Source organism: Methylosinus sp. Sm6 (assembly GCF_019802345.1).
Classification (GTDB): Bacteria; Pseudomonadota; Alphaproteobacteria; order Rhizobiales; family Beijerinckiaceae; genus Methylosinus.
The window spans coordinates 56,047-111,958 of the sequence record NZ_JAINDZ010000010.1; the positions used below are offsets into that span (position 1 = coordinate 56,047).

At 67.3% G+C, this 55,912-nt stretch carries 50 protein-coding genes (2 of these 50 running past the window's edge); 19 read left to right on the plus strand and 31 right to left on the minus strand.

Translation table 11 applies throughout. The annotated features are described in order from the left end of the window. Positions 1-1,970 carry the 3' portion of an acyltransferase family protein gene (locus tag K3F48_RS08895; protein WP_222575073.1) on the plus strand. The gene continues 37 nt to the left of window position 1, outside the view, so the window shows 1,970 of its 2,007 coding nt (coding positions 38-2,007); its start codon lies beyond the left edge, outside the window; its stop codon occupies positions 1,968-1,970. Between the two features lie 477 nt (positions 1,971-2,447). Beyond that, positions 2,448-4,631 carry a sodium-translocating pyrophosphatase gene (locus K3F48_RS08900; RefSeq protein WP_222575074.1) on the plus strand — a complete coding sequence of 728 codons (2,184 nt, stop codon included), beginning with the start codon at positions 2,448-2,450 and terminating at the stop codon, positions 4,629-4,631. 339 nt (positions 4,632-4,970) lie between these two features. Here K3F48_RS08900 and K3F48_RS08905 read toward each other — a convergent pair whose 3' ends face one another. Next, the gene (locus K3F48_RS08905) at positions 4,971-5,387 is read right to left on the minus strand and encodes a hypothetical protein (RefSeq protein ID WP_222575075.1); all 417 of its coding nucleotides are present in this window, start codon (positions 5,385-5,387) and stop codon (positions 4,971-4,973) included. Positions 5,388-5,736: 349 nt separating this feature from the next. Here K3F48_RS08905 and K3F48_RS08910 point away from each other — a divergent pair, with 349 nt between their 5' ends. The 3 genes from K3F48_RS08910 (at position 5,737) to K3F48_RS08920 (ending at position 6,992) form a co-directional block, all read left to right on the plus strand. Further along, the gene (locus K3F48_RS08910) at positions 5,737-5,973 is read left to right on the plus strand and encodes an antitoxin (RefSeq protein WP_222575076.1); all 237 of its coding nucleotides are present in this window, start codon (positions 5,737-5,739) and stop codon (positions 5,971-5,973) included. A gap of 14 nt (positions 5,974-5,987) precedes the next feature. After that, positions 5,988-6,377 (plus strand): type II toxin-antitoxin system VapC family toxin, encoded by a 390-nt coding sequence (locus K3F48_RS08915; protein WP_222575145.1) that lies wholly within the window; start codon positions 5,988-5,990, stop codon positions 6,375-6,377. A 219-nt stretch (positions 6,378-6,596) separates the two neighbouring features. Next, complete coding sequence (locus tag K3F48_RS08920; RefSeq protein ID WP_222575077.1) at positions 6,597-6,992, plus strand: hypothetical protein; 396 nt, start codon at positions 6,597-6,599, stop codon at positions 6,990-6,992. Between the two features lie 43 nt (positions 6,993-7,035). Here the strand turns inward: K3F48_RS08920 and K3F48_RS08925 are convergent, their stop codons facing one another. The 6 genes from K3F48_RS08925 to K3F48_RS08950 form a co-directional block, all read right to left on the minus strand. Next, positions 7,036-7,647 (minus strand): glutathione S-transferase family protein, encoded by a 612-nt coding sequence (locus K3F48_RS08925; RefSeq protein ID WP_222575078.1) that lies wholly within the window; start codon positions 7,645-7,647, stop codon positions 7,036-7,038. A 147-nt stretch (positions 7,648-7,794) separates the two neighbouring features. Beyond that, positions 7,795-9,192, minus strand: coding sequence for a ribosome biogenesis GTPase Der (gene der / locus K3F48_RS08930; protein WP_222575079.1), 1,398 nt, complete (start codon positions 9,190-9,192; stop codon positions 7,795-7,797). Positions 9,193-9,224: 32 nt separating this feature from the next. After that, positions 9,225-9,950: a tetratricopeptide repeat protein gene (locus K3F48_RS08935; protein ID WP_222575080.1), complete on the minus strand. Its 726-nt coding sequence runs from the start codon at positions 9,948-9,950 to the stop codon at positions 9,225-9,227. A 139-nt stretch (positions 9,951-10,089) separates the two neighbouring features. Further along, positions 10,090-11,241 carry a glutathionylspermidine synthase family protein gene (locus K3F48_RS08940; RefSeq protein ID WP_222575081.1) on the minus strand — a complete coding sequence of 384 codons (1,152 nt, stop codon included), beginning with the start codon at positions 11,239-11,241 and terminating at the stop codon, positions 10,090-10,092. Continuing rightward, positions 11,238-11,633, minus strand: a complete 396-nt coding sequence (locus K3F48_RS08945; RefSeq protein WP_222575082.1) for a hypothetical protein — start codon at positions 11,631-11,633, stop codon at positions 11,238-11,240. The genes K3F48_RS08940 and K3F48_RS08945 overlap by 4 nt, the downstream gene beginning before the upstream one ends. Beyond that, complete coding sequence (locus K3F48_RS08950; RefSeq protein WP_222575083.1) at positions 11,634-12,041, minus strand: DUF350 domain-containing protein; 408 nt, start codon at positions 12,039-12,041, stop codon at positions 11,634-11,636. It abuts the gene before it with no gap. A 213-nt stretch (positions 12,042-12,254) separates the two neighbouring features. On the opposite strand from K3F48_RS08950, the gene K3F48_RS08955 reads away from it, so the two are divergent. Together K3F48_RS08955 and K3F48_RS08960 are read left to right on the plus strand one after the other, a co-directional pair. After that, complete coding sequence (locus K3F48_RS08955; RefSeq protein ID WP_222575084.1) at positions 12,255-12,878, plus strand: Uma2 family endonuclease; 624 nt, start codon at positions 12,255-12,257, stop codon at positions 12,876-12,878. Continuing rightward, the gene (locus K3F48_RS08960) at positions 12,875-13,234 is read left to right on the plus strand and encodes a DUF983 domain-containing protein (RefSeq protein WP_222575085.1); all 360 of its coding nucleotides are present in this window, start codon (positions 12,875-12,877) and stop codon (positions 13,232-13,234) included. Before K3F48_RS08955 ends, K3F48_RS08960 begins: the two co-directional genes overlap by 4 nt. Before the next feature lie 4 nt (positions 13,235-13,238). Here K3F48_RS08960 and K3F48_RS08965 read toward each other — a convergent pair whose 3' ends face one another. Together K3F48_RS08965 and K3F48_RS08970 are read right to left on the minus strand one after the other, a co-directional pair. Beyond that, on the minus strand, positions 13,239-13,868 hold the full coding sequence (locus K3F48_RS08965; RefSeq protein WP_222575086.1) for a GNAT family N-acetyltransferase: 630 nt from the start codon (positions 13,866-13,868) through the stop codon (positions 13,239-13,241). A 171-nt stretch (positions 13,869-14,039) separates the two neighbouring features. Then, positions 14,040-15,182 carry a type III PLP-dependent enzyme gene (locus tag K3F48_RS08970; RefSeq protein ID WP_222575087.1) on the minus strand — a complete coding sequence of 381 codons (1,143 nt, stop codon included), beginning with the start codon at positions 15,180-15,182 and terminating at the stop codon, positions 14,040-14,042. A gap of 762 nt (positions 15,183-15,944) precedes the next feature. Between K3F48_RS08970 and K3F48_RS08975 the strand changes: the two genes are divergently transcribed. Continuing rightward, positions 15,945-17,543 carry a glucan biosynthesis protein gene (locus K3F48_RS08975; RefSeq protein WP_222575088.1) on the plus strand — a complete coding sequence of 533 codons (1,599 nt, stop codon included), beginning with the start codon at positions 15,945-15,947 and terminating at the stop codon, positions 17,541-17,543. A 9-nt stretch (positions 17,544-17,552) separates the two neighbouring features. Here the strand turns inward: K3F48_RS08975 and dinB are convergent, their stop codons facing one another. Together dinB and K3F48_RS08985 are read right to left on the minus strand one after the other, a co-directional pair. Further along, positions 17,553-18,623, minus strand: coding sequence for a DNA polymerase IV (gene dinB, locus K3F48_RS08980; protein WP_222575089.1), 1,071 nt, complete (start codon positions 18,621-18,623; stop codon positions 17,553-17,555). Between the two features lie 102 nt (positions 18,624-18,725). Next, the gene (locus K3F48_RS08985; RefSeq protein WP_222575090.1) at positions 18,726-19,850 is read right to left on the minus strand and encodes a Glu/Leu/Phe/Val dehydrogenase; all 1,125 of its coding nucleotides are present in this window, start codon (positions 19,848-19,850) and stop codon (positions 18,726-18,728) included. Between the two features lie 258 nt (positions 19,851-20,108). Here K3F48_RS08985 and K3F48_RS08990 point away from each other — a divergent pair, with 258 nt between their 5' ends. From K3F48_RS08990 to K3F48_RS09010, 5 genes are all read left to right on the plus strand, one after another. Then, complete coding sequence (locus tag K3F48_RS08990; RefSeq protein ID WP_222575091.1) at positions 20,109-21,380, plus strand: radical SAM protein; 1,272 nt, start codon at positions 20,109-20,111, stop codon at positions 21,378-21,380. Between the two features lie 85 nt (positions 21,381-21,465). After that, complete coding sequence (gene pdhA / locus K3F48_RS08995; RefSeq protein ID WP_222575092.1) at positions 21,466-22,551, plus strand: pyruvate dehydrogenase (acetyl-transferring) E1 component subunit alpha; 1,086 nt, start codon at positions 21,466-21,468, stop codon at positions 22,549-22,551. A gap of 156 nt (positions 22,552-22,707) precedes the next feature. Beyond that, a complete protein-coding gene (locus tag K3F48_RS09000) occupies positions 22,708-23,691 on the plus strand; it encodes an alpha-ketoacid dehydrogenase subunit beta (protein ID WP_222575093.1) in 984 nt (327 codons plus the stop codon). Next, complete coding sequence (locus K3F48_RS09005; protein ID WP_222575094.1) at positions 23,688-24,797, plus strand: dihydrolipoamide acetyltransferase family protein; 1,110 nt, start codon at positions 23,688-23,690, stop codon at positions 24,795-24,797. Before K3F48_RS09000 ends, K3F48_RS09005 begins: the two co-directional genes overlap by 4 nt. A gap of 304 nt (positions 24,798-25,101) precedes the next feature. Then, positions 25,102-25,347 carry a DUF378 domain-containing protein gene (locus K3F48_RS09010; protein ID WP_222575095.1) on the plus strand — a complete coding sequence of 82 codons (246 nt, stop codon included), beginning with the start codon at positions 25,102-25,104 and terminating at the stop codon, positions 25,345-25,347. A gap of 98 nt (positions 25,348-25,445) precedes the next feature. Here the strand turns inward: K3F48_RS09010 and K3F48_RS09015 are convergent, their stop codons facing one another. Beyond that, positions 25,446-25,922 (minus strand): META domain-containing protein, encoded by a 477-nt coding sequence (locus K3F48_RS09015; RefSeq protein WP_222575096.1) that lies wholly within the window; start codon positions 25,920-25,922, stop codon positions 25,446-25,448. Positions 25,923-26,017: 95 nt separating this feature from the next. After that, positions 26,018-27,013, minus strand: a complete 996-nt coding sequence (locus K3F48_RS09020; protein WP_222575097.1) for a D-glycerate dehydrogenase — start codon at positions 27,011-27,013, stop codon at positions 26,018-26,020. A 233-nt stretch (positions 27,014-27,246) separates the two neighbouring features. Between K3F48_RS09020 and K3F48_RS09025 the strand changes: the two genes are divergently transcribed. Then, positions 27,247-27,810 carry an SH3 domain-containing protein gene (locus tag K3F48_RS09025; protein ID WP_222575098.1) on the plus strand — a complete coding sequence of 188 codons (564 nt, stop codon included), beginning with the start codon at positions 27,247-27,249 and terminating at the stop codon, positions 27,808-27,810. Positions 27,811-27,942: 132 nt separating this feature from the next. Here the strand turns inward: K3F48_RS09025 and K3F48_RS09030 are convergent, their stop codons facing one another. Then, positions 27,943-28,314, minus strand: coding sequence for a glyoxalase superfamily protein (locus tag K3F48_RS09030; RefSeq protein ID WP_222575099.1), 372 nt, complete (start codon positions 28,312-28,314; stop codon positions 27,943-27,945). A gap of 22 nt (positions 28,315-28,336) precedes the next feature. After that, on the minus strand, positions 28,337-28,789 hold the full coding sequence (irrA, locus tag K3F48_RS09035; protein WP_222575100.1) for an iron response transcriptional regulator IrrA: 453 nt from the start codon (positions 28,787-28,789) through the stop codon (positions 28,337-28,339). Between the two features lie 224 nt (positions 28,790-29,013). Between irrA and pstS the strand changes: the two genes are divergently transcribed. After that, the gene (gene pstS / locus K3F48_RS09040; RefSeq protein ID WP_222575101.1) at positions 29,014-30,060 is read left to right on the plus strand and encodes a phosphate ABC transporter substrate-binding protein PstS; all 1,047 of its coding nucleotides are present in this window, start codon (positions 29,014-29,016) and stop codon (positions 30,058-30,060) included. 59 nt (positions 30,061-30,119) lie between these two features. On the opposite strand, the gene K3F48_RS09045 is transcribed toward pstS, so the two are convergent. The 10 genes from K3F48_RS09045 to K3F48_RS09090 form a co-directional block, all read right to left on the minus strand. Further along, on the minus strand, positions 30,120-31,424 hold the full coding sequence (locus tag K3F48_RS09045) for an HlyC/CorC family transporter (protein ID WP_222575102.1): 1,305 nt from the start codon (positions 31,422-31,424) through the stop codon (positions 30,120-30,122). Positions 31,425-31,428: 4 nt separating this feature from the next. Further along, on the minus strand, positions 31,429-33,225 hold the full coding sequence (aroB, locus tag K3F48_RS09050) for a 3-dehydroquinate synthase (RefSeq protein WP_255608761.1): 1,797 nt from the start codon (positions 33,223-33,225) through the stop codon (positions 31,429-31,431). Positions 33,226-33,285: 60 nt separating this feature from the next. Then, positions 33,286-34,023 (minus strand): NUDIX hydrolase, encoded by a 738-nt coding sequence (locus K3F48_RS09055; RefSeq protein WP_370631386.1) that lies wholly within the window; start codon positions 34,021-34,023, stop codon positions 33,286-33,288. Then, positions 34,020-34,925 (minus strand): PhzF family phenazine biosynthesis protein, encoded by a 906-nt coding sequence (locus K3F48_RS09060; RefSeq protein ID WP_222575103.1) that lies wholly within the window; start codon positions 34,923-34,925, stop codon positions 34,020-34,022. The genes K3F48_RS09055 and K3F48_RS09060 overlap by 4 nt, the downstream gene beginning before the upstream one ends. A 279-nt stretch (positions 34,926-35,204) precedes the next feature. After that, positions 35,205-35,669 (minus strand): nuclear transport factor 2 family protein, encoded by a 465-nt coding sequence (locus K3F48_RS09065; protein WP_222575104.1) that lies wholly within the window; start codon positions 35,667-35,669, stop codon positions 35,205-35,207. A gap of 285 nt (positions 35,670-35,954) precedes the next feature. Next, complete coding sequence (locus K3F48_RS09070) at positions 35,955-36,416, minus strand: nuclear transport factor 2 family protein (RefSeq protein ID WP_222575105.1); 462 nt, start codon at positions 36,414-36,416, stop codon at positions 35,955-35,957. Between the two features lie 90 nt (positions 36,417-36,506). Next, on the minus strand, positions 36,507-37,526 hold the full coding sequence (gene ilvC / locus K3F48_RS09075; protein ID WP_222575106.1) for a ketol-acid reductoisomerase: 1,020 nt from the start codon (positions 37,524-37,526) through the stop codon (positions 36,507-36,509). A gap of 143 nt (positions 37,527-37,669) precedes the next feature. Beyond that, positions 37,670-38,554 carry an alpha/beta hydrolase fold domain-containing protein gene (locus K3F48_RS09080; RefSeq protein ID WP_222575107.1) on the minus strand — a complete coding sequence of 295 codons (885 nt, stop codon included), beginning with the start codon at positions 38,552-38,554 and terminating at the stop codon, positions 37,670-37,672. Between the two features lie 10 nt (positions 38,555-38,564). Further along, complete coding sequence (locus K3F48_RS09085; RefSeq protein ID WP_222575108.1) at positions 38,565-39,428, minus strand: tetratricopeptide repeat protein; 864 nt, start codon at positions 39,426-39,428, stop codon at positions 38,565-38,567. Then, positions 39,425-40,018 (minus strand): thiamine phosphate synthase, encoded by a 594-nt coding sequence (locus tag K3F48_RS09090; RefSeq protein WP_222575109.1) that lies wholly within the window; start codon positions 40,016-40,018, stop codon positions 39,425-39,427. The genes K3F48_RS09085 and K3F48_RS09090 overlap by 4 nt, the downstream gene beginning before the upstream one ends. Positions 40,019-40,210: 192 nt before the next feature. Between K3F48_RS09090 and K3F48_RS09095 the strand changes: the two genes are divergently transcribed. Further along, positions 40,211-41,458, plus strand: coding sequence for a glycosyltransferase family 4 protein (locus K3F48_RS09095; RefSeq protein WP_222575110.1), 1,248 nt, complete (start codon positions 40,211-40,213; stop codon positions 41,456-41,458). Positions 41,459-42,005: 547 nt separating this feature from the next. Then, the gene (locus tag K3F48_RS09100; protein ID WP_222575111.1) at positions 42,006-44,414 is read left to right on the plus strand and encodes a TonB-dependent siderophore receptor; all 2,409 of its coding nucleotides are present in this window, start codon (positions 42,006-42,008) and stop codon (positions 44,412-44,414) included. 27 nt (positions 44,415-44,441) lie between these two features. Here K3F48_RS09100 and mdoH read toward each other — a convergent pair whose 3' ends face one another. Both mdoH and K3F48_RS09110 read right to left on the minus strand, forming a co-directional pair. Beyond that, complete coding sequence (gene mdoH, locus K3F48_RS09105; RefSeq protein WP_222575112.1) at positions 44,442-46,679, minus strand: glucans biosynthesis glucosyltransferase MdoH; 2,238 nt, start codon at positions 46,677-46,679, stop codon at positions 44,442-44,444. Further along, positions 46,667-48,205, minus strand: a complete 1,539-nt coding sequence (locus tag K3F48_RS09110; protein ID WP_222575113.1) for a glucan biosynthesis protein — start codon at positions 48,203-48,205, stop codon at positions 46,667-46,669. Before K3F48_RS09110 ends, mdoH begins: the two co-directional genes overlap by 13 nt. Before the next feature lie 353 nt (positions 48,206-48,558). On the opposite strand from K3F48_RS09110, the gene glmU reads away from it, so the two are divergent. After that, positions 48,559-49,929: a bifunctional UDP-N-acetylglucosamine diphosphorylase/glucosamine-1-phosphate N-acetyltransferase GlmU gene (gene glmU / locus K3F48_RS09115; protein ID WP_222575114.1), complete on the plus strand. Its 1,371-nt coding sequence runs from the start codon at positions 48,559-48,561 to the stop codon at positions 49,927-49,929. Positions 49,930-49,982: 53 nt separating this feature from the next. Here glmU and K3F48_RS09120 read toward each other — a convergent pair whose 3' ends face one another. Beyond that, positions 49,983-51,119: a ceramide glucosyltransferase gene (locus K3F48_RS09120; protein WP_222575148.1), complete on the minus strand. Its 1,137-nt coding sequence runs from the start codon at positions 51,117-51,119 to the stop codon at positions 49,983-49,985. Positions 51,120-51,325: 206 nt separating this feature from the next. Between K3F48_RS09120 and gltX the strand changes: the two genes are divergently transcribed. Continuing rightward, complete coding sequence (gltX, locus tag K3F48_RS09125; protein ID WP_222575115.1) at positions 51,326-52,672, plus strand: glutamate--tRNA ligase; 1,347 nt, start codon at positions 51,326-51,328, stop codon at positions 52,670-52,672. A 20-nt stretch (positions 52,673-52,692) separates the two neighbouring features. Here gltX and K3F48_RS09130 read toward each other — a convergent pair whose 3' ends face one another. From K3F48_RS09130 to K3F48_RS09140, 3 genes are all read right to left on the minus strand, one after another. Next, complete coding sequence (locus tag K3F48_RS09130; RefSeq protein ID WP_222575149.1) at positions 52,693-53,874, minus strand: PA0069 family radical SAM protein; 1,182 nt, start codon at positions 53,872-53,874, stop codon at positions 52,693-52,695. A gap of 568 nt (positions 53,875-54,442) precedes the next feature. Next, positions 54,443-55,180 carry a trans-aconitate 2-methyltransferase gene (locus K3F48_RS09135; protein WP_255608767.1) on the minus strand — a complete coding sequence of 246 codons (738 nt, stop codon included), beginning with the start codon at positions 55,178-55,180 and terminating at the stop codon, positions 54,443-54,445. A gap of 8 nt (positions 55,181-55,188) precedes the next feature. Continuing rightward, positions 55,189-55,912 carry the 3' portion of a cytochrome c biogenesis CcdA family protein gene (locus tag K3F48_RS09140; protein WP_222575116.1) on the minus strand. The gene runs 8 nt beyond the window's last position, so the window shows 724 of its 732 coding nt (coding positions 9-732); its start codon lies off the right edge, out of view; it ends in the stop codon at positions 55,189-55,191.

The window sequence follows — 55,912 nt, forward strand, 5'->3', positions numbered from 1 at the left end:
TTGCAGTCGCTTCGGTCATCTTATACCATGCGGGATTCGAGAATTTCAAAGGAGGGTTTGTCGGCGTAGATGTGTTTTTCGTCATAAGCGGTTATCTAATAACAAAAATAGTTTCAGATGGATTGAATGAAAAATCATTTTCGATATGCGCCTTTTTCGAGAGGCGGATGCGTCGGATATTGCCGGCATTATACATAGTAATGCTATTCAGCATTTTGCTGGCCTGGCGCTATATGTTGGCTCCGGAGATGGTCGGCTTTGGAAGGAGCGTGATGGCGGTCGTCTTTTTCGTTTCAAATATATTCTTCTCCAGGAATATCGACTATTTCGCGTCCGACGTCGAAACAGCGCCGCTCATCCATGCATGGTCGCTTTCCGTCGAAGAGCAATTCTATCTGGTTTTCCCGATCATCGCCGCGATCTGGGTCGCGCGGGGCTGGTCATTGATCTACATGGTCGCGAGCCTGACCGTCATCAGCTTTGCTCTCGCCGAATGGGCCTCCAAGACGCATCCCGCCTTCGATTTCTACTATCTGCCGACGCGCGCCTGGGAGCTCGGCGTCGGGGCGATGGTCGCGCTCGCGCCGTGGCACCGGCTCCGGCTCGGGCAAGGCGTCCATGAAGCGGCCTCGATCGCCGGTCTGTCGGCGATCGTGCTGTCGGTCGCATTTCTCGACCGCAATATCCCATTTCCCGGCGTTTTCGCATTGGCGCCGGTCATTGGCGCGGCCCTCGTCATCGGATTCGCGCATCCGGACACATTCTGCGGCCGTCTCCTCGGCGTCGACCCGCTGGTGCGGGTGGGCCTGCTGAGCTACAGCGCCTACCTATGGCACCAGCCGCTGTTCGCCTTCGCCCGGCTCGGCCTCCTCTCCACGCCGAGCAAGTGGCTCCTGCTGCTCATCGGCGGCGTCGCGCTCTGTCTCGCCTATGTGTCCTGGCGCTATGTCGAGTCGCCTTGCCGGGACAAGCGGCTCACGCCGACGCGGCCGCTCGCCTTCGGCGCCGTCGCCGCAGGGCTCGCGCTATGCCTGTTCGGCATAGCGATGCACCATTACGCCGGCGTTCCGGGCCGATATTCCCCCGGCATATCCGCGATCGCGGCCGGTCTCGACTACAGGATTCCGCGTTTCGCCGAATGTCTGGGCGACTTCGACCATGTTGTCGCGCCCGACGAAGCTTGCGAATATCATCCCCAGCTCCCGTCTCACATCGCGATCTGGGGCGACAGCCACAGCGCCTCGATAGCCGGGGCGCTCGCCGCGGGCCTGGCGGAGCAAGGGGCCTCGTTGAAACAGTTCAACCTCGCCGCATGTCCGCCTATACGAGGAGTTCATATTTTTCTATCGGAACGGCCGAATACGTGTAACGTTTATAATGACAAGGTCTTTTCCTACATCAGCGATCATGCGGAACTCAAAACGATCATTCTCTACGCGCGATGGCCGACCTATATGGACGGCAACGGCTATGATAATGGCGAGGGCGGAAGATCAGGCCGCAGCGGACATCGGGCCGCCTTGCCCGCAACCGAGGGAGCGGAATTCGTCGACGACCCCCGCAGGGTCGAGGCGGTCGGCGCGCTCTTGAGAGCGAATGTCGAAAAACTGCTGAGCATCGGCCGCAACGTGGTGGTGGTTTATCCGACCCCGGAGATCGGCTGTCTGGTCCCGCGCTGCATGGCGCAGAGACGGCTGACCGGCCGAGACGGGCCGGTGTCGGTGAGCTACGCGTTTTTCCAGGACCGGACTTTCACGTTTCGCGATCAGATCGATAGATTTCCCGACCGGCCAAATCTGCTGCGCGTGAAGCCGGAGGCGGTTTTTTGCAATCGTCCCCTCGCCGGGCGCTGCATCGCGGAAAGCGACGAGGCGCCGCTCTATTACGATGACAATCATTTGAATGATGCCGGCGCCTCGCTGCTGACGCGCCTCATCGTCGCAGAGTTGAGGCGGAAGGGCTGGCTGTAGGAGCTGACGTCGACGAATTGAGGCCGATCGAGAGGCTTCGCATTCGTCGACGCAAGCCGCTGGAGCTTTTTGTTTTGGCGTTTCCGACGCCGAACCAGTCCGCCCGAGCCGGGCAATCGGGTGAAGGACTACAGCCCCATCACCCTCGTCCCGAGCCCGCGCAGCGGGCGTCTCGAAGGACGGCAACGGGGAGACACCTTTGATTGCGCCCCGCGGCCGTCCTTCGAGACGCCGCCTACGGCGGCTCAGGACGAGGGTTGGGGATTTTATCCTTCACCCGATCGCCTTGGACGCCCGAGGCCCCGCCATTGCCGAACCCCGGCGTTTCTGGCATGAAAAGCGCCGATTTCCCGGGCGCCGGGGGCGAACGATTCGCCCGCGGCGGAAGCGCTACGCGCCGGGATGGATGCGCCGCAAGCGCCAGACGATCAGAAAAATCAGCGCGCGCGGCCGAGGAACGGAGAGGGCGCAATCGTCATGGTATTGTTTCTCAGCATCGTCTTCGGACTATTGTCCGTCGCCTACGGCGTCAAGACCTCGCAAGAGCTTCTGAAGGCCGACGCCGGCACCGCCCGCATGCAGGAGATTTCCGGCGCCGTCGCCGAAGGCGCGCAGGCCTATCTCAAGCGCCAATATACGACGATCGCCTATGTCGGCGGCGTCATCTTCGTTCTCCTCGTCATTCTGCTCGGCTGGGCGGTCGCCTTCGGCTTCCTCATCGGCGCGCTGCTCTCGGGCGCCGCCGGCTTCATCGGCATGAATGTCTCGGTGCGCGCCAATGTCCGCACCGCCCAGGCGGCGACGGTCTCGCTCGCCGGCGGCCTCGACATCGCCTTCAAGGCCGGCGCGATCACCGGCCTGCTGGTCGCCGGCCTCGCCCTGCTCGGCGTCGCGGTCTATTACTTCGTCCTCACCGTCTTCGTCGGCTATGCGCCCTCCGACCGCACTGTGGTCGACGCGCTGGTGGCGCTCGGCTTCGGCGGCTCGCTGATCTCGATCTTCGCGCGTCTCGGCGGCGGCATCTTCACCAAGGGCGCCGATGTCGGCGCGGACCTCGTCGGCAAGGTCGAGGTCGGCATTCCGGAGGATGATCCGCGCAATCCGGCCACGATCGCGGATAACGTCGGCGACAATGTCGGCGATTGCGCCGGCATGGCGGCCGATCTCTTCGAGACCTATGTCGTCACCATCGTCGCCACCATGGTGCTCGCCTCGATCTTCTTCGCCGGCCAGGCTGGCCTCTATTCGGCGATGATCTATCCGCTGGCGATCGGCGGCCTTTCCATCGTCACCTCCATCGCCGGCACTTACTTTGTGAAGCTCGGCGACGACGACAGCGACCTCGGCAAGCAGGCCAAGCCCATCTTCGACAAGATCGGCGTGCCGGACACGATCATGGGCGCGCTCTACAAGGGCCTCATCGCGACAGGCGTCCTGTCGGTCGCCGGCCTCTTCCTCGCCACCACCTTCACGGTCGGCTGGGGCGAGATCGGCAAGGCCAATGGCGAGGCGATCCACGGCTATGGCCTGTTCTTCGCGGGCCTCATCGGCCTTCTGGTCACGGGCCTCATCGTCTATATCACCGAATATTACACCGGCACGGGCAAGCGCCCGGTGGTGTCGATCGCCCAGGCCTCGGTGACCGGCCATGGCACCAATGTGATCCAGGGCCTCGCCGTCTCGCTCGAGGCGACCGCGGCGCCGGCGGTGGTGATCGCGCTCGGCATCATCTTCGCCTATCAGGCCGGCGGGCTCTATGGCATCGCCATTGCGGTGACCACCATGCTCGGCCTCGCCGGCATGATCGTCGCGCTCGACGCCTTCGGCCCGGTCACGGATAACGCCGGCGGCATCGCCGAGATGGCGGGCCTGCCGAAAGAAGTGCGCCAGTCGACCGACGCGCTCGACGCCGTCGGCAACACCACCAAGGCGGTGACCAAGGGCTACGCCATCGGCTCCGCCGGCCTCGGCGCCCTGGTGCTGTTCGCGGCCTATTCCAATGACCTGAAGCACTTCATCGACAGCGGCGTGCCTTACTTCAAGGGCATGGACAAGGTCGACTTCGATCTCTCCAATCCTTATGTCGTCGCCGGCCTCATCCTCGGCGGCCTCATTCCCTATCTGTTCGGCGGCATCGCCATGACGGCGGTCGGCCGCGCGGCGGGCTCCGTGGTGGAAGAGGTGCGCCGTCAGTTCAAGGAGAAGCCCGGCATCATGGACGGCACGGAGCGCCCGGACTACGGCCGCGCCGTGGACCTGCTGACCCAGGCGGCGATCAAGGAGATGATCATCCCCTCGCTGCTGCCGGTGCTGGCGCCGATCGTCGTCTATTTCGGCGTCGCGCTGATCTCGGGCTCCAAGGCCAATGGCTTCGCGGCGCTCGGCGCCACTCTGCTCGGCGTGATCGTCAACGGCCTGTTCGTCGCGGTCTCGATGACCTCGGGCGGCGGCGCCTGGGACAACGCCAAGAAGAGCTTTGAAGACGGCTTCACCGACAAGGACGGCGTGACCCATTACAAGGGCGGCGACGCGCACAAGGCCTCGGTGACCGGCGACACGGTCGGCGACCCCTATAAGGACACCGCCGGCCCGGCCGTGAACCCGGCGATCAAGATCACCAATATCGTGGCGCTGCTGCTGCTGGCGATTTTGGCGCGGTGAGGCGGGCCGCGAGGTAGCGAATAGCGAATAGAGGCGGGGGCAACCCCGCCTTTTTCATAAGGCTCGGCATGACTGCATGAAAATACAATAGTCTTGCGTATGAAATCGCCTTTCTGCCGGCGCAACTTAGTGCTTGTGTAGAGAGCCTAGTGTTGGCGATCATCGATGCGGCTGTAATACCTTACCTCGACTCCTCTTGACTTCAGCAAGAGAAGCTTCTCGCGGCAGCTGGGCCGCCGCGTGATGGCGTCGCCAACTTTACGCAGTAGGGCGAAAGCGAGTTCGGCAACCGGCCGAAACCAGCCCGATATGTCGAAAGGCATGAGGGCTTCACCTTCTCTAGATGAGGCAAAAAAAAACCCGCCGTAAGGCGGGTTTCGGTCGGCGAGGCACGATACTCGCCGAGGCTATCGAAAATCTACTCGATTTCGGCCCAAAATGGGCAATCAAAATATGAACAAATTTTGTGCAATATAATTTAGATTGTAATATCAAAATAATAGTGATTTTCTGCCTGTATTTTCTACAGGCCAATCGCGGCATACCGCGCAGCTCTTCCACCGGAACGCCCTTCGATGGATCGGCGAGATATTCGTGATATCCGGCGACGACCTCCTCGCGAAGCCATTTTTCGAGCGCATCGTCGCGGTCGAGCAGCGCCTGCACGCCGTCGCAGGCTCCGGACTTGATCTTCGCCTCGACGAACTCCGCCACTCCCGGCGGCAGAGTGACACTGAACTGGCGCGCGCTCGCCATAGAGCCTCCGTTGTTCGGATTCGATATGAGGAAATCAATTGGGATCGACGCTCCAACGCGGAATCTCGACGCGGTCTCCTTCTCCCACTCGTGGGAGAAGGTGGCCCCGCGAAGCGGGGTCGGATGAGGGTCCAGGCCGAAAAACCGTATTATATCAAACCACAATCCTAGAGGCGCCCTCATCCGGCCCGACTTCGTCGGGCTACCTTCTCCCGCCCTGCGGGAGAAGGCGCGCGCCCCGGTATTTTTCCTTTGTCGAGGGGGTTTTCGCCAGAGGCGACGCCCTTGCCGGTCGCCTCCGGGCGGCCTATAAGCATATGCTTCCGGCCTATGCCTCAGGGAGGCCCGAATGTCCGCCCATCGACACGTTCGCCTGTTTCGAAACGGTCGCAATCAAGCAATTCGCATCCCGGTCGAATTCGAATTGCCCGGCGACGAAGCGATGATCCATCGCGAGGGCGACAGGCTGATCATTGAGCCTCTCGAGAAGACCAGCCTGCTCGAATGGCTGGCGACGATCGAGCCTTGGAGCGAGCCGTTTCCCGAGATCGATGACGAGCCGAGCGCGCCGGAGGACGTCTTTTGACCGATCTGCGCTACATGCTGGACACCAACATCGTCTCCGACATGATCCGCAATCCGCGTGGAAAAGCCGTGCGGCATATCGCGAAAATCGGAGAGCGCGGACTTTCGGTCAGCGCGATCGTCGCCGCCGAATTGCGTTACGGCGCGGCGAAGGCAGGGTCCTCGCGATTGTCGGCGCTGGTCGAGGGCGTCCTGTCGCGTCTCGTCGTCGTTCCCTTCGATGTTCCCGCCGATGAACATTATGGCCGCATTCGCGCCGAGCTCGAAGCGTCGGGCAGTCCCATTGGACAAAATGACCTGTTCATCGCCGCGCATGCGATCGCCTTGGGCCTCCCGCTCGTCACGAACAATTTGGGAGAGTTCAGCCGTGTCGGAAGCCTGAAGCTGGAGAATTGGCTCGGCTAACCGACTTTCGTCCGCTCGGACGTCGATTTTTTGCGGGACCTCGACTCGCGGCCGCCTGGACGATCGGGTTGAAATACCCGCACCCTCTTCCTGCGGAAAACGCGCCGCGGCCGGCCATTCGCCGTCGCTCGCGAGTCGAGACAAATGCGTCGACGTGATAGGAACATCCCGGGGCGCTCGCCGTCCCGGCGAGCTTTTTCGAGCGACGGGCGTTTCATCATGAAAATCCTCTCCGGCGTCACCCTTCTGAACGTCCTCGTCGCCCTCGGCTTCTCCGCCGCCGCCGTGATCGCTCCGAGCGCCATCCTGCCACACGACATGACGCCGACCTCCGCGGCGACGACATTCGCGCTCTATGGTTTCGTCCGCTCGTCGGCGCTCGCCGCCGCCGTGCTCGTCGCTGTGGTCAGGCGGGAGACGCGCCCGCTGCTCTGGCTCGGGGCGCTCGCCGGCGCGATCCAATGTCTCGACGCCACGGTCGGCGTCTATCAGGCCGACGCCGGCAAGATCATCGGGCCGCTCGTGATCGGCGCCGCCCAATTCTGGGCGATCTTGCGTTTCACGCGATCGAAGGCGGCCGAGCGGTCGCAGGACGCCGTCGCGAATCGCCCGTGAACGGCGCGCGCCGCCGCCTCGAGAAGAAGTCGCGTTCGACGGGTCAGCCGAACGGAAAGGCCCGAAACGCTTCGGTCGACTCGGCGCGCGCGCCGAGGGCGGAGAGTGCGGGACAGGGTTCGGCGAGCGCCTCGGGAAGCATTTCCTGCGTGAAACGGAAGGCGACGGCGCTGGCGATATCCGCCTGCAGCGGCCGGTCGCCGAAGAGCCAAGGATCGGCGCGCCGGGCCTCCGCCTCCAACAGCCGATAGGCCGCCGCCAATTGGCCGGCGAGCCGATCGAGCCAGGGCTGGTGCTGTTTTTCGGCGGGCCGGAGCTTGCGCTCATAGACGATCTGAACTGATTTCTCGCAGGCCGCAAGCGCGAGGCCGATGATCCGCTGCGCGCGCGCATGGGCCGCAAGTTCGGTCGGCGCGAGCGTGAGACCGGGCGCGGCCAGTCGCTCCGCATATTCGAGGATCAGGCCGGACTCCATCAGCACGGTTCCGTCGTCGGTCACCAAGGTCGGCGCTTTCACCACGGGATTGATCGCGGAGAAAGCCTCGAACGTCGAAAACACCGACAATGATCGATGCTCGAACGGGAGATTCAGCAGTTCGAGAGAAACGGCCACCCGCCGCACATAGGGCGAGTCCAGCATTCCGATCAGTATCATCGCTTCGATCCCGTCTCTGCGATCATGAAAACTCGAGCGGCCGCTAGGATATCCGACAAGACGAGCGCGACAATAAGAAATTTCGCCGCGGTCTCCGCTTTCCGTTCGCAGCAGAAGAAGCGCCGTTCGGTCGGATGGAACGTTCTTCTACTTCTTCCCCTTGTCGAACGGATTTTCGCCCGAGCGCACCGAGATGCGGATCGGCGTGCCCGGCAGGTCGAACGCCCTTCGCAATCCATTGGTGAGGAAGCGCATGTAGCTCGCCGGCAGCTCCTCGAGCTGATTGCCGAACAGGATGAAATAGGGCGGGCGCGCCTTGGCCTGCGTCATATAGCGGATCTTGATGCGGCGGCCGGAGACCGCCGGCGGCGGCGTCTCGTCGATCGCGCTCTCCAGCCAGCGATTGAGGCGCGCCGTCGAGATGCGGCGGTTCCACACCTCATGCGCTTCCAGCACAGCGCGCATGAGGCCGTCGAGGCCGTAGCCGGTCGCGCCGGAGACGGGAACCACTGGGCAGCCCTTGATCTGCGGCAGCAGGCGCTCGGCCTCCTCGCGCAGCTTGGCGAGCCGCGTGCCGGGGTCGTCGACCGCGTCCCATTTGCCGAGCGCGATCACCACCGCCCTGCCCTCGCGCGCGGCGAGATCGGCGATGGTCAAATCCTGCTTCTCGAAGGGAATGGCCGAATCGAGCAGCAGCACCACGACCTCGGAGAAGCGCACGGCGCGCAGCGCATCGGCGCCGGCGAGCTTCTCCAGCTTGTCGACGACGCGGGCGCGCTTGCGCAGCCCGGCCGTGTCGAACAGCTTCATCTCGCGATCGCGCCAACGGAACTCGACCCCGATCGAATCGCGGGTGATGCCCGCCTCCGGCCCGGTCAGCAGACGGTCCTCGCCGAGCAGCCGATTGATGAGCGTCGACTTGCCGGCGTTGGGGCGGCCGACCACGGCGATGCGCAAGGGCTTGGTCGGATCGGCCTCGCTGCCGTCCTCGTCGTCGGAGACGGCGACATCGGTGGTCGCCTCGTCATCGTCATAATGCGGCTCGGTCGCCTCGGGCAGCGCCTCGCGCAGCGCGTCATAGAGCTCGCCGAGGCCTTCGCCATGCTCGGCGGAGAGCGGCACCGGATCGCCGAGGCCGAGCTCATAGGATTCGACGAGGCCCGCCTCGCCCTTCTTGCCTTCCGATTTATTGGCGGCGAGCAGCACGGGCTTGCCGGCGCGGCGCACGAGATCGGCGAAATATTTGTCGTCCGGCGTCACCCCGACGCGCGCGTCGATCATGAACAAAATGGCGTCGGCCGATTCGATCGCCGCCTCGGTCTGGGCGCGCATGCGCCCCTCGAGCGTCGCCGCCGCGCCCTCCTCGAGCCCGGCCGTGTCGATGATCGTGAAGCGCAGATCGGCGAGACGCGCCTCGCCCTCGCGGCGGTCGCGCGTCACGCCCGGCCGGTCGTCGACGAGCGCGAGCTTCTTGCCGACGAGCCGGTTGAACAGCGTCGATTTGCCGACATTGGGCCGGCCGATGATGGCGAGGGTGAAAGACATTGGCGGCCTCAGGCGGGGCGCGCGTCGCCCGCCTATTTCGCTTCCACTGCCGGCGCGGCCGGCGTCGGCGCGGGTGCGGCCGGCGCAGGCGCAGCGGGCGTCGGCTTGCCGCCGCGCGCGGCGTTCAGCAGCGCCTGATAGGCGGAGGCGCGCTGGCGCATCGCATGCGGCGCGTCGAGATTGTCGAGCAGCAGCTTGAACACGCGCTGGGCTTCGTCGAAATCGCCGTCGTTCAGCGCGTCGAGGCCGATCAGCTCCTGCGCCGTGTAGCGGAACGGCCCGTCGGCGGTGACGAGCTCGCCGAGCCGATCCGCCATTTTGGAGCGGTCGCCCTGCTCGAGCGCCACCAGCCCCGCCCTGAGCTTGGCCACATCCTGGGTGAGCCGATCGACGCTCTTGTCCTGCGCGACGGCGTCGAAGGCTGCGATGGCCTTGTCCTTGTCGCTCTTGGCGAGCTCCTCGGCGGCGCGAAGCCTGGCCAGGGTCGCATAGCCCTTCGGCGCGTCCTTGGCGAAGGCCTCGAAAGCCGCAGCCGCCTCCGTCGCCTTGCCCGCCGTCGCCAGCTCGGCCGCGGCGTCATAGCGCAGATTGGCGGCGAACGCCGCCTCGAGGCGCTTGTTCTCGTAGAAGGTCCAGGCCGCGGTTCCCGCGACGATCAGCACGGCGGCCACGATCACCGGCGTCTGATAGCGCTTCCAGAGATTCGCCGCCTGATCGCGACGGACGTCTTCGTCGACCTCGCGGAAAATATCGGACATGGCGCTCCCCGAAGCTGCGCGGCGGACGATCCGGACGCGAGGGCCGCTGTTAGCACGGCGCGGACGCCGAGGCCAGCCGGCGCGGCTCGCGGAAGCCGGGGCGTTTCAATGAAGACGGTGCGCCCCGCTCGACGGCGCGTCAATCGATGATGAGATGCGGCAAAAAGCGCGAGCGGTCCGAGGTGACGAGCGCGACATCCTCGCGCACGCCCATGCCCGCCGGCGCGCCGTCGACGAGCCAGCAGCCGAGCGCCGGACGCCTGCCGTCGAAATCGGGCAGCAGATGCAGCTGCTGGCGCACGAAGCCTTCGGCGCCATAGGTTCCGCCCGTCTGCGCGATCGGCTCGACGTCGACGAGCGTGATATTGGCGCCTTCGCGCGAATAGAGCGGCTTGCGCGCATAGCGGCGCAGATCGGCGGCGCGCGCATCCTCCTCGAAGAAGCAGGGCAGAAGATTGGGGTGCCCCGGCGCCGCGTCCCACAGCAGCGCGAGAAAGCCTTTGTTGGAGGCGACCGCCTTCCACGGCGGCTCGACGAAATGCGTCGAGCGCATCGCCGGCGTGGAGCCGAAAGAATCGGCGAACATCCATTCCCAGGGATAGAGCTTGAACAAACGCTCGATCCGCCGTCCCTCGCGATCGATGAAGACATCGCCGTGAAGGCCGATGTCGCCCATGTCGAGCAGCGCCGTCGGCGAACCCGCCTGCATCGCGCAATCGGCGAGATAGGCGATCGCGCCGCGATCCTCGATGCTGGCGCTCATGCAGGCGAGATGGACGAAGGCGCCATCGGCGATCGCGCGCCAGCGGGCGATCAGCCGCTCATGCAGCGAGTTGAACTGGTCGGCGTCGCTCGGCAAACGCCCGCGCGCGATCATCTGCTCCAGCCAATGCCATTGCACGACCGCCGCCTCATAGAGGCTCGTCGGCGTGTCGGCGTTATATTCGAGCAGCTTCGGCGGCCCTTCGCCGTCATATGCGAAATCGAAGCGGCCATACAGCGAGGGATCGCGCCGCGCGAAGCTCTCGGCGATCAGACTCCAGGCGTGGCGCGGAATGCGCAGCTTCGCGAGCAGCGCCTCGCTCGCGACGATACGCGCGACGACCTCGTCGCAAAGCCGCGCCAGCTCCGCCGTCGCTCGTTCGAGATCCTCCTCGATTTCGCGCATCGAGAAGACATAGGCCGCGCTCTCGTCCCAATAGGGCTCGCCGTCGATATGCGCGAAATCGAAGCCGATGCGCGCCGCATGCTCGGCGAAATCGGGACGGGGCTCGAAACCCTGCCGCCTCACGAGCCGCCGCCATGGCCAAAGCCCATGCGCCCGAAGCCGCCGAAGAATCCGCGCACGCCCGACGAGCCTTCATGCGCGGAGGCGGAGGACGCATGCGCGCCCGAGCCGCCGAAGAACCAGCCATGGCCAAAGGAGCCGCCATGTCCGCCGCCGGGGCGCCGGCAGTCCTCCGGCGTTTGGCCGCCCTCGCGCGGACAGTCGCCCCGCGCGGATTCGTAAGCGGCGTAGCCGCCGATAGAGCCGGCGCCGAGCGCGACCAGCGCAATGGCGAGCGAGCGCTTGCGCGCCGGCGAGAGGGCGCGGGCGCCGGGCAGGCCCTGCGGCGCATTGGTGACGACGGGCGGCGCCGCGACGCCGCGGCGGCCGAACTCCTTGCGTCCGCCGGCGGCCATTTACGGACTCATGCAGGCGGCGCTGAGCACGCCGGCGGACAGGGACACGGCGCCGAGCCAGACGGCGGCGGCGATCGCATTCTGCTCGATCGCCTCGCAGAGGCCGGGATGCGCGAGGCGCGCGAGCAGATAGGCGATGATCTGAGTCGCGAAGGCGACGACGCCCCAGACGATGAACTCGATCGCCGATGTGGCGTTGTGCACGGCGCCGGCCAGCGCGATGGCGAAGCCGACGAGGCTCGCGCCGAAGGCGACGGCCGCGGAAGCATTGTGCTGCTCGACGATCAGCGCATATTCGTCATGCGCGGTGAGCCGCGTGTAGACGACGCAATAAGCCGCGCAATAGGCGAGGCAGCCGAGGAAATAGGCCGCGAAGGAGAGAAGGCCGTAGGCGAGATCGGCGAGCAAGGCTGGTCCTTTCGACGAGTCGGCGCCGAAAGCCTAGCAGTGTGCAAAAGCGAAAGGAAGCGAGGCGCGCTCGCATCGATGCGAGCGAATTATGCGCGCGCCCCTCTCCCGCGAAGCGGGGGAGGGTGAGGGAGGGGCAATGCCGCGCAGACCTGCCATCCGTCGCTCAGGATTGCGATGCGCCGATGGGCGCGATGCGTTATATTGCGCCGCATGAACCCGCATCTGCGCCCGCTCGGACTTCCGCTCGAGACTCAGGCCGCCGAGGGACTTCCCCGGCGCTTCTGGAGCGTCGCGGAAATCGAGGAGATGGTCCGCGCCGGCATCCTCGACGAGGACGAGCGTTTCGAGCTGATCGGCGGGGAGGTCGTGCCCATGTCGCCCAAGAGCGTCGCGCACGAAATAGCCAAGAGCGAGATCAATCGCTTCGTTCAGCGGGCCGCGCCGGACCATCTGTCCATCGCCGTCGCAACGACTCTGCGTCTCGACGCCCGCAGCTTCGTCGAGCCCGATTTCTGCGTTTTTCCGCGCGGCCTCACGCTGACGGCGCTCGACGGGCCGGCCGTGCTGCTGGCGATCGAAATCGCCGATTCGAGCCTTTCCTATGACAAGGGCCGCAAGATCGGCGTCTATGCGGCTTTCGGCGTCCGCGAGGTCTGGGTGGTGGATGTGATCAAGGCGACGACCTGGATCCATTGCCGGCTCGGCGCCGCCGGCTATGCGGAGATCGCCGAATATCCGGGCGTTGCGCGGCTCGAGCCGATGCTGGCGCCCGAGCTCGCCTTCAGCCTCGCCGAGATCGGCGTCCACCCCGCCGCGGAAGCCACGAGCCGATGACGACGCCCTCGCTGACCACCTCCCTGCTGCGCGGAGTCGCGCGCAAATGCCCGCGCTGCGGCGTGGGCGGCCTCTTCGCCGGCTATCTGAAGCGCGTCGAGACTTGCCCGCATTGCGGCGAGAGCTTCGAGGGCGTCGACGCCGACGACGGCCCCGCCTGGCTCACGATCGGGCTCGTCGCCCATATCATCGTGCCGCTGCTCATCTTCCTCGAGAGCCGCGAACTCTTGTCCTATCCGGCGGAAATGGCGGTGCTGCTCGGCGCGACGATCGTCTCGTCGCTGACGCTGCTGCCGCTGTGCAAAGGCCTGTTCCTGGCGGCGGTCTGGTCGATCGCCGCCAAGAAGACCGGCTGAGCGCTCACGCGGCGCGGGCGCTCGCCCGCGCGACGCGGCGCGGAGAAGCGGCGACGCGCGCGCCGGCCGCCGACACCAGTCCGCGCGCGTCGCGAAGCGCGCCCTCGATCAGCTCGAGGCCGAGGAAGCGCTCGCGCTCCACCGGGCCCGGCAGGCTCAGCCCTTCGGTCAGCGCCGCATCGAAGCCGAAACGCGCGTAATAAGGCGCGTCGCCGACGAGAATCACCGCGCGATGGCCGCGCGCCGCGGCGCGCGCGAGGCCCTCCTCCATCATCGTCGCGCCGAGGCCGAGCGAGCGATGGGAGCGCGCGACGGCGAGCGGGCCGAGCAGCAGCGCCGCGCAGCCCATGCCGGCATTCACCGACCAGAGCCGCAGCGTGGCGACGATGCTCCCCTCGTCCTCGGCGACGAGCGCGAGGCCGCGCGCCGGAACGCGCCCCGCGCGCAAACGCTCGCAGGTCTTCAGAAAGCGCGCCGGGCCGAAGGCCTCGTCGAGCAGCGCCTCACGCGCGTCGACATCCTCGGCGCGCTCCTCGCGCAGAACGAAGGACGGGGCCGCGGCGACATCGCGCGCCGCAACGGCGCGAAAGCGCCTGGCGTCGACAGCATTGGGAAAGGAGAGTTCAAAGGCCATCGGTTCCTCCATTCGAGGACGGACGACCCTCGCGCCTGGCGCGCAGATGCGCGCCCGCCGAACGGGACTGACAAGGGGCGGAGCGTGGACCGCGAGCCTTAGAGGCTCGCAGTCTTTCATCTAGAAGCGAGCCTGAAGGCTCGCGGTCCGGGGCTCGGTTCGCCGCCGCGCTCAGATCACGAAGGATTCGAGCGGCGGGAAGCCGTTGAAGCCGACCGACGAATAGGTCGTCGTATAGGCCCCGGTTCCCTCGATCAGCACCTTCGAGCCGATCTCCAGGCTGATCGGAAGGAGATAAGGCTCCTTCTCATAGAGCACGTCGATCGAATCGCAGCTCGGTCCGGCGAGCACGCAAGGCGCGGTCGCGTCTCCATCCGCCTCGGTGCGGATCGGATAGCGAATCATCTCGTCGGTGGTCTCGGCGAGGCCGTTGAACTTGCCGATGTCGAGATAGACCCAGCGCAGCGGATCATCGTCCGACTTCTTCGACACGAGCACGACCTCGGCCTCGATCACGCCGGCGTTGCCGACCATGCCGCGGCCCGGCTCGATGATGGTCTCGGGAATGCGGTTGCCGAAATGCTTGGAGAGCGCCCGGAAGATCGCCTGGCCATAGGCCTTCACGACCGGAACATTCTTCAGATATTTCGTCGGGAAGCCGCCGCCGAGATTGACCATCTGCAGCTGAATGCCGCGCTCGGCGAGATCATTGAAGATCTCGGCGGCCGACTTCAGCGCGCCGTCCCACATCGACGGATCGCGCTGCTGCGAGCCGACATGGAAGGAGACCCCATAGGCCGTGAGGCCGAAACGATGCGCATGCTCGAGCACGCGCGGCGCCATCTGCGGCGCGCAGCCGAACTTGCGCGACAGCGGCCATTCGGCGCCGTCGCCGTCGCAGAGAATGCGGCAGAACACGCGCGCGCCCGGCGCGGCGCGGGCGATCTTCTCGACCTCCGCCTCGCAATCGACCGCGAACAGGCGCACGCCGAGCGCATAGGCCCGCGCGATGTCGCGCTCCTTCTTGATCGTGTTGCCGAAGCTGATGCGGTCGGGCGTCGCGCCGGCGGCGAGCGTCTGCTCGATCTCGACGACGGAGGCCGTGTCGAAGCAGGAGCCGAGACGCGCGAGCAGAGCGAGCACCTCCGGCGCCGGATTGGCCTTCACGGCGTAGAACACGCGCGTGTCCGGCAGCGCGCGGGCGAAGCCCATGTAATTGTCGCGCACGATGTCGAGATCGACGACGAGGCACGGGCCGGTGTCGCGTCCGGCGCGACGGCGGGCCTCGAGAAATTCGCGGATACGGTCGGTCATAGCTGCGGCATCCCCAACGAAGTCGCGGCGCGAAAGCCGCGGAGTGGCCAAGGGCTTCGAGCGGATGCACATCGCCGTTTACGCAGGCGCTGTGGAGACGCGCTGCGTATCGATACGACTGCGATCCAGGATCGCCGCCACGCCGCCCGCAAGGGCGCCGCGAAGGCGATCGGGTGATGCGCCGTAGGCTAATGAAGGCGCGGACGCGCATGTCCTCGACGGACATGTGATTCCGACCTGCATAGCCATCGCTTGGAAGGGGAGTGATCCCGTTCCGCACGCCCGGCAAGAAAGACAAGCCTCTTCGGTACGCCGGCCTTTGGAGGGCCGACAGAGACGAAAAAGCCCGGTCCGTCGTTGCTTTAAGTCGCGATCCCTCGCTCAGGCGAGGTTCGCCGGTTTCGCCTCCGGCTGCCGGTTTTACTTCGGTGGTTGACCGGCCTCTTGTCCGGATCCCCGCCGACCGACACACGACCACAGGCACGTGCGAAATTGGGCAACTCTGTAAATACGCGCTTTGGCTCGGTTGACAAGGGGTTTTTTGCGCCCACTACGCATTTCCTCGTCGCGCGGCGTTCGCGTGCGTCACAGCTACGTTCTAGCCGCTTGCGGGACGGGCGCGAGGCGGATAGGCAGAAGCGCGAGCGTGGTCGCGACGCGGCGCGCCGAGCGATGCGGTCGTCCCCAAGAACGCCCGATTCGTCTGCGACCCCGGCGCCTTCGCTCGCAGCGCGGGCGTCCGTCTTTTTTCGGAAAGCTGAAATGAACGACATCACACGCCGCCGGCTGCTCGGCGCGATGGCCGCGGCGGCGAGCGTAGAGACGACGGGGCTCGCCCGCGCCGTGGCGCAGACGGTCCAGAATGGCCAGATCCCGAACGGCCAGATCCCGAACGCCCAAGCCCCTCGCTTCGGCTTCGAGGATGTGGCGCGCCGCGTCCGCGACCTCGCCGGCGCTCCCTTCGAGGCGGCGCCGCCGCAGCTGCCCGAGCAGCTCGACCGGCTCGATTTCGATTCGTGGCGCGACATCCGCTTCAAGCCCGAGCGCGCGCTGTTCGCCAATATCCCCGGCGCCTTCCGGCTGCAGACCTTCCACCTCGGCTTTCTCTACAAGCGCCCGGTGACGGTGAACACGATCCGCGACGGCATACCGACGCCGATCCCCTATTCGCCGGCGCTGTTCGACTATGGCCGCAACAAATTCGACAAGCCGCTGCCGATCAATGTCGGCTTCGCCGGCTTTCGCCTGCATTATCCGCTCAACGATCCGCATGTCTTCGACGAAGCGATCTCCTTCCTCGGCGCGAGCTATTTCCGCTTTCTCGGCCGCGGCCAGAACTACGGGCTTTCGGCGCGCGCGCTCTGCATCGGCTGCGGCGACAATGGGGAAGTGTTTCCGTTCTTCCGCGAATTCTGGATCGAGACGCCGCAGGCCGGGAGCAATCGCGCCATCATCTACGCGCTGCTCGACAGCGAGGCGGCCACCGGCGCGTTCCGCTTCGAGCTGACGGCCGGGCAGGAGAGCGTCGTCGATGTGCAGGCGACGCTGTTCGCGCGGCGCGCCAATGTCAAATTCGGGCTCGCGCCGCTCACCTCGATGTATCTGACCGGGGAGAACGACCGCCGCATGCGCGACGGCTATCGCGGCGAGCTGCATGATTCCGACGGCCTGCTCCTCCATGGCGACACCAAGGAATGGTTGTGGCGTCCGCTCGGCAATCCGGCGCAAGCGCGCCTCACCTCCTTCGCCGATCCCAATTTGCGCGGCTTCGGACTGATGCAGCGCGACCGCGATTTCGATTCCTATCAGGACATCGAGCTCGCCTATGAGACGCGGCCGAGCTATTTCGTCGAGCCGCAAACGCCGTGGGGCGAGGGCGCGGTCGAGCTGCTGGAGCTGCCGACGCCGGACGAGACCAATGACAATATCGTCGTCTCCTTCGTCGGCGGCGCGGCGCCGGAAGTCGGCAAGCCCTTCTCCTACGCCTATCGCCTCACCTCTCTGCTCGACCTCCCGCGCCTGTCGCCGAACGGGCGCACGATCAATACATTCGCCACATCGGCGCGGGCGCTCGGCTCCGCCGAGCCGGTGACTCCCGGCGCGCAACGCTTCATCGTCGATTTCGCCGGCGGCGAGCTCGCCTATTTCGTCAATGATCCGTCGCAGGTCGAGGTGGTGGCGACCGCCTCGAAGGGCGCGGTGATCCGCTCGAGCGTGGCCGCCAATCCGCATATCGACGGGCTGCGCGCAATGTTCGACGTGGTGACGAAACCAGGCCAGACCACCGACCTGCGCGCCTTTCTCAAGGCCGGCGCGCAGACGCTGACCGAGACCTGGACCTTCCCCTGGACAGCGCCCTGAGGCGCTCGCTCACACGGCGAGCGCGAGCTGCGGATCGGACGGCCGCTCGGCTGGACCGAGCGACGAAAGCGACACGCCGAGCAGACGCACGCCTGCGGGCGAGGGAAACAGCGGACGCATCAGCGCGAGCGCCGCTCGCTCGAGCTCGGCCGCGCTCGCGAAGGGCGCCGCCGCGGTGCTGCGTCGGGTGATCTGGCGGAAATCCGCATATTTGACCTTCAGCGTCACCGTTCGTCCGCTCGTCGCCGCGCGGCAATGGCTCCAGACGCGCGCGACGATCGGCGCGAGCGCGGCGCGAGCCTCTTCATAGGAGAAGAGATCGCGCGCGAAAGTGACCTCGGCGCCGATCGATTTGCGAATGCGGTCGGGCCGCACCGGCCGCTCATCGACGCCGCGCGCGATTCCAAAATAGAACGCGCCGGATTTGCCGAAATTGCGTTGCAGAAAGTCGAGGCTCTTTTCGCGCAGATCGCGGCCCGTTTCGATGCCGAGCGCATTCATCTTCTTCGTCGTCGCCGGCCCGACGCCATGAAAGCGGCCGACCGGAAGATCGGCGACGAAGGTCGGCCCCATTTGCGGCGTGACGACGAACAGTCCGTCGGGCTTGCGATGGTCCGAGGCGAGCTTGGCGAGAAACTTGTTGTAGGAGACGCCGGCCGAGGCGGTGAGGCCCGTCGTCTCCCTTATGCGCGCGCGGATGTCCTCGGCGATGCGCGTCGCCGAAGCGATCGCCTTCAAATTCTCGGTGACGTCGAGATAGGCCTCGTCGAGCGAGAGCGGCTCGACCAGCGGCGTGTAGTCGAGGAAGATCGCGCGAATGCCGCGCGAGACCTCGCGATAGACGTCGAAGCGCGGCGGAACGAAGATCAGCTCCGGGCAACGCCGCTGCGCGGTGACGGAGGGCATGGCCGAACGCACGCCGAATTTGCGCGCCTCATAGCTCGCGGCGGCGACGACGCCGCGCTCGCGCGGCGAGCCGACCGCGACCGGCCGGCCGCGCAGCGCCGGATCGTCGCGCTGCTCCACCGACGCGAAGAAGGCGTCCATGTCGATATGGATGATCTTGCGCTGCGCCGGCATGCGTGGGCCCGTCCGAGGCCGTGCCGCCTCGCCGTCGCAAGGTCTCACGCAGGCGCCGCGATTTCAACCATCGGACGGCTCGCGGTCCGCGCCGGCTCGCGTTCACACGTGCCAGCGGCGCGTGGCGTTCATCTTGCGCAGACGCTGCTCGACCAGCGAGGTCGCGGCGTCGCGCAGCGACACGCCCGCCGCATCGGCGCGCTCGATGATCTTGCGCATATTGCGGCCGATCTTCTCATCGATGGCGGCGAAGGCCGCGGTCGCGTCGCCGCCCGCATATTCCACCGCCGCGCAGATGACGCCGCCCGCATTGGCGATGAAATCCGGCGCGGCGACGATTCCGCGCTCGAACAGGCGGCGCTCCGCCTCCGCCGTCGCCGGAATATTGGCGCCCTCGATGACGAGCTTGCAGTCGAGTGTTTCGACATTGTCGGCGCGCAGCACGTCCGGCCGCGCCGCCGGAATGAAAATGTCGCAAGGCGCGCAGAGCAGCGCGTCCGGGCCGAGCGCGTCGCCGCCCGGATGCGCGGCGACGCTCGCCCCCTGCGCGCGGAGGCGCGTCAGCTCCTCTATGTCGAGCCCGCGGGCATTGTAGATCGCGCCGCGTCGGTCCGAGGCGCCGACGAGGACCGCCCCCTTGCGCGCGAGAAAGCGCGCCGCATGGCGGCCGACGGCGCCGAAGCCTTCGACGATGACGCGCGCGCCCGCGAGCGCGAGCCCGGCGCGCGGCGCCGCGACCTCGGCCGCAATGGCGACGCCGAAGCCCGTCGCGCCGATCTCGTCCAGCGGAATGCCGCCGAGCTCCGCCGGCAGGCCCACGGCGCGCCCGATCTCATCACGCACGAAGGCCATGCATGTTTCGTCCAATCCCATGTCGGGACCCGGAATATAATCGACGAGCGGCTCGATGCCCTTGGCGAAGGCGCGGATCACGCGCTCCTTCTCGTGCATCGGCATGGCGGGATCGCCGAAGATCACCGATTTTGCGCCGCCGTGACGAAGACCGCAGGCGGCGTTCTTCAGCGTCATCGCGCGCGCGAGGCGAAAGCACTCCTCGACGCCGACGTCGGGAGCCATGCGCACGCCGCCGATGGCGGGGCCGGCGGCGACATTGTCGATGACGACGATCGCCTCGAGGCCCGCGGCGGGCGTGCTCAGATAGACGATCTTCTCGGGACCGAATTCATCGACGAAGGAGAAGGCGTCGGATTTGAACGGCGTTGGCATATTGCGTCGATTTGGCGCGAGCCGGCGCGGCTTCAAGCGGGAGACCGCGAAAAACGCGCTCGCTCCCTTCGCAATCCCCGACCGTAGTTCCGCCTAGCGGCCGAGCGCCTTGCCCGCAAGGCCGCCTCGCCCTAGACTGCGGCTTGTTTTCGTCGCTCGCGCGCCGCGAGCGGCAAGGTCGCGAGCCGCAAGCGCGTCGGGAGACGCGGCTCCGAATCGTCTCCTTCTCGAGAACGCCAGACGCCGGAAACCGCCCTGTTGTCACGGTTGCCTTCCTTTTTCGTCGATCTCGTGCTGGCGCTCGCGCCTACGCGCCTGCTCGGCCTCATCAATCATCCGGCCTTGCACGATGCGCTCGGACGCGAGCGGCTCAATGCGGCGGGCGGCTGGATCAACAATGTCTTCATGCTGCCCTGGCGCCAGCGGCGCGCGCGCCTCGCGCCGCGCGACGAGGAGACGCGCGCCTATCTTCGCGAGCATTTTTGCGCGCGGCCGTTTCACACTGTGGAAACGACTCACACGGGCCTCGCCTTCGTCTGCTGCCCGGTGTGGCTGCCGAAGCCGATCGGCGCGCTCGCGCTGGAGCCCGAAGCGCTATGGAACAGCGCGACGGCGCGCGAGATTCGCGAGTCCATCGTCGACGGCTCCTTTCGCCATTGCGATCACCACACCTGTCCCCTCATCGCGAGCCGCGCGCTGCTCTCGCGCGCCTCCGCGCAGGCGCGGGAGCTGATCGCGCAGCACCGCTCGGGCGCTCCGGCGCCCTTGCCCAAGCATGTGATCCTCAGCCACGACAAATCCTGCAATCTCGCCTGTCCCTCCTGCCGCTCGGGCCTCTATGTCGCGAACAAGACGCAGCAGGCCAAGCTCGACGATCTCTTGGAGAGCTCCATCCTGCCTCTGCTGCGCAACGCCGAGGAGGTGGTGATCACCGGCTCCGGCGACGCTTTCGGCAGCAATCATTTCCGCAATGTCATCAAGCGCATCACGACGGGCGAGTTTCCGGGGCTGAAGATCCATCTGCACACCAACGGCCAGCTCTTCGACGAGCGCGCCTGGCGCGAGCTTTCGCTCGAGGGCCATGTCGGCGGCGTGCAAATCTCGATCGACGCGGCGCGCGCCGACACCTACGCCAATGTTCGCCGGCCGGGCAATTTCGATCGGCTCCTCAAAAATCTGGCGTTCGTCGAGACGCTGCGCGCGCGTGGCGCGATTTCGCATCTGCATTTCTCCATGGTGGTGCAGACGGCGAATTTCCGGGAGATGCCCGAATTCGTCATCCTCGCGCGGGATCACGCCGCCGATCTCGTCTCCTTCAACATGATCCGCCAGCGCGACGTGTTCAGCCGCGAGGAATTCGTCCAGGCCTTCATCGGCGCGCCGGAGCATCCCGAGCATCGCGAATTTCTCGCGGTGCTGGAGGCGCCGGAGCTGAAGTCGCGCATCGTGGGCTGGGGCAATATGGACGCTTTCGCGCCCTCTGGAACATTCGCGCGAGAGACCGAGCACGCGGACCGCCTGCCGGCGTGACGCCGCGGAAAAAATTTCCGCGCGCCGATGAAATGCGCAAACCGGCGCCTTACGTCTCGCATCGAAGCTCGAGGCCGAGAACGCCATGGTTGCAGACGTCTCGATTCCGATCGACCCCATTCGCTTCCTCGCGCCCGACGGCGAGCTCTGCGCCACGGCGCCCGCGCGCGAGATCGCGGCGGAGCTCGCGCTGACGCTCTATCGCGCCATGGCGCGCACGCGCGCCTATGACGGCAAGGCCGTCGCGCTGCAGCGCACCGGCAAGCTCGGCACCTTCGCCTCGGCGCTCGGCCAGGAGGCGATCGGCGTCGGCGTCGGCGCGGCGATGCGTAAAGAGGACGTGCTCGCGCCCTCCTATCGCGATCATGCCGCGCAGCTCCTGCGCGGCATAAGCATGGTGGAAAATCTCGTCTATTGGGGCGGCGACGAGCGCGGCAGCGATTTTGCCGTTCCGCGCGCGGATTTCCCCATCTGCGTTCCGGTCGGCACGCAGATCGCGCATGCGACCGGCGCCGCCTACGCCTTCGCGCTGCGCCGCGAGACGCGCGTCGCGGTGACGATCATCGGCGACGGCGGCACCTCGACCGGCGATTTCTATTCGGCCTTGAACATGGCCGGCGTCTGGCGCGTCCCGCTCGTCGTCGTGGTCAACAATAACCAATGGGCGATATCGACTCCCTGCAGCCGGGAGACGGCGGCGCAAACGCTCGCGCACAAGGCCGTCGCCGCCGGAGTCGACGGCGTGCGCGTCGACGGCAATGACGCGATCGCCATGCATCATGTGGCCGCGCGCGCGCTCGACAAGGCGCGCGGCGGCGGCGGGCCGACGCTGATCGAAGCGCTGAGCTACCGGCTCGGCGATCACACGACGGCGGACGACGCGACGCGCTATCGCGATCCCGATGTGGTGCGCCGCGAAGCGACGCGGGAGCCGTTGTCGCGCCTTCGCAGCCATCTCACCAAGCGCGGTCTCTGGAATGAGGACGCCGAGGCGAAGCTCATGCGCGACAACGCCGAGGAGGTGGAGCGCGCGGTGGAAGCCTATCTGGCGACGCCGCCGCAGAGCTTTTCCGCCATGTTCGACCATTTGTTCGCGCAGCTTCCGGCGAACATGCGCGATCAATATGAGGAGGCGCGGCGCTTCGCTCCGAATGGAGCGCGCCATGGCTGATCCCGCCGCCGCCGTCATTGCGAGCGCAGGCGCGTCACCCTCCCCCTCAGCGCTGAGGGAGTCACACATTTCCCGGAGGCGTCATGGCCGCGCTGTACATTTCAAGATGTATGCATGCGGCAGCGCGAGAGCGGCGCAACGGGCGAGGAGCGCGCGATGACCGAGCTCACACTGGTCGAGGCCGTCAATCGCGCGCTCGCGCATGAGCTGGAGCGCGACGACGCCGTCCTGCTGCTCGGCGAGGATATCGGCGTCAATGGCGGCGTGTTCCGCGCGACGCTCGGATTGCAGCAGCGCTTCGGCTGCGAGCGCGTCATCGACGCGCCGCTCGCCGAAGCGGCGATCGCCGGCGCGGCGATCGGCATGGCGGCGATGGGACTGAAGCCGATCGTCGAGATTCAATTCAGCGGCTTCCTCTATCCGGCGATGGATCAGCTGATCAATCACGCCTCGCGCCTGCGCCATCGCACGCGCGGACGTCTCTCCTGCCCCATGGTGCTGCGCGCGCCGAACGGCGCCGGAATCCATGCGCCGGAGCATCATTCGGAGAGTCCCGAAGCCATGCTCGCGCATGTTCCCGGGCTGCGCGTCGTCATCCCGTCCTCTCCTTCGCGCGCGTACGGACTTCTGCTCGCCGCGATCCGCGATCCGGACCCGGTCGTCTTTCTCGAGCCGACGCGGCTCTACCGGCTGTTCAAGCAGGAGGTCGCCGAGGACGGCGAGGCGCTGCCGCTCGACACATGCTTCATCTCGCGCGAAGGGCGCGACGCGACGCTCGTCGCCTGGGGCGGCATGCTGCACGAGGCGCTCGCCGCCGCCGATCGTCTCGCCGAGGAGGGAATCGATTGCGAGGTGATCGACGTCGCGACATTGAAGCCGCTGGACGGAGAAACCATTTTGCGCTCGGTCGAAAAGACGGGGCGCTGCGTCATCGTGCAGGAGGCCGCGCGCACGGCGGGCTTCGGCGCGGAGATCGCGGCGCTGCTCGCCGAGCGCGCGCTCTATTTTCTGCTCGCGCCGGTGAAGCGCGTGACGGGCTATGACGTCGTCATTCCGCTGGCGCGGCTCGAGAACCAATATTTGCCGAGCGTCGACCGCATCGCCGCCGCGGTCCGCGAGACGATGGAGGCGTCCTCATGAACATCTTCCGCTTGCCCGATCTCGGCGAAGGATTGCAGGAGGCCGAGCTCGTGCAATGGCATGTCGCGCCGGGCCAGGAGGTCGCGGCCGATCAGCCGCTCGTCTCCGTCGAGACGGCGAAGGCGGTGGTCGAAATTCCGTCGCCGCAGGCGGGGCGGATCGAGAAGCTGTTCGCCGAGGCCGGTGAGATCGTGCGCATCGGCGGACCGCTCATCGCCTTCGAGGGCGCGCGCGACGAGAGCGCCGACAAGGGCACTGTGGTCGGCGCGATGGAGGCGAGCGGGCGCGTGCTGCAGGAAGGCGCCGCCAACGTCGACCACGGCGTCGCCGGCGTGCGCGCGACGCCCGCCGTGCGCGCGCTGGCGCGGCGTCTCGAGGTCGACCTTGCCATCGTCACGCCGTCAGGACCCGACGGGCTCATCACCGCGAGCGACGTGCAGCGCGTCGCGCGCATCCTGTCCGAGACCGAGCCGGCCGAACCGCTGCGCGGCTTTCGCCGGTCCATGGCGCAGAACATGGCGCTCGCCCAGGCGGAGGTCGCCGCGGCGACGGTGGTCGACGACGCGGACATCGACGAGTGGCTCGAGGGAACGGACACGACCTTGCGGCTCATTCGCGCGCTCGTGAACGGCTGCCGCGTGGAGCCGGCGCTCAACGCCTGGTTCGAATCCCACGCGCTGGCGCGCCGCGTGCTGAAGCGGATCGATCTCGGCATCGCCGTCGATTCGGGCGAAGGCGGGCTGTTCGTGCCGGTGCTGCGCAATGTCGCCGAACGCAATCCCGCCGATCTGCGCGAGGGACTGAACCGCATGCGCGCCGATATCGAATCGCGCGCCATTCCGCCGGAGGAATTGCGCGGCGCGACGATCACCCTCTCCAATTTCGGCATGATCGCCGGACGCTACGCCTCGCCCGTGGTGCTGCCGCCGACGGTGGCGATCCTCGGCGCGGGGCGGGTCCGCCGCGCCGCCGTGCCGGATGGCGAGCGCATCGTCGCTCGGCGGCTGTTGCCGTTGAGCCTCACCTTCGACCATCGCGTGGTCACCGGCGGCGAAGCGGCGCGATTTCTGCGCGCAGTGATCGACGATCTGGCGCTGGCGGCGTGACGGGCGGCTTCTCCCAGTTCGACCTTCGGCGCCAAATGGGAACTCGTTTCGCCATTGCAGATGACCGCTGACACGGTCGGCATTCGGTCAAGGTCTGCTCGGGCGCTGCAACCTTTGCGCATTCAGGCAAGCGCCGTGCCGCAAGGCTCTCGACCATCCGCCTGCTTTCATGGACGCTTCGGATCGAGACTGGACCGAGGGCTTGCGCCACGAGCGCGGATGTGGAGGCGACATAGAGCGTTCATGATGGAACGAGCCAGCACCGGGGGCGTTTCGCTGAAACGTCTCTCAGCGGAGCAAGGCAATGAAACCTCTGAACCTGATTACTCTCGTCCTCGTCATCATCGGCGGCTTGAACTGGGGACTCGTCGGGCTGTTCGATTTCAATCTGGTAGGCGCAATATTCGGCGGAGAGGACGCCACGCTGGCGCGCCTCGTCTACATTCTCGTCGGCCTGTCGGCCGTGTGGCAGCTCGTGCCGTTCTCACGCGCGCTCTCGACCGACGAGCCCTTTGCCGAGGTCGCGCCCGCTATTCGGCGCGACCGTTGAAGCCGCCCTGCCGGCGCATGCCTCTGCCGGAAGCATCGACAACGATGTGGAGTCGGTCGAACGACTCCACATCCGACGCTCACCCGGCTGCTCTCGGATCAGAGCGAACGTGAGAAGCGCAGCACGCCGCCCTTGGCGCCCTTGAGGATCAAATCCGAGCCCTGCGTGTCCCAGAAGGGGCCGGACAGCATGACCTGCCAAAAATCGCGCTCGACCGCCTGCAGCGCCGGATCGCATTTGGCGTCGGCGACGGCCGGCATCGCCTTGGGCCCGAGCCGATTGGCGCCGACGACGAACACGCCCGACCAGGATTTACAGCCCGAAAAGCCCGAGCCGCGCATCGTCGAATCGATGCGGATCCAAATGTCGGCCGGCGGCGCCTTGCCGTTGATGTCCTTGAGATTGAAAATATGGTTGTGCGGGAAGGGCTTGTAGCTCAGGACCTGCTCCTGCTGCTCGCCGCCCTCCTCCTTCTGCTCCTTGGCCGCCGCCTCGCGCTTGCCCTTCGCCTCGGCCGCCGCGAGCAGCCCGAATGTCGAGAGGCCGATCACGAGGGCGGTCAGAAATCTTGTCATTCCCCGATCCTTCTTCCCGAATCGCTGTTTTCGCAGGTTGCGTGTCGGATATGGCTTTTTTTTGCGACTCGCCGCGCGCCGGGTTCCGGCGGGCGTCACAACATGCTGGGCAGGACGCGGTCGGGCGGACGATGGCCGTCCATGAAGGTCTTGATGTTGATGATGACCTTCTCGCCCATGTCGACGCGGCCCTCATTGGTGGCCGAGCCCATATGCGGCAGTAGCGTCACCTTGCCGGATTTGGCGAGCTTCAACAGCTTCGGCGAGACGGCGGGCTCATGCTCGAACACATCGAGCCCGGCGCCGGAAATCTCCTCGGCCTCGAGCATGCGGATCAGCGCATTCTCGTCGACGATCTCGCCGCGCGCCGTGTTCACCAGAATGGCGTGCGGACGCAATTGCTTGAGCCTGCGGGCGGAGAGCAGATGATAGGTCGCCGGCGTGTGCGGGCAGTGGATCGACAGGACATCGATGCGCGCCAGCATCTGGTCGAGCGATTCCCAATAGGTCGCCTCGAGCTGGTCCTCGATCTCGGCCGGCAGGCGGCGGCGATTGTGATAATGGATCGACAGGCCGAAGGCCGCGGCGCGGCGCGCCAGCGCCTGGCCGATCCGGCCCATGCCGACGATGCCGAGCCTCTTGCCGGTGATGCGATGGCCGAGCATCCAGGTCGGCGACCAGCCGCCCCAGGTCCCGTCCGGGATGGTGCGCGCGCCCTCGACCAGCCGACGCGCGACGGCGAGGATCAGCGCCATGGTGAGATCGGCCGTGTCCTCGGTGAGGACGCCCGGCGTGTTGGTGACGGTGATCGACCGCCGCAGCGCCGAGGCCACGTCTATATGGTCGACGCCATTGCCGAAATTGGCGATGAGCTTCAATTGCTCGCCGGCCTGGCCGATGAGGCCGGAATCGATCCGGTCGGTGATGGTCGGCACCAGCACATCCGCCGTGCGCACGGCCTCGACGAGCTCCTCGCGCGTCGCGGGGCGGTCGGATACGTTGAGACGCGTGTCGAACAACTCGCACATGCGAGTCTCGATCACCTCGGGGAGCCGACGAGTCACCACGACGAGCGGCTTCTTTTTCGCCATCTTCCCCTTCGTCCTCCCGCCTCGCTCGACTATGCTGCCGCCACGCGGCGGGCCGCAGTCGAGCTTTCGGAGCAATGAATGGTCTCTTCAACCTGGCCTTAACGACGATGGATGAAAAGACCGTTTCGCCGCCCGCGCCGCCTTCCTTCGAAGCTTCCTATCAGATGGCGGGACAAAGACAAGACGACGCGTCGCCCGGCCGATTGGAAGCCTTCGCGAGGACAACGCAGACAATGCCCGAATCGCCGACCTCCCGCCCGCGCAATGTCGAAGCGGGCGCGCTCCCGAACGCCGCCCGCCGCGCCGCCGCCGCCCTCGCGCTCGCCGCCGCGCTGCTCGGGGCCGGCGGATCCGCGGCGCAGCAGCAGATCGGCCCGGTCTCCGGCCTCGCTGTGCCGCGCTTCGTCAGCCTCAAATCGGACCGGGTCAATCTGCACGAAGGGCCGAGCAAGGAGCATCCGACGCTCTGGGTCTATGAGCGCGCCGGCCTGCCGGTGGAGATCACCGCAGAATTCGAGACCTGGCGCAAGATCCGGGATTCCGAAGGGACGGAAGGATGGGTGCTGCACTCGCTTCTGTCCGGCCGCCGCACGGCGCTGGTCGCCCCGTGGAAGAAGGAGCCCGCGCTCGCCTACGCCCGCGACCGGACGACCCCCCTCGCCCGGCTCTCGCCCGGCGTCGTCGCCAGCCTGCGCCTCTGCGACGGCAGCTGGTGCCGCGTCACCGGCGACGGCTTCGACGGATTCGTGAAGCAGGAGAGTCTGTGGGGGGTATATCCGGGCGAGAAGATCGATTGAAGAGCGAGGCGTCCGCGCTCGACGCGTTCTCGAGCGACGACGCGACAAAGGCGTCGCCCCACGGCGGATGGATTGCGTCGCGCCGTTCGCAATGACGGTCTCGCCCTCGCAGCTCGCCGCAACGCGGGAGGCTCAGCTGTCCTTCAGCTCCATGAAGCGGATTCGATTGCCGAAAGGGTCGACCACCGCAAGCTCGAGACGAGAGCCCTCGTCCGTGAGCGCCGGCTTCATATAGCGATAGTCCTTGGCCGCGAGCTCCTCGTGGAGCTCGGCGACGCCGGTCATATAGACGCAGAGGGCGCCGCCCGGCGTCGCATCGCCGGAATGCTCGGAGAGATGTAGCCGCAGCGCGCCGCGCGACAGCTGCGTATAGAGCGGAAAATTCTCACCGTAGCGGTGCTCCCAATCGACGGCGAAGCCGAGAAAGCCGAGATAGAACTCATGCGCCTTGGCGACGTCGAACATACGCAGGATCGGCACGGCCCGCTCGAATTCGATGCTCAAAGGGACGCCCCCCGTTCTGCGCTCACCGCTCGTCCTTCACCAATCTCACCACCACGTCGACGCGGGCGATTCTCATCCCCGGCGGCGGCGCGGGCAGGTTCACGATGTCGACCTCCGAGCCCGGAATATCGACGAGGCCGTCGCCGTCCTCGACCAGGAAATGATGGTGCTCGCTGACATTGGTGTCGAAATAGACGCGCGCGCCGTCGACCGCGATCTCGCGCAGCAGGCCGACATCGGTGAATTGATGCAGCGTGTTGTAGACGGTGGCGAGCGAGACCGGCAGCGCGGCCGCGAGCGCCTCCTCATAGAGCCTCTCCGCCGTCACATGGCGATGCCCCCCGCGGAACAGCAGCTCGCCCAGCGCCACGCGCTGGCGCGTCGGCCGCATGCCGGCGGCGATGAGCCGGCCGCGCAGCCTGCGCGCCGCTTCCCGCACGCGCTCCGCCTCGGCTGTCCGCACTTCGTTCGTCATCGCCCCGCGATCCCGCTCCATTCGTCGCTCTCTACTGAATACAATAGGAAAGCTCACGAAAAAGGACAACTTTTTCCTCTACGCCGCCTCGATCGGCGCACGCGGGACGGCCTCCCGACGAGCAAGAGCTTGGCAGGCCGCCCGCTGTCGTGAGACAAGCAGCGGGTATGACAAAAAGATGACAGCCGCGCTTCGTCCGCGCGGCGAAAAAATGAGACTCTTGCATGCGCATTCGCACATTCGGCCGGGGCGCCGCCGCCTTGCTGGCGACGATCCTCGTCGCCGGGCCAGCCTTCGCTTTCGACATATCCGGAGCCGGGGCGACGTTTCCGCTGCCGGTCTACGCCCGATGGGCGCAGAGCTACAGCAAGGAAACCGGCGACCGGGTCAATTATCAGTCGATCGGCTCCGGCGGCGGCATCCGCCAGGTGAAGGCCCGCACCGTCACCTTCGGCGCCTCGGACCAGCCGCTCACCGCCGCCGAGCTCGACGCGGCCGGCCTCATCCAATGGCCGCAGGTGGCGGGCGGCGTCGTCGCCGTCGTCAATCTCGATGGAATCAAAGCCGGCGACATCGTCATCGACGGGACGACTCTCGCGCGCATCTTTCTCGGCGAGATCACGCGCTGGGACGATGCGGCGATCGCGCGGCTCAATCCGCAGACCAGGCTGCCGCCGCTGCCGATCGTCGTCGTGCATCGCTCCGACGGGTCCGGCACCACCTTCTGCTTCACCGATTATCTCTCGCGCGCCTCCGCGGACTGGAAGGCGAAGGTCGGCGAGAATGTCGCGGTGGATTGGCCGCTCGGCGTCGGCGCCAAGGGCAATGAGGGCGTCGCCAACAATGTCGCCAACGCCAAGGGCGCGATCGGCTATGTCGAATACGCCTATGCGAAACAGAACGGCCTGACGGTCGTTCACATGATCAATCACGACGGCAAGATCGTCGCGCCGGGCAGGGAGAGCTTTCGCGCCGCCGCCGCCAACGCCGATTGGGCGCATGCGCCGGGCTTCTTCCGCCTGCTGACCGATCAGCCCGGCGAGCGGTCCTGGCCGATCGCCGCCGCCACCTTCATCCTGCTGCCGAAGGCCCCGAAGGATGCGGAGGCGGCGCGCGTCGCGCTGAAATTCTTCGATTGGGCGTTCGTCAAAGGCGGCGCGGCGGCGGAGGAGCTCGATTATGAGCCGATGCCGTCGTCGGTGGTCGCGCTGATCCGCAAGAGCTGGAGCGAGAATTTGAAGGACGCGGAAGGAAGGCCGCTGGTCCGTTGAAGAACGGCGCGCTCCTTCTCCCGCAGGGCGGGAGAAGGAGCGCGCGTCGAGAGCCCGCCTCACCCCGCCGGCTTCGCCTCGGCCGGCGTCACCTTCAGCACGGTGATGCGATTGCGCATCTTGCGCATCACTTCGAAGCGGAAGCCGTGGAAGTTGAACACCTGGCCCGCTTCCGGAATGGCCGCCGCCTCGTGGATCACGAGGCCGGCGACGGTCGTCGCCTCCTCGTCGGGCAGGCTCCATTCCATCACGCGGTTGAGATCGCGCACCGGTACCGCGCCGTCGACCAGCACCGAGCCGTCGGTCTGCGGGCGCACGCCCTGCATCGCGAGATCGTGCTCGTCGCGAATGTCGCCGACGATCTCCTCCAAAATATCCTCGAGCGTCACGAGGCCCATCACCTCGCCATATTCGTCGACGACCAGCGCGAAATGCGTCTTGCGCTTCAAGAACGCCTGCAGCTGATCTTCCAGCGAGGTCGACTCCGGCACGAACCAGGGCTCGAGCGCGATGTCGTCGATGTTCAGCCGGGAGAAATCGGCCTTCACCGCATCGAGCGCGCGCAAAAGATCCTTGGAATGAATGACGCCGATGAAATTATCCGGCCGGTCGCGCCAAAGGGGCATGCGCGTGAAGGGTGAGGCCAGCACCTCGCGCACGATCTCGTCGGGCGGCAGATCGGCGTCGATCGTGCGCATCTTGGTGCGATGGATCATCACATCGCCGACATGCAGAATCTGCAGATCGAGCACGCCGCCGAACATGTCGCGCCAATTGCGCTCGACCGTCCCCTCCTCGTGCAGAATGTCGACGGCGCTCTTCAATTCGTCATAGGGCGACAGCAGCGTGCGGCCATGGCCGATCTCGACGCCGAACAGCTTCAGCACCGCGCGCACGAAGGCCTCCACCGCGACCAGCAGCGGGCCGAACACGGCGACAAACACATTTATGACGCGCGCGACGCGCAGCGACAGGCGGTCGGGATGATTGATCGCCACCGTCTTCGGCAGCACCTCGGCGAAGACGAGCAGCAGCACCGTCATGATGATGGTTGCGTAGATCGCGCCGCTCTCGCCGGTCAGATAGACGAGCACGCTGGTGGTGAAGGCCGAGCCGCCGATATTGACCAGCGTGCTGCCGAGCAGCAGCGCCGCGATCATGCGATTGCGCTGGCGCAGCAGCCGGTTCACCAGACTGGCGCGCCTGTCGCCCTCCTTCTCCAGCGCGTGCATATGCGCATGGGAGGCGGCGGTCAGCGCCGTCTCCGAGGCCGAGAAGAAGGCCGACAGCAGCACGCAGAGCAGCACGATGGCCGAGGCGAGCCAGATGTCGATGTCGAGGCCGGTGTCGGCGCCGCCGTGCATGGGGCTACTCGCGCGCCATCTCGTCTTTCAGGAAGCTGCGCGCGGCGTCCACATCGACGCCCTTGGCGACGAAGGAGCGGCCGATGCCGCGCAGCAGGACGAAGGTGAGCGCGCCCTTCTCGACCTTCTTGTCCTGGAACATCGCATCGAGCACCGAATCGGCGTCGGCGCGCCAGCCGGGAATGTCGCGAATGCGGGTCGGCAGGCCGACGCGCGTCAGATGACGCTCGACGCGCTCGGCCTCCTGCAGGCTGCACAAGCCGAGCCGCGCCGAGAAGCGCAGCGCGCAGACGAGGCCGATGGCGACGCCCTCGCCATGCACCAGACGAGCGCTGTCGTAATGCACGAGACGCTCGAAGGCGTGGCCGAACGTATGTCCGAGATTGAGCAGCGCGCGGTCGCCCTGCTCGGTCTCGTCGCGCGCGACGATCTTCGCCTTGGCGCGGCAGCTCACCGAAATCGCCTCGACGCGCGCGGCGCGATCGGCGAAGACGGCCGAGGCGTTGCTCTCCAGCCATTCGAAGAAGAAGAAATCGTCGATGAGGCCGTATTTGACGATCTCGGCATAGCCGGCGCGGAACTCGCGCAGCGGCAATGTGGCGAGCGCGTCGACATCGGCCAGCACCAGCGACGGCTGGTAGAAGGCGCCGACGAGATTCTTGCCTTGCGCCGTGTTGATGCCGGTCTTGCCGCCGACCGACGAATCGACCTGCGCCAGCAGCGTCGTCGGAATCTGCACGAAGCGCGATCCGCGGCGCACGCTCGCCGCGGCGAAGCCGGCGAGATCGCCGACGACGCCGCCGCCGAGCGCGACGACGACGTCGCGCCGCTCGATCCTCGCCTCGAGAATCTGCTCGCAGACGCTCTGGAACACGGGAAAGGATTTCGAGCCTTCGCCCGGCTCGACGACGATCACGCTCGAACGAATTCCGCGCGCCTCGAGGCTGTGGCGCAGCACCGGCAGCTGCAGCCGCGCGACATTGGCGTCGGTGACGATGGCGCAGGCCGCGCCCGGCGCGACGCGGGCGATATGGTCGCCGGCCTGATCGAGCAGGCCGGCGCCGATGATGATGTCATAGGCGCGCTCGCCGAGGCCGACGGGGACAGTCTGCGGTTCGATGGCGCGCGGCGGCGGCCGCGAGGTCATGAAGCGGGCGAGATCCGCCGTCGCGGCCGCATTCTCCGGCTCTCCCTTCGCCCAGCCATAGAGAGCCGCCAAAGTCTCCTCCACCATCACCTCATGCGCGACATCGCGCGACAGCACGGCAATATCCGCCTGCCGATAGACCGGATAGCGCTCGTCCATCAGCCGGCGCAGCACCGCGGCGGGATCGCTGGTCTGCAGCAGCGGACGATCGCCCTTGCGGCGCACGCGGCGCAGCAGCACGTCATGGGCGGCGTCGAACCAGACGGAGACGCCCTGCTCCCTGATTCGCTCGCGCGTGCCCTCGTCCATGAAGGCGCCGCCGCCGGTCGCCAGAATGCAAGGCTCGCCGGCGAGCAGCCGCGCGATGACGCGCCGCTCGCAATTGCGGAAATGCGCTTCGCCATATTTCGCGAAAATATCGGGGATCGACATGCCCGCCGCGGCGGCGACGATCTCGGCGTCGGCGTCCTTGAACGGCATGGCCAGCCGTTGCGCGAGGCGCTGGCCGATCGAGGTCTTGCCGGAGCCCATCATGCCGACGAGCACGATCGAGCGGCCGCCGAGCGCGGCGCGCAAAATCGCGCCGCCGCGTCCGTCGCCCGGCCAGCCGACCCGCGCCGGCTCGGTTTCGCCTATTGCTTGCGCTTTGTTCATGGCCCGGCAATCTACACTGCGTCCGCCGGAAATTCAGCACCGATTCATGGCTTGCGCCCTCTATTCGGGCAATAACGGCTCCAAAAAGCGGCGGATGAAGTCGAGCAGCCGCGGCTCGGCGAGGTCGGCGCGGCGGGCGGCCATGCGCACGCCGGCGAGCTCGGGCTTCTCCTGCGTTGCGATGAAGGCGCCGATCCGCCGCTCGAGCGCCGCCGCCGTCTCGGCGCAATGGGCGATGCGCAGGCAGGCGACGCGGGACCCCGCCCGCACGATGGTCCAGCGCGGCTCGAGCCGCACCTCCTCGGGCGCGACGCCGGTCTCCTCATGCAGCTCGCGCAGGAGATTACTCTCGAGATCGACGAAGCCGTCGCGAATATCGCTCGGATCCGGCGTGCCGGCGGGAAAATAAATCGCGCCCGCGGCGGAATGGCCCGCCCCCATCTCGCCGAGCAGGAAGGCCCCGTCCGCCGAGCGCAGCGCCGGCATGGAGAAGCAATTGCGCACGCCCTCCCCCGGAAAGCCGAAGTCGCGCCAGGCCAGGAAGCGGGAAAAGCGCGTCGGAAAAAATTGGACGCGCAATGTCGTCGAGCCGTCGGCCTCGCGGGCGTTCTCGGCCTCGCGCGCCATCAGAACCGGGCCGTCGTAGAGCGCGGGATTGGCGGCGAGGCGCGCGCGCCAATGCGCGTCGATCTCCTCCGACCGCAGGCGCTCGAAATCCCAATCATGCGCGCAGACGACGCAGCGCAAGCGATCGACGGTCGAGAGCTCGATCGGCGGAGGCGGATTTCGCCCGCTCACAGATCGAGCTCCCCGCTCAGCACGCCGATCGCCTGCCCGGCGACGGAGACCGCGACGAGCGCCCCCGATTCGACTCGCGAGCCGACGATGAGCCGCGACGGGCGCCCCATATCGATCCCCTGCTCGATGACGAATTCATGCTCGCCGTCCTCCGGCTGCTCGAAGGCGTGGGCGACGCCGGCGAAGGCGGCGGCCGCCGCGCCGGTCGCCGGATCCTCGGCCACGCCGGCGCCGGGGGCGAACATGCGGGCGCAGACGGCGCTCGCCGCGTCGTCGGTTTCGCTCGTGTAGACATAGGCGCCGAGCGCCGAGCCCAGCGCGGCCGGAAGCGCCGCTGCGTCCGGCCGCGCGCGGCGGAGGGCGGCGCGAGAGGCGACCGGAACGAAGAGCAGCTCGACGCCCGCCGAGAAGACCGAAGGCGCGTGCCGGCGAAAGCCGATCTCCTGCGGCTCGAGCCCGAGCGCGCCGGCGATCAGCGCCGGCGCGGCCGCCGCCGCCCCCCGCTGCGGCAGTCGCGGGGCGAAAAGACGCGCGAGCGAGACGCCGTCGGCGGAGCGGGCGACCTCGCAGCGAAGCACGCCGACCGGCTCCTCGAGCGCGATGACCAGTCCTTGGCGCGCCAGCATGTCCGGGGCCCGCCGCCAGGCGATCAGCGCCGCCGCGCCGATCGTCGGATGCCCCGCGAAAGGCAGCTCGACGGCGGGCGTGAAGATGCGCAGCCGCGCCGTGTTCACCGGGTCGCGCGGCTCCAAGACGAACACCGTCTCGCTCAAATTGAACTCGCGCGCGATTTTCTGCATCGTCGCGCCGTCGAGCGCGTCGGCGCCGAGCACGACCGCGAGCGGATTGCCGGCGAGGCGCCGATCGGTGAAAACGTCGAGCGTGTGGAAGCGCAGCTTCATCGCGCATGACTCCTTTGCGATATCTTCGATTTCGAAGCTCTCACGCGAGCCTGAAGGCTCGCCTTCAAATTTGTCGACGCAAGCCACTCGTGAGCTGCGTCACTCGAACTGAAGAGCCCCCCTCCCTGACCCTCCCTCGCTTCGCGGGAGAGGGGCGCGCCGACGTTTCGCGAACTTCATATGAAGCGCCGAATCTGCTCCCTCTCCCGCGAAGGGGGAAGCGGGGGAGGGGGCGCAGGCACATTCGCGTTCCGTGAACAGCGCTCGTTCAGCACAAGCTCACGGCCAGCTCGATTCGTCCTGCATCGCCAATATCGCCATCGTATCGCGAAACTCGATCATTTCCACGATGCGGCCATTCTCGAAACGGGCGAAATCCGCGAGATCGACGCAGCCGCGCCGGCCGGTGCCGCGATGGCGCCATTCGACCCGGCGCCGCATCGCCACGCGGCCGCCGTCGACGATGATGTCCTCGACCTCGTGATTCGACTGCTCGAACTCGATATTGATGGCGCGCACGATGCCGATCAGAGCCTCTATGCCGATATGCCGGCCGGCATAGGGAATGCGCGACTTGTCGCCGACGAACTCGCAGGCGACATCCGGCGAATAGAGGCCGCGCAACAAGGCGAAATCGGCCGGCGTGTCGGGGCGCCAGCAGGCGAGCAGACGGGCGCGGCGGACGATCTCGGCGCGATCGAGGCCCGGCGGGCGAGCGGCAAATAAATCGTCGAAATCGCTCATTCACGGCCTCTACGGACGCGTCGACGGGGCTTGCTGCACTCTGCCGCCGGGCGCCCTCGCCGCCCGCCGGCCAGCTCGGCCGTCGGGCCGAACGAACTCACTCACTTGTCGAGGCCAGGGCGATCGGGTGAAGGATAAAATCCCCAATCCTCGTCCCGAGGAGCCGCCGCAGGCGGCGTCTCGAAGGATGGCCGCGGGGCGACGTCAAAGGCTTCTCCCCGTTGCCGTCCTTCGAGACGCCCGCTTCGCGGGCTCCTCAGGACGAGGGGTTAGGGATATAGACCTTCACACGATTCCCCTGTTGTCGAGGCGCGCCTCGCTCGCTGTCGCCCCCCAGCCATGATAATCGAGATATTCGAATACCTCGACGATCGATCCGTTTCGCCAGCGCAAGAAATGCGCCATGTCGAGCGTGGCGACCCGGCCCGTCCCGCGCTGGCGCCAGGAATTGCGCCAGCGCACCGCCCCCCGCTCGCCTTGCGCCAGAATGTCGAGCACCTCGAAGCCGAGCGGCTCGTATTCGACGTCGGTGAGACGGATATTCTCGCGGAACTCCTCGACGCCGTGCAGCTCGCCGGGAAGGAATAGCCCTTCTTTTGTGCAACGGTAATGAACGACGACGTCCGGCGCGAAATATTGCATCATCGCGTCGATCGCCCCCGCCATGCGGAGCTGCGTGATCGCGAAGATGTCGCGCTTCAGCGCGCGGCCACGCCCTTCGTCCCTGTCGTCGGCCTCAGGCTGCAATCGCTCTCTCCCGCCACACGCGAGAGCCAGCCGGCCCTCGCGTCTGGCGCGCGGTTCGAGCGCGCGATGTCGGTCCGCCTCCGGCGGCGCTCAGTTACGGTCCTTGTCGACCAGACGGTTCTTGCCGATCCACGGCATCATGCCGCGCAGACGGGCGCCCACTTCCTCGATCGGATGGGCGGCGTTGCGCGCGCGGGTCGCCTTGAACGACGTCTGGCTGACCTTGTTCTCGAGCATCCAGTCGCGGGTGAACTTGCCGGACTGGATGTCCTCCAGCACGCGCTTCATCTCGGCCTTGGTGTCCTTGGTGATGATGCGCGGGCCGGTGACATATTCGCCATATTCGGCCGTGTTGGACACCGAATAATTCATATTGGCGATGCCGCCCTCGTAGATGAGGTCGACGATGAGCTTCACCTCGTGGAGGCACTCGAAATAGGCCATCTCCGGCGCATAGCCGGCCTCGACCAGGGTCTCGAAGCCATTGCGGATCAGCTCGACGAGGCCGCCGCAGAGCACGACCTGCTCGCCGAAGAGATCGGTCTCGCATTCCTCGCGGAAGCTCGTCTCGATGATGCCGGCGCGGCCGCCGCCGATCGCCGAGGCGTAGGAGAGGCCGAGCTCCAGCGCATTGCCGGAGGCGTTCTGATGCACGGCGATGAGGCAGGGAACGCCGCCGCCCTTCAGATATTCGCCGCGCACCGTATGGCCGGGGCCCTTGGGCGCGACCATGATGACGTCGAGATCCTTGCGCGGCTCGATGAGGTTGAAGTGGATGTTGAGGCCATGGGCGAAGAACAGCGCCGCGCCGGGCTTCAGGTTCGGGGCGAGCTCGGCGGCGTAGATCTCGCCCTGCAGCTCGTCCGGCGTCAGCATCATGACGACATCGGCCCATTTGGCCGCCTCGGCAACCTCCAGCACCTTGACGCCGGCGCCCTCCGCCTTCTTGGCGGAGGCGGAGCCCTTGCGCAGGGCGACAGCCACATCGGCGACGCCGGAATCCTTGAGGTTCAGGACGTGGGCATGGCCTTGGCTGCCATAGCCGACCACTGCGACCTTCTTGCCCTTGATCAGATTGATATCGGCATCCCGATCGTAATAGACGCGCATGTGCCTTTCGTCCTGCGGTTGGCGACGACCTCCCCTCCCTCTTCGAGGATGAGCGATGGTCGATATGTCAATATCCGAGTTCCCGCCCTTCTACGCGGCGAAACGCGGAAGGTCAAAGGGCGTGACCGCAGGGCGGCGGCTTCTCATTGCGATCGAGCCGCCGCGCGGCCGGCGAGAAACGCCGCCGCCTCGGCGAGCGAGCGGCGCGCCTCCGGCATGAAGGCGGCGCCCAGCTGCCAGCCATGCGGCACGACCGGCCAGACCTTCAGCTCGACCTCGACGCCCGCCGCCGCGGCGCGTTCGGCGAGGCGGCGGGAATCATCGAGCAGCAGCTCGTCGGCGCCGACATGCAGCAGCAGCGGCGGCAATCCGCCGAGCTCCGCGTGGAGCGGCGAGGCGAACGGATCGCGCGCGCTCGCGCGGCCGAGATATTGGCGGGCGGCGAGCTTCAGGGCGCGGCGGGTGAAGATCGGGTCCGCGCCTTCATTGTCGCGCGCCGAGGCGCCGGCGGCGGCGAGATCGGTCCAGGGCGAGAACAGAGCGAGCGCGCGCGGCAAAGGCGCGCCGCGCGCGCGCAGGCGCAGCGCCAGCGCCAGCGCAAGGCCGCCGCCGGCCGAATCGCCGGCGAGCACGATGCGCTCGGCGTCTTGCGCGATCGCGTCATAGGCCGCGGCGACATCGTCGAGGGCGGCCGGAAACACATGAGCGGGGGCGAGCCGATAGGCCGGCGCGAAGACGTCGAAGCCAGCGCGGGCGAAGGCGCCGGCGATCGGCCGACCGCCGCGCGGCGATCCGGCGAAAAATGCGCCGCCATGCAGATAGAGGAGCGTCGCCACGGGCGCGGGGCGGCCGGATCGCGTCCATTCGCCGGCGAGCCGCGGGTCCGCCTCCCGTCGCGCCCCATCCGGCCAGGGCCAGCGCATATCGAGCGCCCGCGCCGCCGCCTCGAGGCCGCGCTCGCCGGAAAGCAGCGGACGCAGGCGCCGGCGCAGATAAGCGCATGCGAGACGCGCGGCGAGGCTCGCCATGTCCGGCGGCCTATTTCACCGCGGAGGCCGAGAGCAGCGCGTCGAGCTTGTCGTCGACGAGCCCCGCCGCCCGGGCGCGATTGTTCCAGCGCGCCGCCTCGGCGAGATTCTTGTCGACGCCGAGGCCCTCGGCGAGCAGGCGGGCGAGGCGGTTTTCGGCGACGGCGTTGCCGGCCTCGGCGGCGCGGCGCAGAAGAGCCACCGCGCCGGCGCGGTCGCGGGCGACGCCGGCGCCGTTGAACTCCAGAATGGCGAGCTCGACCATCGCCGCCGAATGGCCGCCGGCGACGGCGCGGCGCAGCCATTGCGCCGCCTCCTTCGCATCCTGGCCGACGCCGCGGCCGCTCTTGAACAGCAGGCCGAGCGCATAAGCGGCGTCGGCGTCGTCGAGCGCGGCGGCGCGGCGGAAGAAGCCGATGGCGCGGGCGAAGTCGGGCGCGCCGCCGTCGTTCTCCAGCGCCAGCTCGCCGAGCAGGTTGAGCGCCGCCGGATGATTCTGCGCGGCGGCCCTCTCGAGATAAAAGCGGGCGCGGGGGCGGTCCTTGGGCGTGTCGCGCCCGGTCAGCGTCGCCGCGCCGAACAGATAGGCCGCGTCCTTGCCGCCGAAATCGGCCGCGCGGCGGAACCAGCGCATCGCCTCGGCCGGATCGCGCGCGACGCCGGCGCCGTCGAGATGGAGCCGGCCGATCAAAGTGAGCGCGGCGATGTCCTTGGGATCGGCGGCGAGGCGCTTGTTCGCCTCGCCCATGGCGGCGATATAGTCGCCGCGCTGATAGGCCCCGAAGGCGAGATCGGGCGCTGGCGGCGCCCCCTCCCCGCGAGCGGCGGCCGCGGCGAGAACAATACTCAGCGAGACCGCGCGCGCGAGTCTCATGGCGCGCCTCCGGCGAGGCGGGAGGCCTCGCGCATCGCCTCGGCGGGGCCGCGCGGATCGTCCCAGACGAAATCGCCGATCATCACGAATTCGGCGCCGGTGGCGGCGAGCGGGCCGATGTCCTCGAGCCGCCGCGCCAGCGCGACGCAGGGCGTCTCGAAAATCTCCGCCCACCAGGCGGCGCGCTCCAGAGCCTGCTCGAAATCTCCGTCGAACAGCAGATAATCCGCGCCGGCTTCGCCCGCCCGCATGGCGTCGTCGCGGGTCTCGAGGCCGCCGACGCCGACGATGAAATCCGGATGCAGGCGCTTCAGCGCGGCGGCGAGGCGCTTCTCGTCGTGAGAGACATGCAGCCCGTCCGCTCCGCAGCGGGCGACGCGCTCGGCTTCGCCTTCCAGCATCAAAGCGATGTCGCGCTTCTGCGTCAGCGCGGCGACGGCCCGGACCGTCTCGTCCCCGGCGCCTTCGCCGAGCCGCAGCAGCAGGCTCGCGACATCGGCCGCCTCCAGCGCCTCCCGCAGGACGGGCAGAAAGGCGTCGGCGGCCGTGACGAGCGGTGTCACGAGGTAGAGACGAGCAGGTTCGGACATGGGCTCTTCCTTAACGGCGAGCGCGGCGGGTTTCAAACGGTGTAAGCGGCGATCGTGGCGATTACGCAGACGGCGTCTTCTGCAGGTCCGCAAACAGAACGGGCAGGTCGGCGACTCGCCGCGCCGCCTCGCTTACGCCGGCTTAAGTCCTTCTCGGCCAAGCTCTGCGCGCATCATTCTCCGGAGTCCGCCATGGCCGCCCCTCATCCGACCGTCGTCATCTGCGCGGATCATGCTTTTGTCTCCGGCGGACAGGCGAAGGTGGCGATCGAGAGCGCGCTGGGGCTCGCGGCGCATGGCGCGCGGCCGATCCTGTTCGCCGCCGCCGCGCCGGTCGACGAGCGTCTGACCGAGGCCGGCGTCGAGGTCGTCTGCCTCGATCAGCATGATCTGCTCGGCAACCCCTCGCTCGCCGCCGCCGCTCTGCAAGGCGCGTGGAATTTTCGCGCGGCGCGCGCGCTCGCCGATCTGCTCGCGCTTCTGCCGAAGGACGAGACCATCGTCCACGTGCATGGCTGGGCCAAGGCGCTCTCGCCGGCCATCGCCGCGCCGATCCGCGCCTCCGGCATGCCGGCGCTCTACACGCTGCACGAATATTTTTTGTTCTGCCCCAACGGCGGCTTTTATGATTTTCAGGCCAATGAGGCATGCCGGCGCACGCCGCTCTCGGCCGCCTGCTGGTCGAGGAATTGCGACAGCCGCGATTATCCGCGCAAGCTCTGGCGCAACGCCCGTCTCGCCGTGGCGCGGGGCGTCGCGCGCCTGCCCGAGATTTTTTCGGATTTCATCTGCATCTCGGATTATCAGCAAAAGATTGTCGCGCCCTTCCTGCCGAAGAGCGCGCGCCTGCATCGCCTGTCCAATCCGATCGACTGCGAGGACCTCGGGCGCAAGAGCGCGCCGGCCTCGGGCGAGGCGATCTTCGTCGGGCGCCTTTCGGCCGAGAAGGGCGCCTTTCTCTTCGCCGAGGCGGCGGCGCGGACGGGCCTTCGCCCGGTGTTCATCGGCGACGGGCCGATCGCCGAGACCTTGCGCGCGCGCTTCCCCGATGCGCGCTTTCTCGGCTGGCTGCCGCCGAATCAGGTGCGCGCGCAGATGCGCGCGGCGCGCGCGCTGGTGTTTCCCTCGCTCTGGTACGAGGGCCAGCCGCTCACCGTGCTGGAGGCCAAGGCCATGGGCACGCCGATCATCGTCTCCGATATTTGCGCCGGCCGCGAGGAGGTGGAGGACGGCGTGAGCGGGCTGTGGTTTGCGAGCGGCGACGTCGATGCGCTCGCCGCCGCGCTGCTTCGGCTGCAGGACGACGCGCTGGTCGCGCGGCTTTCCGACGGGGCCTATGACGCCTTCTGGCGCGATCCGCCGACGCTGGACCGGCATGTCGAGCGCATTCTGGTCGCCTATGCCGAGCTGATCGAGCGTCGTCGAGCCGCGGCCGCCTGAGTAGCTTTTTTTTTCCGGCGTCATCCGCCGCGCGCCGTATTGCGTCGCCGCGGCCGAAGGCGCGAGGACAGCCTTCTCCCGCGCCGCAGATTCGTCTCGGCGGAGCATTTATCGCGACGAGGAGAAGACGCGGCGTTCCGCAGCCGACGGCGCGAAACGAATGAAAATCTATGGAAATCGGGCGTGATAGACTAATTATGGCATCATACCATAGATAACAAGTGCAATATCACGATTTGTGGCAATTATTGTATATTTTATTCTATGCATATGCCGGTATATCGGCGCGATCGATTCAAAAAAATGTTGCATATATAGAAATACATCGTCTAGCTTGAGAAATATTGCGCGGGATCGTCGCTTCAAAGACCTTCTTCTGGACGCGCTTTGGCGTCGTGAAGCGCATTGATCTCAACGGAGATGATAAATGACTTGTTTTGGGCTGGATAGCCGACCGATCATCGAAAGTCTCGGCCGTCATCCTCGATCGGAACGGCGATCGCGCGCGGCCTCGCTCGGCGCCAGCGTGCTGGCGATGGCTGTTTCCATGGCCACAGGCGCGGCGGGGCAGGAGCGCGCCTCGGCCGGGCGGGCGCAGGCCAAGGAGACCGTCGAGGACATTATCGTGACCGGCACGCGCGACTATGGCGTCAAGGCGCGCGAGAGCGCGGCGCCGGTCACCGTGATCAGCAGCGAGCGGCTGAAGGCGACCGGCCGAACCAATCTCGTCGATGCGCTCCAGCGCCTCGAGCCCACCTATTCGATCTATGGCGTCGGCGGCGATCTCAACAATCTCGTGCGCTCGCCGCGACTGCGCGGGCTCACCGCCAGCCATGTGCTGGTGCTCGTCAACGGCAAGAGGCGCCACGGCACGGCCAATCTCTCCTCGACCGGCTTCACCAAAGGCGCGGCCGGCGCCGATCTCGATCTCATTCCCGTCGCCCTCGTCGACCACATCGAAATTCTGGAGGATGGCGCCGCGGCTCAATACGGCTCCGACGCGATCGCCGGAGTGATCAACATCATATTGAAGAATTCGCCCGAGGGCGGCGGCGTGTCGGCGCTCGTCGGCTCTTATGGCGCCAGCTATAATCCAAACACGCATGGCAATGGGCTGACGCGCAATCTGCAAGCCGACGCGGCCTTTCCGCTGGGCGAGACCGGCTTCCTCGATCTCGGCGCCGACCTCACCTCGCATCTGCACAGCAATCAGACCGGCCCCGATCGGACGCAGTCCGGAAACGGGCTGCGCGTCGGTCCCGGAACCGCCTATCCGTGGGTCGATCCCAATGTCGCGTCCATCATCGGCGACGCGGCTTACATCAATGGAACGGCGGGGCTCAATGCGGGCTTCACGCTCGACAACGACGTCGAGCTCTATCTGTTCGGCACGGGAGCCGGACGGCGCGGCGAGTCGTTCCAGAATTACCGCGCGCCCAATCTCAATGGAACCGCGCCGTCGAAGATCATCGACATCAACGGCTTCGTGCCGGCCGAGACGATCCATGAGGAGGATTGGAGCCTCACCGGCGGCGCCAGGGGCAAGATCTTCGACGATGTGCGATGGGATCTCGCTTTGACCTATGGCTCCGACAAGATCGATGTCGGCCTCAACCAATCCGCGAATGTGGCCTTGTTCAACGACACGCTCGCGGCGACCGGCGTCGGCTGGACGCCGCGCCAATTCTATATCGGACAATATTTCCGTACCGAGCGGACGATCAATCTCGATCTGCGCAAGGAAGTCGCGCCGAGCTTTCTCTCATTTCCGGTCAATGTCGCGATCGGAGCCGAAAATCGCAACGAGACCTATGCGGTGCGGCGCGGCGATTTCTTTTCCTATTACTCGTCGGGACCGTCCGCCTGGGTCGGCATAAGGCCCACGGACGAGAGCGATCACGCCCGCGATTCTTTCGCCGGCTATGCCGACCTCAGCGCCAAGCCCTTGCCGCAATGGAAGATCGACATCGCCGGACGCTATGAGACCTATAGCGATTTCGGCGACACGGTGAACGGCAAATTATCCACCCGCTACGATATTCTGCCGCAGCTCGGCGTGCGCGGCACGGTCAGCACCGGCTTTCGCGCGCCGACGCTCGCCGAGGAATATTTTTCCCAGACCACCGTCTCGCCCACCATCGCCAATGTGGTGCTGCCGCCCAATTCGGCAGCCGCGCGCGTCGCGGGCGCCGAGCCGCTGAAGCCCGAGAAGTCGACCAATATCAGCGTCGGCGTGGTGGCCGAGCCGTTGAAGGACCTGCATGTCTCGGTCGACGCCTATCAGATCGACCTGCGCGACCGCATCGTCGCGACCGGCGGCCTCACCGGCGCCGCGGCGCTCGCCGCCATCGCCGCGAGCGGCAATGCATTGCAGGCCGGAGCCGCGGGTTCCGTCAGCTTCTTCGTGAACGGCGCCGACACGCGCACGCGCGGCGTCGATGTGAAGGCGGACTATGCCTATGACCTCGGGGCTTACGGCGCGGTTCGCCTCGATGCGGCGGCGAGCTTTCTCGAGACGACGATTCTCTCCGTCGCGGCGGCTCCGGCCCCGTTCAACGGCGCGCCTCTGCTCAGCGCGGCGGCGCGCTCCAACATCACCGATCTCACCCCGCGCACGAAAGTCGTCTTCGGCGGCTCCTATCTCTACGACGCCTGGACCGTCTCGCTGCATTTCACGCAATATGGGACTGTCAGCGCGGTCAGCGCCTCGCCGCTGACCGGCGCCGCCCCCTTCTTCACCAATGTCATCACGCCGAAATTCATCACCGATGGCGAGATCGCCTATGATTTCGGCTCGGGCCTGCGCGCGGCCATCGGCGGGAACAATCTGTTCGGCGTGCGGCCCGACCAGACCAACCCCCTCTCGCGCAGCTTCGGCGCCGCGATCTTTCCGGCCTTCTCGCCCTTCGGCGTCAATGGCGGATATTATTACATCCGCGCCTCGCTGCGGTTTTAGAGAAAGCGAGCCGGGACGGGGGAAGCGTCAGCTCGCCTGCCGCTCGTTCCCCGCCCGCGCCGCAGCGTCGCGCTCCGTGGCGAGCGGCAGACGCGCCAGCATGCCGATCAATGCGCGGTCGCCGAGCACCACCAGGCGCTCGCGGCGATCGAGCCAGTCGACCGCCTGCTCCAAAGTCTCGGCGTCGGCGAGCTTGGCTTCGGCCATGGCGCGATCGGCGGAAATCTGGCCGCGCACGCGCGGCGGCCGGGCCGGCAGCCAGTCCTCGTGCAGCGCGCGCAGCTCCGGATCGGCGTGAATGGCGAGGAGGCCGTTCACATCGTCCTGTCCGGAGCGGGCGAGCAGGCGGTGCAGCGCGCGGCCGCGCCGGGCGATCGGCGGCGTCCTCGTCTCCTCGGGCGTCACCAGCACGCCGGCGCGGCGGAAGACGAGGCCGAGCCAGCGCTGGCCGGTGATCCAGGAGATGACGATCGCCAGAATGAGGCCGGCGATGGTCGGCGACATCCAGGCGACGAGCGAGGGCGAGATCATGAGGCCCGCGACCAGCGTCAGCAGGCCGAGCGCCACATGCGACTGATGCCGCTTGACGATGTATTTGAACGGCACCGAGCCGTCGTCGCGCCGCTGCGGGTCCCAGCCGGTGTCGAAGCCGAACAGAATATGGAACACATGGCCGGTCTGGATCAGCATCATGATCGGCGCGAACAGCGCCGACATCAGCACTTCGAACAAGGTGGAGACGAGCAGCATGAAGACGCCGCCCGAGCCGCGCCGCGTCTTGGCGTCGATGAGCGCCAGCGCGAGGCCGAAGGCCTTGGGCGCGAGCAGGATCGCCATGGTGAGCGCGAACAGCGCCAGTGAGCGCTCGGCGTCGAAGCGCGGCCACACGGGAAACAGCGTGAACTGCGAGGTGAAATATTCCGGCCGGAAATAGCTCGCCTGGAACACGAGCGCGATGCCGACGAGCAGCTGACAGAGCCACAGCGGCGAGGTCAGATAGCCGAATATGCCGGTGAGGAAATGCTGGCGCGAGGCCCAATGGAAGCCGCGCGCCCAGAGCACCCGGGAATGCTGCAGATTGCCTTGGCACCAGCGCCGGTCGCGGATCGAGAGGTCGATCAGCGAGGGCGGGCTCTCCTCATAGGAGCCGTCCAGCGTCGGCATCATATAGACGGCGTAGCCGGCGCGGCGGATCAGCGCCGCCTCGACGAAATCATGGCTGAGGATGTGCCCGCCGAAGGGCGGGCGTCCTTTGAGGTCCGGCAGGCCGCAATGATGGGCGAAGGCTTCGGTGCGGATAATGGCGTTATGGCCCCAGTAATTGCCGTCGCGCCCCATCCATTGCGAGAGGCCGGCGGCGATGACGGGCCCATAGATGCGCGCGGCGAATTGCTGCACGCGCGCGAAGAGCGTGTTGCGGTTGATGATCAGCGGCAGCGTCTGGATGATGCCCGCGTCCGGGTCCGCCTCCATCGCCGCGGCGAGGCGAACGATGGTCTCGCCGGCCATCAGGCTGTCGGCGTCGAGCACCACCATCTGCTCATAGGCGCCGCCCCAGCGGGTAACGAAATCGGCGATATTGCCGGCCTTGCGGCTGATGTTCTTCTCGCGCCGGCGGTAATAGACCCGCGCCTGCGGCCCGAGCCGGCGGCGCATGGCGATGAACGCCCGCTCCTCGGCGATCCAAATGTCGGGATTGGTGGTGTCCGAGAGGAAGAACCAGTCGAAATTCGCGCCGAAGCCGGTCGCCTCGACGTCCTGCAGGATGGCCTGCAGCGCGCCGAACACCCGGCTCGGCGCCTCGTTGTAGATCGGCATGACCACGGCCGTGCGGGCGTCGAGGCGCTCCGGCATGGACGGCGGGCGGCGCGAGGCGAGCAGCGCGAAGAAGCCGACGACGGCGCTGGAGAAGGCGAGGGCGATCCAGGAGAAATTGAGCACGAACAGCGCGAGCAGCGCCCATTTCAGCGTCGTGACGCCGCCGACGTCGATGACGCGATACATCTCGTGGCCGCCGTAGACGGTGAGCGCCAGCCCGCCGCCGAAGGTGACGAGACGCGAGATCCAGGGCGTGCGACGCAGCGCCGGCGCCGCGAGCGGCCGCCGCTTGCGCGCGTCGAAGCGCCACAGCGATTGCGTCGGCATGCCGAGCCGACACTCGCGCGGCATGGGCGGGGCGGCGGCCGGATCGGCGGCCGGCGCAGCGGGCGTGTCTTCGGCCGGCGGCGCCGGCTCGACCAGAGGGAGGGCTGCTACTGCGTCCATCTATAGAGCCAGGTTTCGCTGAGCGGCTCGTCGCCAGACCGGAGCACGAGGCGCATCTCGCAGAAGGTTTCGCCGGCCGGGTCGACGTCGAAGACGACTCGGCAGGTTTTCGCCTGCGGATTGCAGAAGGTGCGAATGTTCGTCGCCGATCCGGGCGAGGTGGTCAAGGCCGCTCGGACAGTGGCCGTGCGCTGCGGATCGGCGAGAGGCTCGCCTACGAACACGACGATAAAGCGGCGCATTTTGGGAACGGGCGAGCGCCCGCCCCGCGCCGTCGCCGCAATGGCCAGCGGCGGGCGGGCCGGCGGATTCCAGCACCAGAACTGCCGGTAGGCGAAGGTCGCCTCCTTGCCGACGGCGAATGCCTGCTTGGGCCGCCAATAGGCGACGATATTGGCGTTGATCTCGGATTCGGAGGGGATCTCGACGAGCTGCACCGACCCCTCTCCCCAATCGCCGATCGGCTCCACCCAGAGCGAGGGGCGGCGCTCCCAATGCTGCACATCGTCCTCATAGGCGTCGATGTCGCGCTCGCGCATCAGGAAGCCCAGCCCTTTTGGATTGGCGTCGACGAAGGCGGATATCTGTAATGTGTCGCGGTTGGAGACCGGGCGCCACAGCCATTCGTCTTTTCCGGTCAGCATCTGCAGGCCATTGGTCTCGGCGACGGCCGGCCGCACGTCGTCGGTGCGGCGGTGGTCGAGCGGCGTGAACAGAGAGGACGCAGCGGCTCCGGCGAGGCCGAGGTGGTCGATCGCCGCGCGCGGAATCAGCGTCATCTCGGTGTCGATCAGCGTCGCCTCGCCGGGGCGCAGGGTGAAGCGATAGGCGCCGACCACGCTCTGCGATTCGAGCAGGGCATGGATGACGAGGGCGTTGTCGGCGAGGGTCGGCTTTTCGATCCAGAAGACGCGGAAGGCAGGAAACTCCTCGCCGCGCGGATCGGCGGTGCGGACCGAGAGGCCGCGGGCGGTCACGCCGAGGGTCTGGCCCGGCGCCACGGCCCGATAGAAGCTCGCGCCCTGGAACAGAGCCAGCTCGGTATCGCGGCCATCCTCGCGCCGGCCGAGCACGCGAAAGCCGGAGAAGCCGACGTCCGGCGCCTTGTCGCCGACCTTCAACGCGCCGTAGTCGAAGCTCGCCTGGTCGTAAGCAACGCGCCGGGCGAGATTGTCCTCGACCACGAACAGCTCGACCGAAGCGGCGAATATGAAGCCGCGGTGCAGCGGCTCGAGCGAGAAGCCGCGGTTCTCGCCGCTCCATATGGCTGCGCCGGGCCGCGTCTTGATGCCGACATATTGCTCATAGCCGAGATTGGCGAAGGGCTCGCGCAGATCGGTCGGGGGCGGGGCGAAGGGACGCTTGGCGACGGCTCGGGCGATGTCGAGCACCGCGTCGCGGTTGAACGGGACGGGCGCGCCGGGCGCCGGCGCGGCGGGCGCGGTCTGAGCCGCTCCGCGGCCCGGCCCGACGCTCGCGGCGAGAGTGGTCAGGGCGGCTTTCAGGACGTCTCTGCGTTCGAGCATTGGGAGGCCGGAATTCGGGCTGGAATCGGTAGATTGGAGGAAGCGGCGCGGGCGCCAGACGGGTATACCCGAAAGATCGCGGATCGGAATGCGATTCTTTGCTCGTTGGTCGCGTGATCGAGAGGCTTGCGGCCTGGAGCGCTTTCCGATCGAACGGAATCGTTCGATCGATCAGAATTCGCTCCAAATCAAAAAAAGCTGGAGCGATTTTCGATCCATTCGGATCGGAAACTGCTCTAGTGTTTCGGAATGAGGCTGCGAGAGGGCCCCCTCCCCCGATTCGCGGGAGCAGACGGGCGGGGCTCCGCAGTCGACCCTGAGCCTTCGGGCTCGCACGCACATGCGCGGACGCCATGACAGAAGACAAGCGATCGACCGGACGACGCGCTCTCGCCGTGATCCTGGCGGCGGGCGAGGGGACGCGCATGAAATCGCGCCGCCCCAAGGTGCTGCACGAGGTGGCCGGGCGCTCCATGCTCGCCCATGTGCTGGCGGCGGTCGAGGCGGCGGGCGTCGCGGCGGCGGCCGTGGTCGTCGGCGGCGGCCGCGAGGATGTGGCGGCCGAGGCGCGCCGGCGCAGCCCCGGCGCGCGGACCTTCGTGCAGGAGCGCCAGCTCGGCACCGCCCATGCCGTGCTGGCGGCGCGCGACGCCATCGCCGAGGGCTATGACGATCTGATCGTGCTCTTCGCCGACACGCCGCTCGTCTCCCCGGCGACCGTCGCCGCGTTGCGGGAGGGGCTCGCCGGCGGCGCGGGCGTCGCCGTTCTCGCCTTCGAGGCGGAAAATCCCTTCGGCTATGGGCGCGTTCTGCGCGGCGCCGATGGCGGGGTGCTGGCGATACGCGAGGAGAAGGACGCGAGCGAGGCGGAGCGTCGCGTCACGCTCTGCAACGCCGGGCTGATGGCGATCGACGGCGCCAGGGCGCTCGCCCTGCTCGAGGGAGTCGGCTCCGCCAATGCGCAAGGAGAGTTCTATCTCACCGATGTCGTCGAGCGCGCCCGGGCGGCGGGCTCGGCCACGCGGGTCGTGCTCGCGGAGGAGGAGGAGGTGCTCGGGGTCAACGACCGGGTCCAGCTCGCCCGGGCCGAGCAGATCGCGCAGCAGCGGCTGCGCCGCACCGCGATGCTCGGCGGAGCGACGCTGATCGCGCCCGAGACGGTCTTCCTCTCCTTCGATACGGAGATCGGCCGGGACGTGACCGTCGAGCCGCATGTGGTCATCGGCCCGGGCGTCTCGATCGGCGACGACGCGACGATCCATTCCTTCTCGCACCTCGAGGGGGCGAGCGTCGGCGTCGGCGCGCAGATCGGGCCTTATGCGCGGCTGCGGCCGGGGGCGCGGCTCGCGGCCGCAGCCAAGATCGGCAATTTCGTCGAGATCAAGGCCGCCGACATCGGCGAGGGCGCCAAGGTCAATCATCTGAGCTATGTCGGCGACGCCACGGTCGGCGCCCATTCCAATATCGGCGCCGGCGTCATCACCTGCAATTATGACGGCTTCTTCAAATATCGAACGGTAATCGGCGAGCGCGCCTTTGTCGGCTCCAATTCGGCGCTGGTCGCCCCGGTCGAGATCGGAAGCGGCGCCTATGTCGGCTCCGGATCGGTGATCACGCGCGACGTCGCCGCGGATGCGCTCGCGGTCGGCCGCGCGCGGCAGATGGAGAAGGGCGGCTGGGCCAGCGCTTTCCGCGCCGTGCAATCGGAGAAAAAGAAGGGCTGAGGGGAGCGCCGGACGCCCGCCCTCCCCGCGCAGGGAGGGCGGGCGCGCCCTGTTCAGCCCGTGGTCTGCTCTTCCTGCTCGCGCACGGTCATCGCATTGCCGTGCCAGACGAAATCGTCGAAGAGGCAAGCGTCGACGAACATCACCGGCAGCAGAATGTCGCGCGTCAGATTTGCGAAGGGGCTGCGCCAGGAGCGCCGCCAGCCGGCGACGCGGGCCAGCGCGAGCTCCGCGCCATAGAGCGTCGCCAGAATGGCGGCGGCGACCAGCGGCACGCTCACATCGAGCAGATGGGCGGCATAGGCACCGGTCAGCACCGGCGCGAAGCTGCCGTTCATGAACTCGGGCGCGAAATAGGCGGGGAAGGTCACGCGCCGCAGCCGCGCCCAGCGCACATGGCGCGAATAGACCTCATGCGCGGTGCGATGGCCGAGCGGCTGCTCGAACGGCATGTCGACGAGCCGCACCTTCATCTTCTGCGCGCGGATGATCTTGGTCGAGGCGGCGTCCTCGGCGATCTCGGCGCCGAGCGCTCTGATGCCGCCGGCGCGCTCCAGCACCTCGCGCCGCCACATCATGTTCTTGCCCTGGGCGAAGCCGATGCCGACCGCCTCGGCGCCATACTGCCAGCGCGCCTGGAAGGTGTTGAGGAAGGCGCATTCGACCTCGGCCCAGAACCCCTCGGGCCGCGAGCCGATCGGCATGGAGATGACGAGCGCCGTGTCGTCCCGGAAGGCGGCGAGCATGGTCTGAATATAGTCCGGCGGCAGCAGCGCATTGGAGTCGGCGAGCACGACCCAGGCGTGGCGCGCGGCGTCCCAGCCCTTCACGCAATTGTTCAGCTTGGGGTTGGCGCTTACATAATCATCGCCGACCAGGAGGCGCGCCGGAATATGCGGATGCGCCGCGATGAGCCGCTCGACGAGGCCGATCACCGGGTCATTGGCGCATTGGACGCAGAACAAAATTTCGTAGGACGGATAATCGAGCGTGAAGCTCGAGCCGAGCGTCTCCTCGCTGAACGTCTCGAGCCCGCGCAACGGCCGCACGATGCTGACCGGCGGCGGCGCCGCAGGAACCGGCAGGGTGCGCGGGCGGGCGCGGCATCGGAAGGCGGCGATGGCGATGGCGGCGAGGTTGAGCGTTACCATGGCCGCGCAGAGCGCGGCGCACGCATAGGCGGCGATCATCATGCGTTATCTCTGCCTGTCACTTGCGGGAGTCGAGAGAGAGCGGGGTCGGGGCGGCCTCGGGACGGCGCCGGCGGCGCAGGCCGGGAGCGGGCCATTGCGATATTCCACCTGACAATTCCTTCGGGTCTTGGCAAAAGGGCGGCGGCGCGAGAATCTTGTCGCGTCGCGCGACGCCTCCCGTTTCCTCCTGCCGAACTATGGCCATGACCTCTCCGATCGTTCGCTTTGCGCCGTCGCCGACGGGCCGCCTTCACATCGGCAATGCGCGGCCGGCGCTGCTCAATTACCTGTACGCGCGCGCCCACAATGGTAGATTCGTGCTGCGTTTCGATGACACCGACGTCGCGCGCTCCTCGGAGGAGTTCGCGCAAGCGATCGAGGTCGACCTCGCCTGGCTCGGAGTCGCGCCGGATATGACGCTGCGCCAGTCGCAGCGCGTCGCGCTCTATGAGTCGGCGGCGGCGGCGCTGCGCGAGGCCGGGCGGCTCTATCCCTGCTACGAGACGGCGGAGGAATTGGAGAAGCGCCGCAAGCTGCAGCAGGCGCGCGGCCAGCCGCCGATCTACGACCGCGCCGCGCTGCGCCTCTCGGCGGAGGAGCGCGCCCGGCTGGAGCGCGAAGGACGGCGCCCGCACTGGCGTTTTCGTTTGGAGCCCGGCGTGGTCGAATGGCGCGATCTCGTGCGCGGGGATTGCGCGATCGACTGCGCCTCGCTGTCCGACCCCGTGCTGCTGCGCGAGGACGGCAGCTTTCTCTACACGCTGCCCTCGGTGGTCGACGACATCGATCTTTGCATCACCCATGTGATCCGCGGCGAGGACCATGTCACGAATACGGCGGTGCAGATCCGCCTGTTCCAGGCGCTCGCCCCGGGGCGTCATCCGCCCGTCTTCGCGCATCACAATCTGCTGGTCGGCTCCGGCGGCGAGGCGCTCTCCAAGCGCAGCGGCGCCCTGTCGATCGGCGCCTTGCGCGAGGAAGGATATGAGGCGCTGGCCGTGGCCGCGCTCGCGGTTTTGACCGGCTCCTCGGATAGCGTGCATCCGATCCGCTCGCTCGACGAGCTCGCGAAGGAATTCGACCTCGCCCATCTCTCGCGCAACGCCGCGCGCTTCGATCCCGCCGACCTTCGCCCGCTCACGCACCGCACGCTGGCGCGGCTCGACTATGAGGATATGCGCGAGCGCCTGGAGGCGCATGAGATCGTCGGATTCAAGGCCGAGCCGTTCTGGCGCGCGGCGCGGGGCAATCTCTCGGCCTTTTCCGATGTGCTGGACTGGTGGCGGGTGGTCGAGGGCGAGATCGCCCCTCGCCGGGAGGATGAGGAGCTTCTCGCCGCAGCGCTCGCCTCGCTGCCGCGGGAGCCCTGGGACGAGACGACTTGGAGCGCATGGACCGCCGGGCTGAAGGCGAAGACCGGCCGCAAGGGCAAGGCGCTGTTCCACCCGCTGCGGCTGGCGCTGACCGGGGCCGAGAACGGGCCGGAATTATCGCTGCTGCTGCCGCTGATCGGCCATGCGCGGGCGGCGGCGCGGCTCGCGGGCGGCTGACGGCCTTTCAACGGCAGTCGCTAAAACAGGCTGAGCTGCTCCGCTCCACAGCGGGGCGGACGAAACAGGTCGGAGCGCAGCCGCGTATGGGCGAAGCCGAGCCGGGCCGCAGCGACCTGGAATCTCCGCCCGATCATCCAGGCGTACGGCCCCTCCCCCGTCATGCGCTTGTCGAATGCGGGGTCGTAGAGCTTGCCGTCGCGCGCCGAGCGCACGAGCGAGAGGACATGCCGGGCCTTGGCCGGAAAATGCGTGACCAGCCATTCGCTGAACACCTCCCGAAGCTCGAGCGGCAGCCGCAGCATCACATAGCCCGCTTCCCGCGCGCCGGCCGCATGGGCGCGGGTCAGTATGGTCTCGATCTCGGCGTCGTTGATCGCCGGAATGATCGGCGCGACCAGCACGGCCACCGGGATTCCGGCCGAGGCCAGCTGCTCGATCGTGGCGAGACGCCGCTCGGGCGAGGCGGCGCGCGGCTCCATCGCCCGCGCGAGACCCGGATCGAGCGTCGTCACCGAGATCGCCACTTTGACGAGTCCTTTGCGGGCCATGGGCGCCAAGAGATCGATGTCGCGCGCGACCAGAGAGGATTTCGTCACGATGCCGATCGGATGATCGGCGCGGCTCGCCACCTCCAGCAGGCCGCGGGTGATCCGGTAGCGCTTCTCGACCGGCTGATAGGGATCCGTATTGGCGCCGATCGCTATGGTCTTCGGCGAATAGCCCGGCGCGGAGAGCTCCCGCTCCAAGAGCTGCGCCGCCCCCTCCTTGACGAAGATCTCGGTCTCGAAATCGAGGCCGGCCGAAAGGCCCATGTAAGCGTGGCTCGGCCGCGCATAACAATAGACGCAGCCGTGCTCGCAGCCGCGGTACGGGTTCACCGAGCGGTCGAAGGAGATGTCGGGAGAATCATTGCGGGTGACGATGGTCCGCGCCCGCTCGGCGTGAATATTGGTGCGCAGCGGCTCGGCCTCCTCGAGCGTGCCCCAGCCGTCCTCGGCAGGCACGCGCCGCTCGCGCTCGTAGCGCCCGCTCTCGTTCGACAGGGCGCCGCGTCCGCGCCGCCGCGCCGGATCGACGATCGGGCGCTCCTCGGCGGAAAAATCGACGGCCGCGCCGATCGCCTCGCGGCTGAGCCGCGCCGCGCCCCGCCAATCGGCCTGTTCCGCTCGTTCGACCAGCCGTTTCGCAGCGCTCGCCATGATGCTCGCCATGCTCACCTCCCGCGCCGTCCGCGTCGAGGGCCCGCGATCGACGATGCGCCGCGAAGCGACGCTCGGCGCGCGACGACCACGGGCCCGACGCGACTACGCTCCACTACTGACGACTTTTAGGGGACTTGTTTACTCTGAGACGGAACATTTACCGAACAAGGGAACGTATACGGAACACGCTGGCCGCGGTCAAGCGCCGTCGGCGCAATTTTTTCACGCCGCGGGCGACCGCGTCATTGTCCAGTCACGAGAGCTCGCTATTTCTGGGAACAGAGCAACCGACGGCGTCACAGCCGCGGCGGCTCGAACGCCGGGCCGGAGGTACGTCCGGCGTTTTCTTTTTCAGGCGGCGTGTGCATTTTCTGGACCCGCTCGCCCCAGGGCAATCGGGTAGAGGACGAGCCCCCATCATCCTCGTCCTGAGGAGCCCGCGAAGCGGGCGTCTCGAAGGACGGCGACGGCTGAAACCTTTGCTTGCGCCCCGCGGCCGTCCTTCGAGACGGCGGCTCCTCAGCAGACGAGGGTTGGGGCTTTTATCCTTCACCCGATTGCCCGCTCAGGGCTTGACCGCGGTCGCCAGAGTGTCGACGCCTTCGCGATATTCGACGCGGACGTCGGCAAAGCCCAGCGCCGAGAGGCGCTCGAGCGCGGGCGTCAGATACATGATGTGCTCGGGCGATTCGTCGCTGAAGAGATGCGCGATCCAATCCTCGAGCAAATCATAGCGGCCGATCGCCCCGAACTTCTGGAACCAGAGGCGCGCTTCCGCTTGCGTCGCGGAAAGATGCGCGGCGCGGTCGTCCATCGCATAGCGGTCGCCATTGACGAAGAGGCCGCCGGGCTTCAGCGCGCGGAACGCCGCGGCCAGAGTCTCCTGGCGATAGTCATCCAGAAAATTGTGAATCGCGTAATTGGACGTGATGACGTCGAGGCTCGCCTCCGGCAGAGCGCGCAGGCAGGACAGCGCGTCGGCCTCGACGAAGCGCACGCGGCCCGCCTCGACATAGCCGGAAAGATGCGCGCGCGCCTGATCGAGCATTTTGGCCGCGCTGTCCACGGCGGTGAGACGAAGATCGTCGCGGAAGGCGAGCAGCGGCAGCGTGCTCACGCCCGAGCCGCAGCCGATCTCGACAGCCTCGAGCGCCTCGCCCTCGCGCCAGCCGGCGACGCGCTCGGCGACGCGGCGGGCGAGCAAAGCGGCGTTGGGACAGATCAGCTCCAACATCCGATATTCGGCGCCGATCGGTCCGGTGAAGAGATTTTCGTCGACGGGTCGGGACAGGGGGCGGGACATGGGCGAGCTCAGCCGAATTGCGCGAGGCCGGGGAAGGTCTGCAGCAGCCAGAACGACATATTCTGCATCGCTCCTGTCAGGAAGGCGAGGCCGGTCGCGACCAGCAGGACGCCGACGACTTTTTCGACCTTGCCGAAATGTCGCTTGAAGCGCTGCATGAAGCCCATGAACGGCCCCATCGCCGCCGCCGCGGCGAGGAACGGCAGGCCGAGTCCGGCCGAATAGACGGCGAGCAGAGCCGCCCCTTTCGCCACAGTCTCCTGCGAGCCGGCGACCGCGAGAATGGCGGCGAGAATGGGCCCGATGCAGGGCGTCCAGCCGAAAGCGAAGGCGAGACCCATCACATAGGCGCCGAGCCGGCCGACCGGACGGCCGACCTCGAGGCGCTTCTCGCGATAGAGCAGGCCGATCTTGAACAGGCCGAGGAAATGCAGCCCCATCACGATGATGGCGACGCCGGCCGCGATCGACAATATTTCGAGATTGGCGCGCAGGACCTTGCCGAACACGCTCGCCGTCGCGCCGAGCGCCACGAACACGGTGGAAAAGCCGGCGACGAACAAAAGCGCGGCGATCAGCACGTCGCGCCGCGCGCGCGGCTTGCCCCCGGCCGTCAGCTCCTCGAGGGTCGCTCCGGCGATGAAGGTGAGATAGGGCGGCACCAGCGGCAGCACGCAGGGGGAGAGGAATGAGAGAACGCCCGCCGCGGCGGCGGCGGGAAAGGTGACGTCG

What these genes read in the sequence shown, in the direction of transcription:
- K3F48_RS08900 (WP_222575074.1), top strand. Translation starts at nt 2,448, where the DNA reads ATGGTATTGTTTCTCAGCATCGTCTTCGGACTATTGTCCGTCGCCTAC.
- K3F48_RS08905 (WP_222575075.1), bottom strand. Translation starts at nt 5,387, where the DNA reads ATGGCGAGCGCGCGCCAGTTCAGTGTCACTCTGCCGCCGGGAGTGGCG.
- K3F48_RS08910 (WP_222575076.1), top strand. Translation starts at nt 5,737, where the DNA reads ATGTCCGCCCATCGACACGTTCGCCTGTTTCGAAACGGTCGCAATCAA.
- K3F48_RS08915 (WP_222575145.1), top strand. Translation starts at nt 5,988, where the DNA reads ATGCTGGACACCAACATCGTCTCCGACATGATCCGCAATCCGCGTGGA.
- K3F48_RS08920 (WP_222575077.1), top strand. Translation starts at nt 6,597, where the DNA reads ATGAAAATCCTCTCCGGCGTCACCCTTCTGAACGTCCTCGTCGCCCTC.
- K3F48_RS08925 (WP_222575078.1), bottom strand. Translation starts at nt 7,647, where the DNA reads ATGATACTGATCGGAATGCTGGACTCGCCCTATGTGCGGCGGGTGGCC.
- der (WP_222575079.1), bottom strand. Translation starts at nt 9,192, where the DNA reads ATGTCTTTCACCCTCGCCATCATCGGCCGGCCCAATGTCGGCAAATCG.
- K3F48_RS08935 (WP_222575080.1), bottom strand. Translation starts at nt 9,950, where the DNA reads ATGTCCGATATTTTCCGCGAGGTCGACGAAGACGTCCGTCGCGATCAG.
- K3F48_RS08945 (WP_222575082.1), bottom strand. Translation starts at nt 11,633, where the DNA reads ATGGCCGCCGGCGGACGCAAGGAGTTCGGCCGCCGCGGCGTCGCGGCG.
- K3F48_RS08955 (WP_222575084.1), top strand. Translation starts at nt 12,255, where the DNA reads ATGAACCCGCATCTGCGCCCGCTCGGACTTCCGCTCGAGACTCAGGCC.
- K3F48_RS08960 (WP_222575085.1), top strand. Translation starts at nt 12,875, where the DNA reads ATGACGACGCCCTCGCTGACCACCTCCCTGCTGCGCGGAGTCGCGCGC.
- K3F48_RS08965 (WP_222575086.1), bottom strand. Translation starts at nt 13,868, where the DNA reads ATGGCCTTTGAACTCTCCTTTCCCAATGCTGTCGACGCCAGGCGCTTT.
- K3F48_RS08970 (WP_222575087.1), bottom strand. Translation starts at nt 15,182, where the DNA reads ATGACCGACCGTATCCGCGAATTTCTCGAGGCCCGCCGTCGCGCCGGA.
- K3F48_RS08975 (WP_222575088.1), top strand. Translation starts at nt 15,945, where the DNA reads ATGAACGACATCACACGCCGCCGGCTGCTCGGCGCGATGGCCGCGGCG.
- dinB (WP_222575089.1), bottom strand. Translation starts at nt 18,623, where the DNA reads ATGCCGGCGCAGCGCAAGATCATCCATATCGACATGGACGCCTTCTTC.
- K3F48_RS08985 (WP_222575090.1), bottom strand. Translation starts at nt 19,850, where the DNA reads ATGCCAACGCCGTTCAAATCCGACGCCTTCTCCTTCGTCGATGAATTC.
- pdhA (WP_222575092.1), top strand. Translation starts at nt 21,466, where the DNA reads ATGGTTGCAGACGTCTCGATTCCGATCGACCCCATTCGCTTCCTCGCG.
- K3F48_RS09000 (WP_222575093.1), top strand. Translation starts at nt 22,708, where the DNA reads ATGACCGAGCTCACACTGGTCGAGGCCGTCAATCGCGCGCTCGCGCAT.
- K3F48_RS09005 (WP_222575094.1), top strand. Translation starts at nt 23,688, where the DNA reads ATGAACATCTTCCGCTTGCCCGATCTCGGCGAAGGATTGCAGGAGGCC.
- K3F48_RS09010 (WP_222575095.1), top strand. Translation starts at nt 25,102, where the DNA reads ATGAAACCTCTGAACCTGATTACTCTCGTCCTCGTCATCATCGGCGGC.
- K3F48_RS09015 (WP_222575096.1), bottom strand. Translation starts at nt 25,922, where the DNA reads ATGACAAGATTTCTGACCGCCCTCGTGATCGGCCTCTCGACATTCGGG.
- K3F48_RS09020 (WP_222575097.1), bottom strand. Translation starts at nt 27,013, where the DNA reads ATGGCGAAAAAGAAGCCGCTCGTCGTGGTGACTCGTCGGCTCCCCGAG.
- K3F48_RS09025 (WP_222575098.1), top strand. Translation starts at nt 27,247, where the DNA reads ATGCCCGAATCGCCGACCTCCCGCCCGCGCAATGTCGAAGCGGGCGCG.
- irrA (WP_222575100.1), bottom strand. Translation starts at nt 28,789, where the DNA reads ATGACGAACGAAGTGCGGACAGCCGAGGCGGAGCGCGTGCGGGAAGCG.
- pstS (WP_222575101.1), top strand. Translation starts at nt 29,014, where the DNA reads ATGCGCATTCGCACATTCGGCCGGGGCGCCGCCGCCTTGCTGGCGACG.
- K3F48_RS09045 (WP_222575102.1), bottom strand. Translation starts at nt 31,424, where the DNA reads ATGCACGGCGGCGCCGACACCGGCCTCGACATCGACATCTGGCTCGCC.
- aroB (WP_255608761.1), bottom strand. Translation starts at nt 33,225, where the DNA reads ATGAACAAAGCGCAAGCAATAGGCGAAACCGAGCCGGCGCGGGTCGGC.
- K3F48_RS09060 (WP_222575103.1), bottom strand. Translation starts at nt 34,925, where the DNA reads ATGAAGCTGCGCTTCCACACGCTCGACGTTTTCACCGATCGGCGCCTC.
- K3F48_RS09065 (WP_222575104.1), bottom strand. Translation starts at nt 35,669, where the DNA reads ATGAGCGATTTCGACGATTTATTTGCCGCTCGCCCGCCGGGCCTCGAT.
- ilvC (WP_222575106.1), bottom strand. Translation starts at nt 37,526, where the DNA reads ATGCGCGTCTATTACGATCGGGATGCCGATATCAATCTGATCAAGGGC.
- K3F48_RS09080 (WP_222575107.1), bottom strand. Translation starts at nt 38,554, where the DNA reads ATGGCGAGCCTCGCCGCGCGTCTCGCATGCGCTTATCTGCGCCGGCGC.
- K3F48_RS09085 (WP_222575108.1), bottom strand. Translation starts at nt 39,428, where the DNA reads ATGAGACTCGCGCGCGCGGTCTCGCTGAGTATTGTTCTCGCCGCGGCC.
- K3F48_RS09090 (WP_222575109.1), bottom strand. Translation starts at nt 40,018, where the DNA reads ATGTCCGAACCTGCTCGTCTCTACCTCGTGACACCGCTCGTCACGGCC.
- K3F48_RS09095 (WP_222575110.1), top strand. Translation starts at nt 40,211, where the DNA reads ATGGCCGCCCCTCATCCGACCGTCGTCATCTGCGCGGATCATGCTTTT.
- K3F48_RS09100 (WP_222575111.1), top strand. Translation starts at nt 42,006, where the DNA reads ATGGCCACAGGCGCGGCGGGGCAGGAGCGCGCCTCGGCCGGGCGGGCG.
- mdoH (WP_222575112.1), bottom strand. Translation starts at nt 46,679, where the DNA reads ATGGACGCAGTAGCAGCCCTCCCTCTGGTCGAGCCGGCGCCGCCGGCC.
- K3F48_RS09110 (WP_222575113.1), bottom strand. Translation starts at nt 48,205, where the DNA reads ATGCTCGAACGCAGAGACGTCCTGAAAGCCGCCCTGACCACTCTCGCC.
- glmU (WP_222575114.1), top strand. Translation starts at nt 48,559, where the DNA reads ATGACAGAAGACAAGCGATCGACCGGACGACGCGCTCTCGCCGTGATC.
- K3F48_RS09120 (WP_222575148.1), bottom strand. Translation starts at nt 51,119, where the DNA reads ATGATCGCCGCCTATGCGTGCGCCGCGCTCTGCGCGGCCATGGTAACG.
- gltX (WP_222575115.1), top strand. Translation starts at nt 51,326, where the DNA reads ATGACCTCTCCGATCGTTCGCTTTGCGCCGTCGCCGACGGGCCGCCTT.
- K3F48_RS09130 (WP_222575149.1), bottom strand. Translation starts at nt 53,874, where the DNA reads ATGGCGAGCGCTGCGAAACGGCTGGTCGAACGAGCGGAACAGGCCGAT.
- K3F48_RS09135 (WP_255608767.1), bottom strand. Translation starts at nt 55,180, where the DNA reads ATGTCCCGCCCCCTGTCCCGACCCGTCGACGAAAATCTCTTCACCGGA.